Here is a 54,823-nt window from a genome sequence, read left to right on the forward strand (position 1 = left end):
GATGGAGCGTTCGACGAAGGCCTCGGCGATCGGGAACATCATCTCGCCGACGCGTTTGGGCGCCAGCGAATCGGCGGCGACGCCTTCGGCCGGCGCATCGACGGGGTGGCCGGCTTCGAAGGCGCGATGCAGCGTCGGCGCGCCTTCGGGCTCGATGGCGATGATCCTGATGCGGCCGGCAAACCAGGCGGCGATGCCGCCGATCAGGCCGCCGCCGCCGACAGCGACCAGCAGCGTGTCGATGTCGGGCAGATCGTTTTCGATTTCGAGGCCGAGCGTGCCTTGGCCGACCAATGTTTCCTCCTGGTTGAAGGCATGGATCTGCAGCGCGCCGGTCTTTTCGGCAAAAGCCTCGCTGGCGGCCAGCGCCTCGGCATAGCGGGCGCCGCCGACGATCAGTTCGGCGCCGTAGCCGCGGATGCGCTGCAGCTTGGCCGCCGGGCTGACTTCGGGAACGAAGATCGTCGCCTTGTGGCCAAGCCGCATGGCGGCATAGGCGACCGCGGCGCCATGATTGCCGCCCGATGCGGCGACGACGCCGGCCGCAGGCACCGGCCGTTCGAGCAGATTGGTGAAGGCGCCGCGCGCTTTGAACGAACCGGAATGCTGCAGGCATTCGAGCTTGAGGTCGACCGCCAGCGGCGGCCGGTCGAAATCGGCCATGTCGACGCGCAGCACCGGCGTGTGCCTGATATAGCGGCGGATGCGCGGTTCCATCGCGGCAATGCGTTCGCGCGTGACGGTGTTGCCGTTCGTCATGACCATCTCCTTGGGATTGACAGCAATTAGTAACTTGGCAAAATGGCTAAATGCAAGAGGTTGATGTCTTCAAGGCGATCGCCAACGAACGCAGGCTGCAGATCCTCGACTGGCTGAAGGATCCGCAGGCGCATTTCCCGGCCCAGGCAGACGGCGATCTGGTCGAGGACGGCGTTTGCGCGCTGCTGATCGCGGAGAAGCTCGGCATTACGCAGGCGACGCTCTCCGAACATATGCGCGTGCTTACCCAGGCCGGCCTGCTGCGCCCCAAGCGCATCAAGCAATGGACGTTCTACCGCCGCGACGAGGACAGGATCGCCGACACAAGGATGCTCATCCAGAACCGGCTGTAGCGCAGCCGGCGCTGCGGCTTCTATTTCAGCCAGTCGGGCACCGAATCCAGGCCGATCAGCTCGTCATAGGTCTGGCGCCGGCGCACGACGTGGAAACGGTCGCCGTCGACCAGAACCTCAGGCACAAGTAGGCGGGTGTTGTAGGTGCCGGATTGCACCGCGCCATAGGCGCCGGCGGTGGTGACGGCAATTAGGTCGCCAGACTTGAGCCGGGGCAGGTCACGGTCGAGGCCGAGATAGTCGCCTGTCTCGCAGACCGGGCCGACGACATCGACCGCCATGCGCGGCGTGTCGGCCGGCGGCTGCACCACCGGCTTGATGTCGTGGAAGGCATCGTAGAGCGTCGGCCGGATCAGATCGTTCATGGCGGCGTCGACGACGAGGAAGTTCTTGGCGTCGCCTTCCTTCACGAAGATCACTTCCGAGACCAGGATGCCGGCATTGCCGACGATCAGCCGGCCCGGCTCGAACATCACCTTCACTCCAAGCTTTGTCAGATGCTTCCTGACGATCTCGGCATAGGCATCGGGCAAAGGCGGCGGGCTGTTGTCGGTGCGGTAGGGGATGCCGAGGCCGCCGCCGAGATCGACATGCTCGACGGCATGGCCATCGGCGCGCAGCGCGCCGACCAGTTCCGCCAGAAGCGCGAAAGCATCGTCAAAGGGCTGCAACTCGGTGATCTGGCTGCCGATATGGGTATCGATGCCGATGGGCTTGGTGCCCGGCAGCCCGGCCGCGCGGGCATAGACCTGGCGCGCCCGTTGCCAGGGAATGCCGAACTTGTTCTCGGCCTTGCCGGTGGAGATCTTCCTGTGCGTCCTGGCGTCGACATCCGGGTTGATGCGCAGCGAGACCGGCGCCACCTTGCCGAGCGCGGTGGCGCGGGCCGACAGCAATTCAAGCTCCGGCTCGGATTCGACATTGAAGCAGAGAATGCCGGCCTCGAGCGCAAAATCCATCTCGCGCGCGGTCTTGCCGACGCCCGAGAATACGATCTTGCTGGCCGGGATGCCGGCGGCGAGCGCGCGGCGCATTTCGCCTTCCGAGACGGTGTCGGCGCCGGCGCCGAGCTTTGCCAGCGTTCGCAGCACCGCCTGGTTGGAATTCGCCTTCAAGGCGTAACAGACCAGCGTGTCGAGCCCGGCAAAGGCCCCGGCGAACACCCGGTAGTGCCTGGTCAAGGTTGCCGTCGAATAACAATAGAACGGCGTGCCGACGCTTGCGGCGATGTCTGGTATCGCCACGTCCTCGGCATGGAGCACGCCGTCGCGGTAATCGAAATGGTTCACGAGAGTGTTTCCGGAAGTTGGAGCACGAGACCTGGTTAGCACGAGACCTGGTCAGAAAGACCAAGCCGGTCTCATCGGCTCTAGATCAGCGGGTCGAGGATGAACTTCTTGTCCACGACCGGTTTTTCCGGCTCCGGCGGTACCGGCTGTTTGGCGCGCTCGGCGTCCTTGCGGGCCTGGACGGCCGCTTCATAGGGCGTGTCGAGACCGGCCTTACGGCCGCAAGCGGTCACGGCAGCCATCGCCGTCAGCAGCGTCAGCGTCACCAAAATCCTGCTTGCGGTCATCGATCCATCCGTCCGAAACTTTATGTGCTGCGCTTTTAACCGAGTTTTAGGCGCATTGCACCCCGGCATCATGCCTTGGCGATGCGCTTTTTCCAGCTGCGGATCTGCTTCCTGACTTCCGACGGCGCGGTGCCGCCGAAGCTGGTGCGGCTCTTGACCGAATTCTGCACGGCCAGAACCGAGAAGATGTCCTGGGTGATGCCGGGATTGATCGACTGCAGATCCTCCAGCGCCAGCTTTTCAAGGCTCGCCTTCTTCTCTTCGGCCAACGCCACCGCGCGGCCTGTGACATGGTGTGCCTCACGGAAGGGCAGGCCCAGCGTGCGCACCAGCCAGTCGGCGAGGTCGGTCGCGGTCGCGTGGCCCGAGCCGGCGGCTTTTTTCATGGCGGCGGCATTGACCGTCATGTCGCGCACCATGCCGGTCATCGCCGCCAGCATCAGATCGAGCGTCTCGGCGGCGTCGAAGACCGATTCCTTGTCTTCCTGCATGTCCTTGCCGTAGGTCAGCGGCATGCCCTTCATCACCGTCAAAAGGCCGACCAGATGGCCGGTGACGCGGCCGGTCTTGCCGCGCACCAGTTCGGCGGCGTCCGGGTTCTTCTTCTGCGGCATGATCGAGGAGCCGGTGGAGAAGGAATCCGACAGCCTGACAAAGCCGAATTGCGGCGTCGACCAGATGATGATTTCTTCGGCGAGCCGTGACAGATGCGTGGCGCAGATCGCGGCCAGGCTCAAGAACTCCAGCGCGAAATCGCGGTCGGAGACGCTGTCGAGCGAATTGCGCATCGGCTCGCGAAAGCCGAGCGCCTTCGCGGTCTTGTGGCGGTCGATCGGAAAACTGGTGCCGGCAAGCGCTGCCGCGCCGAGCGGGCTTTCATCCATCCGCTCGATGGCATCGTGGGTCCGCGACAGGTCGCGCGAAAACATCTCGACATAGGCCATGCAATGATGGCCGAAGGTCACCGGCTGCGCCGCCTGCATGTGGGTGAAGCCGGGCATCACGGTCGCCGCATGCTCCTCGGCGCGGTCGAGCAAGGCTGAGATCAGCCCCTTCAGCGCCTCGGCGACGCGAAAGCACTCGTCCTTGACCCAGAGCCGGAGATCCACCGCCACCTGGTCGTTGCGTGACCGCGCCGTGTGCAGGCGGCCGGCGGCCGGGCCGATCAGATCGGCAAGGCGGGCCTCGATGTTCATGTGAATGTCTTCCAGCCGGGTCGAGAACTCGAACGTGCCGGCCTCGATCTCTTTCAGGATCGTGTTCAGGCCTTGAGCGATTTTGTCTTGATCGGCCGCCGAAATAATGCCCGTTTCAGCCAACATTTCGCTGTGGGCGACCGAACCTCTTATGTCTTGCGCATAAAGTTTGCGGTCGAACGAGATCGACGCGTTGATCGCTTCCATGATCGCGGCCGGACCCGAGGCAAAACGTCCGCCCCACATCTGGTTGCTGGCCTTCTTGTCGCTCATCGCTATAACCCGTGCTCCGGAGCAGTCTTAGAAAATGGCAGACGGTAACAGATACTTCCCGGCCCCGCGCCTGATCCTCGCCGCTTTGCTGGCGGGCGTGCTGGCCGGCGCGGTCGCGGTATATGTCAGCGAGAGCGGGTCTGGCAACAACGCAGCCACCGGCAGCGCACCTGCGGCCGGCGCGGGCAACAGCAAGGACGACGTCGCCTGCGCCGCCAAGAGCGACCGCGCCAAAAAAGTTGCCGCCGCAGCCACCGGCCAGGTTGCGGCATTGCTGCCCGCCGATCCGCCGCAATCGCTGGAAAGTCTCGCCTTCAACGGTCCCGACGGCAAGCCGATGACGCTCGCCGATCATGCCGGCAAGACCGTGCTGCTCAATCTGTGGGCAACGTGGTGCGCGCCCTGCCGCGCCGAAATGCCGGCGCTCGACGCCTTGCAGAAGGAAAAGGGCAGCGATGCCTTCGAAGTGGTCGCGGTCAATGTCGATGCCGGCGACGATGTGAAGCCCAAGAAGTTCCTCGCCGATATCGGCATCGGGTCGCTCGGCTACTACCGCGATTCGACGCTGGCGCTGTTCAACGACGTCAAGACGCGTGGCTTGGCGCTAGGCCTCCCCGTCACCATGCTGATCGATGGCGAAGGCTGCCTGATCGCGCATATGAACGGACCGGCCGAATGGTCGGGACCGGATGCCAAGCGCCTGGTCGAGGCCGCACTCGCCCCTTAGGATGAGCGCAGGGCCGCCGCCGGCGGCAGCATCAAGATGCTGCCGCCGCGTTGTTTGACGCTGGCGTCCTCTTGTGCCGCCGGCGCCGCGACGCCGGTCAGTTCGCTGAACGCCTCGATCGGGCTCGGCCGGCCTAGATAGTAGCCCTGGCCGATCTCGCAGGCCTCGGCGTCGAGGAATTTCAGCTCGCCCAGCGTCTCGACGCCCTCGGCCAAAACCGGCAGGCCGAGACCGCGGCCAAGCCCCAGAACGGCGCGCACGATGGCTGCCACCTGGCCGTTGCTGTCGACTGATTTGATGAATGAGCCGTCGATCTTGATCTTGTCGAAGGGGAAGGCGCGGAGATTGGACAGCGAGGAGTAGCCGGTTCCGAAATCGTCCATCGCCACACGCACGCCAAGCGCCTTCACCTGGCGCAAGGTCGCCAGCGCGCGCGGCATGTCCTTGACCAGCGCCGTTTCGGTGATCTCGAGTTCGAGCCTGCCGGGCGTCAGGCCGGAGCCGAGCAGGACTTCATGCACCTTGCGGCTGAAATTCGGATTGTGGAGCTGCACCGCCGAGACATTGACCGCGACGGTGAGAGGGTTCTTCCAGCGCGCAGCCTCGGCGCAGGCCGTCGCCAGCACCCATTCGCCGATCTGGATGATGACGCCGCTGTCTTCGGCCACCGGGATGAAGGTCGCCGGCGACACGTCGCCGCGCTGCGGATGGCGCCAGCGGATCAGCGCTTCGAACCCGACCATCCGCCCGCTGCTGATCTCCTTTTGTGGCTGGTAGACGAGGCGAAACTCATCGCGCGCCATGGCCTGGCGCAGTTCGTGCTCCATCACGCGCCGGTCTCGCGCCTCGGCGCCCATCGAGGCCTCGAAGTAACGGTAGGTGTCCTTGCCCTCGGCCTTGGCGCGGTAGAGCGCGGTGTCGGCGTGGCTGACCAGGAGTGTCGGCTCATCGGCGTCGAGCGGATAAAGTGCAATGCCGATGCTGGCCGACACCAGCCCGCCACCGACCGACAGCCGGTTTTCCTCGCGCATGGCCGCCAGCACCGCCTCGGCGATGCGGCCGGCCGCCTGCGGATCGGGAAGGTTCGGAGCGATGATGGCGAACTCGTCGCCGCCGAGACGCGCCAGCATCTGTCCGTGGCGGAGCACGGCGGAGGCGCATAGCGCCACCTTCTGCAGCATGGCATCGCCGGCGCCGTGCCCGAACAGGTCGTTCACTTCCTTGAAGCGGTCGAGGTCTAGCAGCAGCAGCGCAAGATGCCCGCCCTTGCCGCCGCGGTCCATTGCGGCAATTTCGGCCTCGAGCCGGCCGGAGAAACTGCGGCGGTTGGGGAGCCCGGTCAGCGGGTCGAAATGGGCGAGGCGCAGTATCTCCTGCTCGGCCTTCCGGCGTTCGCGGATGTCGCGCACGGCGACCACGCTGTGCCGCTTGCCGCAATAGTCGATGCTCCTGGCGATAAGTTCGACGGGGATGGTGGCGCCGTCATGGGCTCTGAGCTCCGCTTCCTGTGCCTGTCCGCTGCAGTCGGACATGCCGGCCGCGGTGCGTTCGCCGAAGAGATCGCCAAGCAGCATCGCGTTCAGCACTTCCGGCGCCATGCCGGTTAGCGCGGCGATGCTGTCATTGGCGCTGACGATGCGGGCGCCGTCGCAGACGATCAGCCCCTCGACGGCGGCGTTGGCGAGGCCGTGCATGCGCTCTGCCTCGAGCTTGTGACGCCGGAAACGCAGGTCGATCCACAATGCTGCGGCTGAAAGCACCAGGATAGCCATGCTGACTGCAGCGGCGGCGAAGGCCTGCGACACCGGTTCAACCGTGAACTGCGATATCTGGATGGAGGAGTCCGGGAAGATCGACACCGCGCCCATGGCGATGAAGTGCAGGCTGCAGATCGCCAGCGTCAACAGGATGGCGGCGGCGATTGTGGCCTGCATGGACGGCCGTCGCAACACGACCAGCAGCGCCAGCGCGGCGAGGGTGACGCCTGTCAGCACCGAGACGCCGACCAGCAGCGGGTTCCAGACGATGCGCCCTTCGACCTCGAAGGCGGCCATGCCGATATAGTGCATGGCGGCGATACCAGCGCCGAGGACCGCGCCGCCGACCAGAGGGTAGTCGATGCCCCGGCGCAAGGTGGCGATCCACATGCCCGCGGCGGTCAGGGCGACGGAACCGGCGAGCGAAAGCGCCGACATTTCCGCATTGTAGGCGTTGGGGATTCCGGGAGAAAAGGCAAGCATTGCGATGAAATGCGTCGCCCAGATGCCGAAGCCGGTGGAAGTGGCTGCTATCATCAGCCAGGTATAGCGGTTGCGCTCGCTCGAGCGGTCGACATGGCGAAGCAGGTTGACCGCCGAGAAGGAAGAAATACCGCAAATGAGCGCTGCCAGTGCGACCAGTCTCAGATCGTGCTCATGCACGATACAATTATAGACCGTCAGCATCTCGCCCCACCTGCTCTCCCACAGCAATCAAGCCGTCCACTTGATTAGTATGTCGCGCTTGACGAAGAATCGGTTATGCGAACTACAACTACAGCGGGTTTTTCGGGTTGTACCTTGCGGCGATCCTGTCTCATTCCAGACAGGGTCACAGCAGCGCTTGGCGCGATGCCGCTCTACCGATCTCGATCTGGCCGAGCGCCGGTATGGCGGCCGCATGGTACAGGTGCGTGGCGCTGTCACGGGGGCCCTTCATGCATCGCCGGCGGTCGGCGATCGTCGCAGGCCCACCGCGCCCATGTATCGCTGAGCCGGCTTGGAATTTCTCTCTGTCCTCGTTGCAGAGCGAGGGGGCGCGAAGTTAGCCGGGTATGAAATTCACGAAACAGCAACAAATCCGTTGTCCGATTGTCATCAGCGACACATATTGCCTTTGCGGGAGTGCCCCTTTCGCCAATGACAAACGGGAGATGAAACATGAAGTTGTTCGGCTTTGCGGCCGGTGTTGCCGCCACCTTGACCCTGCTTTCCACCACCTCCGCCTTCGCCGCCACCCAGATCAGTTGGTGGCATGCCATGACCGGCGCGAATGCCGAGGTGGTCGACAAGATCGCCAAGGATTTCAATGCCAGCCAGAGCGACTATGAAATTCTCCCTGTTTTCAAGGGCACCTATCCCGAAACGCTGAATGCCGGCATCGCTGCCTATCGTGCGGGGCAAGCGCCCGACATCATCCAGGTGTTCGACGTGGGTACCGGCGTCATGATGGCAGCCGAAGGTGCGATCAAACCGGTGGCCGATGTGCTAACCAGCGCCGGCGTGACCTTTGACAAGAGCCAGTATTTGCCCGGCATCGTCGGTTACTATTCGAAGCCGGACGGGACCATGCTGTCCTTCCCCTATAATTCCTCGTCGCCCATCCTCTACTACAACAAGGATATTTTCCAGAAGGCCGGGCTTGATGTGAACAACCCGCCAAAGACCTGGAACGAGGTGTGGGAAGCCGCCAAGAAGATCAAGGCGAGCGGCGCCGCTTCCTGTGGCTATACCTCGACCTGGTTGACCTGGATCCACCTTGAGGCCTTCGCGGCCTGGAACGACGTTTCCTATGGCACCAACCAGAACGGACTTGCCGGAACCGACGTCGAGCTCAAGATCAATGCGCCGATCTTCGTCAATCATTTCCAGGCGCTCGCCGATCTGGCCAAGGACGGCACCTTCAAATATGGCGGCCGTACATCCGAAGCCAAGCAGATCTTTCTTGCCGGAGAATGCGGCATCTTCACCGAATCGTCGGGGGGGCTCGGTGACATCGTCAAGTCGGGCATGAACTACGGCATCGGCCAGCTTCCCTATGATAGTGACGCCAAGGGCGCGCCCCAGAACACCACGCCGGGCGGCGCCAGCCTGTGGGTGTTCGGCAACAAATCGGACGAGGAATACAAGGGCGTCGCGGCGTTCTTCTCCTATCTCTCCAAGACCGAAGTGCAGGAGTATCTGCACCAGAAGTCGGGTTATCTGCCGGTGACGCTCGCTGCCTATGAGGCGACCAAGAAGTCCGGCTTCTATGACAAGAACCCGGGCCGTGAGACGCCGATCCTGCAGATGCTGGGCAAGGCGCCGACCGAGAACTCGAAGGGCGTGCGCCTCGTCAACCTGCCGCAGGTGCGCGACATCGAGAATGAGGAGTTCGAGAAGATGCTGGCCGGCCAGCAGACTGCGCAGCAGGCGCTCGACAATGCGGTCGCACGCGGCAACAAGGCGATTCAGGAAGCGATCGGAAACTGAAGCGGTTTGTCAGTCGAACCTCGTCCACGCGGACCCGCGTGGACGACTTCCTGAACAGCGAGGGAACCACACTGTCTCCACGCGTCGTCTTTCCCAACAAGACCCTGCCTTACCTGCTGGTGGCGCCGCAACTCGCCATTACGCTGATCTTTTTCTACTGGCCGACGGGGCAGGCGCTCTACCAGTCGATGCTTAGGGAAGACCCGTTCGGGCTGAAGAGCAAGTTCGTCGGGCTCGCCAATTTTCGCAAGGTGCTGGCCGACCCGGCCTACCTCAACTCGATCAAAGTTACGCTGGTGTTCTCTCTGGCGACCGCGATCGTCGCCATGGGTGTGGCCCTGTTGCTTGCCGTCATGGCCGAGAAGGTGGTGCGAGGCAAAGGCCTCTATCGCACGCTGCTGATCTGGCCGTATGCGGTGGCGCCCGCGATTGCCGGCATGTTGTGGCTGTTTCTGTTCAATCCCTCGATCGGTTCGCTGGCCTACGCCTTGAGAGGTCTCGGCATCGCCTGGGATCCCTTGCTTAACGGAAACCAAGCCATGATCCTGCTGGTATCTGCGGCTGCCTGGAAGCAGATCAGCTACAATTTCCTGTTCTTCGTCGCCGGGCTGCAGGCAGTGCCGAAGACGTTGATAGAGGCGGCGGCCATGGACGGCGCCGGGGAGACGAAGCGCTTCTGGACCATCGTTTTCCCGCTGCTCGCGCCGACGACCTTCTTCCTGCTGGTCGTCAACACGGTCTATGCGCTGTTCGACACTTTCGGTATCGTCCATGCGGTCACCGGCGGCGGGCCGGGCAAGGCCACCGAGACGCTGGTCTACAAGGTCTACAATGACGGTTTCGTCAATTTGATCCTCGGCGATTCGGCCGCGCAGTCGGTCATCCTGATGGTCATCGTCATCTCACTCACGGCCATCCAGTTCCGCTATGTGGAACGCAAAGTCCACTACGGTTGAGCGCGAGCGATGATTGGTCAGTCCCCGCTTCGCGCCCTCATCGCCCACGCCGTGCTCATCCTGGGCATCCTGATCGTCGCTTTCCCGATCTACTACACCTTCGTTGCCTCCACGCAGACGCTGCAGACCATCCTCAAGCCGCCATTGCCTCTTTTGCCCGGCGACCAGGTCTGGAACAATTACAGCGAGGCGCTGTTCGGCGGTGTCGGCCGCATCGGCGGCGTCAGTGTCGGCCGATTGCTGCTCAACACCACGATCATGGCGCTCGGCATCGCGGTGGGGAAGATTTTCATCTCGATCCTTTCGGCCTATGCGATCGTGTTCTTCCGTTTTCCGCTTCGGATGGTCTTCTTCTGGCTGATCTTCATCACCCTGATGCTTCCCGTCGAGGTGCGCATCCTGCCGACCTACAAGGTGATGGTCGATCTCGGCATGATCGACACCTATGCCGGCCTGATCATTCCGCTGATCGCCTCGGCCACCGCCACGCTTCTGTTTCGCCAGTTCTTCATGACCATTCCAGGTGAGTTGGTGGAAGCGGCGCGTGTCGACGGCGCCGGGCCATGGCGCTTTTTTTTCGACATCCTGTTGCCGCTGTCGCGCACCAACATCGCAGCACTGTTCGTCATCCTCTTCATCTATGGCTGGACGCAGTACCTGTGGCCGCTGCTCGTCACCAACAGCAACGACATGAACACCATCGTCATCGCACTTAGAAAGATGGTTTCCTTCGCCGATGCCGATACCCAATGGCATCTGGTCATGGTCACCGCGATGCTGGCCATACTGCCGCCGATCCTGATCGTGGTGCTGATGCAACGCTGGTTCGTGCGCGGACTGGTCGATACCGAAAAGTGAGAAGCTGATGGCGACCGTCGATCTGAAGGATGTGAAGAAAGTCTATCCCGGCGGCGTCGAGGCGGTGAGGGGTGTCTCGATCGCCATTCCCGACAAGGAGCTTTGCGTTCTGGTTGGGCCGTCCGGCTGCGGCAAGTCCACGCTGCTGCGGATGATCGCCGGGCTTGAGACCATTTCTTCCGGCATCGTCGCCATCGACGGCAAGATCGTCAACACGATCGGTCCGACCGAGCGCGACATCGCCATGGTGTTCCAGAACTATGCGCTCTATCCGCATATGAAGGTCTACGACAACATGGCCTATGGATTGCGCAACCGGGGTACTCCCAAGGACGAGATCGACAGCAGGGTTCGCTCGACCGCCAAGGTGCTGGAACTCACGGCGCTGCTCGACCGGCGCCCACGCGAGCTTTCCGGCGGCCAGCGCCAGCGCGTGGCCATGGGTCGCGCAATCGTACGCAATCCGAAAGTCTTCCTGTTCGACGAACCGCTTTCCAACCTGGACGCCAAACTGCGCGGCCAGATGCGGGTCGAAATCAAGAATTTGCAGCGCTCGCTCGGTGTCACCTCGGTCTACGTCACCCATGACCAGCTTGAGGCGATGACGCTGGCCGATATTCTCGTCGTCATGAATGGCGGATTGGTCGAGCAGACGGGTGCGCCGCTCGACATCTACGAGAAGCCGGCGTCGACCTTCGTCGCCTCCTTCATCGGAGCGCCGCCGATGAACCTTCTGCCTCTTTCGCAAGGACCGGCTGGTCCGGCGCTGACCGACGGCAAGACGGTTGACTTCGCGCCTACGAACGCCGCCACGCTTGGCTTCCGCCCTGAGGATGCCGACGTCACCTTCAGTGCCGAGGCATCATCCGGCGCGCTTATTCTGCCTGCGGCGGTCGAGGCGGTCGAACCTGTGGGAGCCGAAAGCTTTCTTCACTGTGCCGCCGGCGGCAACCGCATCGTCGTGCGTGTGGCCGGCCGCGCCACGGCCAAACCCGGCGATCAACTGCGCGTCGTGGCCAGGGCCGAGAAGCTGCATTGGTTCGACAATGCTGGGAAACGAGTCGATTGACGCAGCCGCTCGCGCCAATCCGACGCATCGGCAGTTCAGGCGAAGACATGCGCCTTGCCGGAAACTGTCAGACGCACGATCTCGCCGACGGCAGGTGCGTCGATTCCCGGCTTGCGTAAGGTCAGCGGTGTGCTGCCGATCGCCGCGGCGTCCGGCGGATCGGGGTTGTTCAACAGCCGCACGGCAATGGTGCACATCGAGCCTGCGAATTCCGAGTCCGTCACCTCGGCGAATATCGTGCCCGCAGGACCCGACATGCCTTCGCGCGACGTGCGCTTTACCTGCACCTGCTCCGGTCGCAGCATGATGCGGGCGATGTCGCGCCGCTCCTTCGAGTCGACGGCTATGCGACCAAGCGAGGAGGTGGCGAAGCCGCCTGAAATCTTTGCCGGCAAGATGATGGCGTCGCCAAGAAACTCGGCAACCATGCGGTCTTTCGGCTGCAGATAGAGTTCTCGCGGTGTGCCGATCTGAGAGAACTTTCCGTCGCGCATGACCGCCACCTGGCTGGCGAAGGACAGCGCCTCGGCCTGGTCGTGGGTGACCAGGATGGTGGTGATGCCGGCGGCTTCGAGTAGTTCGGCCACCGCCTTGCGCATCGAGGCGCGCAGACCGGTGTCGAGCGCCGAGAACGGTTCGTCGAGAAGCATCAGCCTGGGCTTCATCGCCATGGCGCGGGCCAGCGCCACGCGCTGCTGCTGGCCGCCGGAGAGCTGGTGCGGGCGGCGCTTGAGGATCGCCTTGTCCAGCCCGACGGTATAGGCGAGCTCGGCGATGCGCTCGGCGCGCTGGTCCTCGCCGCGGGCCATGCCAAAGCCGATATTGTCGCCGATGCTGAGATGCGGGAACAGGGCGCCATCCTGCGCCACCAGGCCGATGCCGCGGCGGTGCGCCGGCACCGCATGGCCGCCATTGGCCAGCACTTCGCCGTCGAGCACGACGCGGCCCTGGTCGGGCGCCTCGAAGCCGGCGATCAGCCGCAGCAAGGTGGTCTTGCCGCAGCCGGACGGGCCGACGATGGCGGTGCGACTGCCGCTGGCGGCGCTGAGGTCGACCCCGGCAAGGGCTGCGACCGGGCCGTAGTGCTTGGTGAGGCCACTGATTTCGAGAAAGCTCATCGCCCGGCCATCCGTTTCGACTGGACATAGAGCAGCCAGGTCAGCGGCAGCGACATCGCCACCATGATGAAGGCGTAAGGGGCGGCGGAGGCATAGTCGATCTCGCCGCTATAGGACCAGAACGCCATGGCCAGCGTGCGCGTGCCGTTGGGCGCCAGCATCTGGGTGGCGGTCAGCTCGTTCATGATGCCGAGCGCGACCAGCGCCATGCCGGCCGCAGCCCCCGGCGCCGACAGGCGAATCGTTGTCGACCAAAGCGCCTTCAGCGGCGGCCGGCCAAGGCTGGCGGCGGCGCGTTCGAGCTCGACCGGCGCCTGTGCGATCGAGGCTCTGAGGCTGATCAAGGCGCGCGGCAGGAACATCAGGGCATAGGCGACCAGGATTGTGAACAGCGTCTGGTAGAGCGGCATGGCGATGCGCACGGTAATGGTGACCAAGGCCAGCGCGATGACCACGCCGGGCAGCGAACCGACAATGTAGTTGCAGCCTTCGAGCAGCCGCTGCAGCGGTCCCGGCGCGCGGATCGAGATCCAGGCCATCGGCATGGCGGCGATGGTCGCAAGCAAGGCGCCGGCCAGCGCCAGGAACAGCGTCTGGCCAAGCGCCAGGCCGATCTCGTCCAAACGCCAGACGTCGGCGCCGCCGGCGACCAGCCAGCGGCCGATGGTGACGAAGGGCACGCCGATGGCGAGAAGCGTGGCGATGGCAGGCAGAGCCAGGCAGGGCAGGGTGGCGCGACCGAGCCTGGTGCGCTGCTGGCGGCGCGCTGCACCCGAGCCTACGCGGGCATAGCGTTCCTCGCCGCGCACCAGCACCTCCAGCGCGAGCAGCACGAAGCAGCAAGTCACCAGGACGCCGGCCAGCATGTTGGCGGCGGGACCGTTGAAGGTCGACTGGAACTGGTCGACGATCGCCGTGGTGAAAGTGTCGAAGCGGATGAAGACGTAGAGGCCGTATTCGGCCAGCAGATGCAGGCCGACCAGCAGCGCGCCGCCGCAAATGGCCAGTCTCAGCTGCGGCAGCACGACACGCCAAAACACCCGCCATGGTCCAAGGCCGAGTGCTGCGGCTGCGTCCTCCAAAGCAGGATCGAGCCGGCGCAGAGCCGCCGCCAGCGGCAGATAGAGGAACGGGAAATAGGCGAGAACCGAGACCAGCACGCCGGCCCACAGGCCGTGCAAGGTCGGCACCATGGTGATCCAGGCGTAGGAATGCACGAAGGCGGGGATGGCGAGCGGCGCCACCGACAGCCAAGCCCACAGGCGGGCGCCGGGCAGGTCGCTGCGCTCGGTCAGCCATGCCAGCGTCACCGACAGCACGGTGGCGATCGGCACGGTGAGCGCCACCAGAAGCACGGTGTTGACCAGAAGTTCGCCGACGCGCGGCCGGAAGACCAGGGCCGAAGCAGTGTCCCAGCCGATCTGCACACCGATCCAGATGATGAACGCCAGCGGCAGCAGCGACAGCAGCGAGACAATTATGGCGGCAAGCGCGATCCAGGACATGGGCTTCCGGCGGGACCGCTTGGCTGCCTGGCCTGAACGTGCGAGATCGACGACAGACTGCATCACCTCACCCGCGCCACTGCCGCCGGGGCGGGGGCGCCGCAGGCGCGGCCGGAAACGCAATGTGTCGTCATGGACAATGCCATCTCGAAAACAGAGCGCTCCTGCGGAAAGTCCGGCAGGAGCGCAATCGTTGCCCTTTTAGGACGAACCCAGCCTAAAGCAAGCCGGCTGCCGTCATCAGTTCCGTCACCTTTTTGGAGTTCAGTGTCGCCGGATCGACCTTCGGCGCCTGCAGGTCGGCCAGCGGCACCAGCCTGGGATTGGACTGCGCGTCCTTGCCGATAGCGTATTCGAAGGACGTGCCGGTCTTCAGCACGTCCTGGCCGCCTTTCCCGGTCACCCATTTGAGGAACGCCTGGGCTTCCTTCGGGTGTTTGCTCGAGGCGAGCACGCCGCCGCCGGAGATCGAGACGAAAGCGCCGGGATCCTGGTTCTTGAAATAATGCAGTTCGACGTTCTTGCTGTTTTCGCCGGTCTTTGCCTGATCGCCGAAATAGTAATAGTGGTAGATGATTCCGCCTTCGATCTCGCCGGCATTGACCGCCTTCATCACCGTGCCGTTGCCCTTGTAGGCGGTGAAATTCTCCTTCATGGCCTTCAGCCAGTCGGCGGTTGCGGCTTCGCCCTTGAGCTCGAGCAACGCGCTGACGATGGCCTGAAAATCGGCGCCGGAAGGCGAGGCTGCCCAGCGGCCTTTCCAGGCGGGATCGGCGAGATCGAGCATCGATTTGGGCAGCTTTTCGGCCGTGAGCTTGGTCTTGTTGTAAGCAAAGACGGTGCTGCGCGCCGCGACACCCACCCATTTGCCGCTGCTCGGCTGGAATTCGGCCGGGACTTGCGCCAGCGTGTCGGCGTCGACCGGCGCGAAAAGGCCCGCCGCTTCGACCAGGGTCATCGCCGGCGAGTTTTCGGTCAGGAACACGTCGGCCGGCGAAGAAGCGCCCTCGGCGACGATCTGGTTGGAGAAATCGCTGTCGCCGCCATTGCGCAGCGTGACCTTGATGCCGGTTTCCTTGGTGAAACCTTCGACCCATTCCTTGGCCAGGCTCTCATGCTGGGCGTTGTAGACGATGATGCCGGCATCCGCGGCCATTGCCGGCCCGGCGATCATGCTCACGGCCAGCGCTGTGGCCCCCGCTAGGGTGGAGAGCGTGTATCTCATGGCGTCATCCTTAATCTCGGTGGTTCTGGTTTCGCAGGCTGCACCTATCGATACCTGACAGCAGTAGTCAACATTGCTCGGCTGCTTCAATCGGTCGCCGCTCCCGCAAACTTTCGTGATTTTGCGGCACTTTGGCTTGGACATCATTTCGCCGGACACGTAACAAATCGGTGCCGAGGCGCGAAGATCGGGGAGTGAACTCTTGTGAGCGGCAAGGATGAGGCCGAGCTTTCCCGGCTGATGCGGGCCGCGATCGCGGGAGATGAAAGGGCCTACGCCGACTTTTTGCACCGGATCGCCGCGCTGGTTCGCGGCTTTGCGAGGCGCAAGATCGTACAGGGCGGGGTCGATCCCGAGGATGTCGTGCAGGAAACCTTGCTGGCCATTCATGTGAAACGGCATACCTGGCGCCAGGACGCGCCGGTGTTGCCATGGATCTATGCGATAGCCCGCTTCAAGCTGATCGATGCTTTCCGGCGGCGCGGACGGCGCATCGAAATCGAGATCGACGAGATCGCCGAGACCTTTGCCGAGCCGGAAACCGAGACCGTCAGCGAACGCGACATCAACCGGGCGCTGGACGGACTGCCGGCTGCGCAGCGTTCCGTCGTTTCTTCGATCTCGGTCGACGGCCGCTCCATCGGCGAGACGGCGGCCAGGCTCGGCGTCAGCGAGACGGCGGTGCGGGTGTCGCTGCATCGCGGGCTTGCCGCGATCGCCAAGCGATTTGGGCAGGGGCGCTTCGGGCGGCAGTGACATGAGGACGGAGGATCTCATCAAGGCACTCGACGCCGACACAAGCAGCAAGGCGATGCCGCTGCGCTCGGCCTGGTTGATGGCGGCGGCAGCCGCGGCGGTGATCGCGGCTCTGGTCTTCTTTCTCACCATCGGCCCGCGTCCCGACATCATGACCGCCATGCACACGATGCGGTTCCTGGCGAAGTTCGTGTTCACCATCGTGCTCGCCGTCACCGCCTTTGGCCTGGTCCGGGCGTTGTCGACGCCGGGAGCTTCGACGGCAAGAGCCGCGGCCTGGATGCTGGCGGCGCCGCTGCTGGTGGCCGTGGCGGTGGCTCTCGAACTGTTCATGGTGCCGGAGCCGATGTGGAGCACGCGCATGGTCGGCTCCAACATGATGATCTGCATGGGCTTCATCCCGCTGATCGGAATCGGCCCGCTTGCCGTCTTCCTGTGGATGCTGCGCTATGGAGCGCCGACGCGGCCGGTGTTGGCCGGGGCGGTCGCGGGACTGCTCGCCGGCGGCCTGGCGGCGACCTTCTACGCCGCGCACTGCTTCGACGATTCTCCGCTTTTCGTCGCCACCTGGTACACGCTCGCCATCGCCGTCCTCGCCGGTCTGGGCGCGCTCGGGGGACGGTTCTTCGTGCGCTGGTGACCGGGCCGTCCAAGATCGCCCAATAATCACCGATCCTTAATCATGCCGGGAATTGTTTGCGGGTTCACCGTGTTGCCGGTGGCTCCGGCGCAACCTTTCCTTAAAATCGATCATCCAGTGTTTTTTGCAGAAATGTGTTGCGCATGGGGTGGCATGCACAGTGATGCGACGAGAGCGAAAAAGCCTGCGGGCTGACAGTCACGTGGCTTTGGTGCTTGCGGCCGGAGGGCTTTGCGCTGCCGTGGTCGCGCTCCTGCTGTCGCGGCTCGATGTCAGCGCCGAAGTGCTGAAACTCTGCCTGCAGATATCGGTGCCGGTCGCCGCCGTTGCGCTGATTCTCGCCGCCCTGTTCATTTACCGGATACTGGACGACCGCCGGCAGATCGCCGAAAGCGAGCAGCGTTTCCGCCGCGCCATGGAGGATTCGGCGATCGGCATCGCCATTGTCGGCCTCGACGGCCGCATCCATGAAACCAACCCGGCCTTCGCCGCCATGCTCGGCTATAGCAAGCAGGAGATCGAGGCGCTGACCTTCTTCCAGATCACCCATCCCGACGATGTGCAGATCGGCCGTGAGACGATGGAAGGCATGCGGGCGGGCACCGTCAACGCCTTCCACTTCGAAAAGCGCTACCTCAGGAAGGACGGCACGCCGGTATGGGCCCATCTTGCCGGTTCCGTCATTCGCGACGAGAAGAGCGGGAGCCCGCTCTACCTGGTCTCCCAGATCGAGGATATCGATGCGCGCAAGCAATCCGAGGCGCGCATAGCCGAAGCCGAAACGCGCTGGAATTTTGCCTTGGCCAGCGCCGGACAAGGCGTCTGGGATCTTGATATGCGGAAGGGCGGCACCACCTACTCCGCCACCTGGGTGAAGATGCTGGGCTATGCCGATGGCGAACTGGACGGCGACCCCGACCGCTGGCTGGCGATGATCCACCCCGACGATCGCGAAAACGTCGCCGAAGCCGATCGTGCCCATCTGGAGGGCAGGACACCGTTCTTCGAAGCCGAGTTCCGGATGCGCCACAAGGATGGCCACTGGGTCTGGATCCTCGACCGCGGCAAGACGCTCGAACGCGACAAGGACGGACGGCTGGTCAGGGCCATCGGCAGCCTGACCGACATCACCCAGCGCAAGCAAACCGAGGAAAGCCTCATCGTATCGGCGGCAATGCTGGCCGACGAGAAGGAGCGGCTGAGGGTGACGCTGCAGTCGATCGGCGACGCCGTCATCTGCACCGATGCCGCCAACCGCATCACCTTCATGAACCCGGTCGCCGAAAAGCTCACCGGCGTTGTTGGCGCGGAGGCGCTCGGCAAGACGCTTGGCCATGTCTACTGGGCGGTGGACGAAGAAACCGGGCAAAGGATCGGCATGACGCGGCCGGCGCTCGGCAGCGCCAGCCCTGCCGACCAAAACAGTCGCGCCGTCCTCATCCGTCGCGACGACACGCGCTGCAGCATCCGCCAGGTGGTGTCGCCGATCATGAACGACCGCCAGGAGTTCTGCGGCCTGGTCATCGTCTTCCAGGACTTCACAGATGCGCGCGCCTTGCAGCGCCAACTCGCCTATGCCGCCGCGCATGATGCGCTGACCGGCCTTGCCAACCGTTCGAGCTTTATCCGCACCATGGAGGAACTGGTCGACCGGAGCCGCAAGGCCGGCACGGCCAGGCCGGCGGGCGAGCATCATTTCATGTTCATCGATCTAGACCATTTCAAGCTGGTCAACGACACTGGCGGGCACGCCGCCGGCGACGCCTTGCTGAAGCGGGTTGCCGAGGCCATTCGCGGTGCGCTTGGGCCGGAGGATATCGTGGCCCGCCTCGGCGGTGACGAATTCGCGGTCATCCTGAAAGCCGGGTCGAGCGCCGGCGCCAGGATTGCCGCACGCTCGGTCATCGACGCCATCCGCGGCCTGCAGTTCAGCTGGGACGGCCGGCCGCATGCGATCGATGCCAGCATCGGGCTGGCGCCGATCCACAGCAACAGCGGTGAAGTCGACGAGATCATCGCCCGGGCCGATGCTGCCTGCTATGCGGCCAAGGCCGCCGGCCGCGGCTGTGTTTCCGTGGCGCCTGACGATACCGGGTCAAGAGGCCAAGCAGAGCCGCCGCTTGCAGCGGCGTCCTGAGGTAGCACGGAACTTTCGGTCTGGTGGTTAGCGCGTCGGAACCGGATGCTCGCCGCGATAATCGTAGAAGCCGCGCCCGGTCTTGCGGCCGAGCCAGCCGGCCTCGACATATTTCACCAGCAGCGGGCAGGGGCGATATTTCGAATCCGACAGGCCGTCATGCAGCACCTGCATGATCGACAGGCAGGTGTCGAGGCCGATGAAATCGGCGAGCTGCAGCGGTCCCATCGGATGGTTGGCGCCGAGCCGCATGGCGGTGTCGATGGCATCGACCGAGCCGACCCCCTCATAGAGCGTGTAGATCGCCTCGTTGATCATCGGCAATAGAATGCGGTTGACGATGAAGGCCGGAAAATCTTCAGAGACGGTGATCGTCTTGTCGAGCTGTTTCACATAGGCCTTGGCCGCCTCGAAGGTCTGATCCTCGGTAGCGATGCCGCGCACCAGTTCGACCAGCTTCATCAGCGGCACGGGGTTCATGAAATGTATGCCGATGAAACGCTCGGGACGGTCGGTCTGCGCCGCAAGCCGGGTGATCGAAATCGACGAGGTGTTGGTCGCCAGAATGGCTTCCGGGTTGAGCTGGGGACAGAGCTGCGCGTAAATCTTGCGCTTGACCGTCTCGTCCTCGGTCGCCGCCTCGATAACCAGATCGGCACCGGCGAGATCAGCCATGGTGGGGGCTGCGGAAATGCGCGCCATCGCTTCGTTACGCAGCTTTTCCTCAAGCTTGCCGGAGCCGACCTGACGGGCCATGTTGCCGCTGACCGTGGCAATGCCCTTCTCGATACGGTCGGGCGAGACGTCGTAGATCAGCACCTTGAAACCCGAAAGTGCTGATACATGCGCGATGCCGCCGCCCATCTGGCCGGCGCCGATGATGCCGATCGTCTCGATCTTGGCCATTTGCAGCGATCCCGTCGAAAAGGCCTTTGCGGCCTGCTTTTTGTGCAGTGCAAACTAAAAGGGTGGGGTAGCTTCGTCTACCCCACCCTTTCACAATTTAATACGCTTTGGCAGAGAGCGTCAAAGCGCCTTTTGCAGTTCCGGCAGGATGACGAACAGGTCGCCGACGAGGCCATAATCGGCAACCTGGAAGATCGGCGCCTCCTCGTCCTTGTTGATGGCGACGATGACCTTCGAATCCTTCATGCCGGCAAGGTGCTGGATGGCGCCGGAAATGCCGACGGCAATATAGAGGTCCGGCGCCACGACCTTGCCGGTTTGGCCGACCTGCCAGTCATTCGGGGCGTAGCCGGCGTCGACGGCAGCGCGCGAGGCGCCGACGGCTGCACCGAGCTTGTCGGCGACCGGCAGAATGACTTCCTGGAACTTTTCCGAGGAGCCGAGCGCGCGGCCGCCCGAAATGATGATCTTGGCCGAGGTCAGTTCCGGACGGTCGGTTTCCGACAGCCTGTTCTCGACGAAGGTGGACAGGCCCGGATTGGACGCGGCCTTGACCGTCTCGACAGCTGCCGAGCCGCCCTCGGGGGCAGCCTGGAAGGAGGCGGTGCGCACGGTGATGACCTTCTTGGCGTCGCTCGACTGCACCGTCTGGATGGCGTTGCCGGCATAGATCGGCCGTTTGAACGTGTCTGGTGAAACCACTTCGATGATCTCGGAGACTTGCGCGACATCGAGCAGGGCCGCCACGCGCGGCGCGACATTCTTGCCCGACGAGGTCGCCGGCGCGATTATGGTGTCGTAGGCGCCGGCCAGCGAGACAACGAGTGCGGCGAGCGGTTCGGCGAGGCGCTCGGCCAGTTCGTCGGCCTCGGCCAGCAGCACCTTGCTCACGCCCTCGAGCTTGGCGGCGGCGTCGGCCGCGCCCTTGGCGCCTTTGCCGGCGACCAGCACATGCACGTCCGAACCGATCTGCAGCGCCGCCGAGAGCGCCTTGGCGGTCTGGTCGGAAAGAGTTGCGTTGTCGTGTTCTGCGATGAGGAGAATGGTCATTTTATCTGTTCCTTCCAGTCTCAGAGCACGCCGGCTTCGTTCTTCAGCTTGTCGACCAGTTCGGCGACGCTCTTGACCTTCACGCCCGCCTTGCGGCCGCTGGGCTCCTCGGTCTTGAGCACCTTCAGGCGCGGCTTGACGTCGGCGCCGTAATCGGCCGGGCTCTTTTCGTCGAGCGGCTTCTTCTTGGCCTTCATGATGTTGGGCAGCGAGGCATAGCGCGGCTGGTTGAGACGAAGGTCGGCGGTGATGATCGCCGGCATTTTCAGCTCTACCGTCTGCAGGCCGCCGTCGACTTCGCGCGTCACCTTGGCCTTGTCGCCGTCGATCACGACCTTGGAGGCGAAAGTGCCCTGTGCCCAGCCGAGCAGGGCGGCCAGCATCTGGCCGGTCTGGTTCGAGTCATCATCGATCGCCTGCTTGCCCAGGATCACGAGACCGGGCTGCTCGGCGTCGACGACGCCCTTCAGCACCTTGGCGACGCCGAGCGGCTCGGTCTGTTCGTCTGTCTTGACCAGGATGGCGCGGTCGGCGCCCATGGCGAGCGCGGTGCGGAGCGTTTCCTGCGCCTGCTGCGGGCCGATCGACACGACGATGATCTCTTCGGCCTTGCCGGCTTCCTTCAGCCGGAGCGCCTCTTCCACCGCGATCTCGTCGAACGGGTTCATCGCCATCTTGACGTTGGCGAGTTCAACCGCCGAACCATCAGCCTTGACGCGAACCTTGACGTTCGCATCCACAACCCGCTTCACGGGCACAAGGATCTTCATTTGCCTGTCACCTCTCCTGAGATATCCGGGCGCGCTATAGCAGCGTGCGCCTCCGCAGAGTTGTCGAAAGCCGACATTCCTGACTGAATTGCGGCCAAACGGAATTCTGGCCGGACGGAATTCTTGTCTTCTGCCGCCTAGCGGTGGCGCTCTCCGTAGTTGTGGAGACGCAACACGTCAATATGCCACGGCAGCGGCCAAACCGCTCAAATCGGTTCAGTTGTGACCGGAAGCGCCACCTCGGCCCCAACGCGTCTCAGGTTGCACGGGAGCGGGACCGGCTGGCGCCGGCCCAGTAGAAGCGGCTGGCTGATCGGCGGGTTCCGGCTCGCCGTCGTCACCGGCGAGCAGCGGCACGCCGCGGCTGCGCATGATGAGCACCAGCACGCCACCGGCAATGATGCCGCCAATATGGCAGGCCCAGGATATCTGGTTTTCGCCGCCGGCGGCAAACATCACCACTTGGAAGCCGATCCACAGGATCAGCGGGATGAAGGCCGGGATACGCAGCGGAATGCGGGCAAAGACCAGCACCCACACTTTCACCCGGGGGTAGAGGACCAGATAGGCGGCGACGACGCCGGCAATGGCGCCGGAGGCGCCGATCAGCGGCACCTCCGAACTCCAGGCGACGAGCCCTTGGAAGAAGGCGCCGGCGATGGCGCAAAGCAGGTAGAAGATAAGGTAGCGGATGTGGCCGAGTGCGTCCTCGACATTATCGCCGAACACCCACAGGAACAGCATGTTGCCGCCGAGATGAAAGATATCGGCATGCAGGAAGGCATAGGTGAGGTAACTCAGGCTCTCCGGAATGACGACGAATTGGGGCGAGAGTTCTGCCGTGTCGTGGACAACCGAAGGGATGAAGCCGAGGCCGAGCACGGCGGCGTTGTTGAAATTTTCGCCGCCGATCGTGGTGATGAGAAAGACCAACACGTTGGCCGCGATCAGGCCGATCGTCACATATTGCAGCCGGATGTGGCGCAACCTGTTGGAGTCGTAAAGCGGGATGAACATGCCCCAAGCCCTTTCCCGCCTTCGAAAATTCAGCGGTTCTTGCCGGGCACCCATAACACGTCGGCATTTCCGTTGTCATTGACCGCACGAGCGGCGACGAACAGAAAGTCCGAGACGCGGTTTATGTATTTCAGCCCCTCGCGATTGACATGTTCGGCCGGGTCCTGCGCCAGTGCCACCATGATCCGCTCGGCCCGTCGCGCCACGGTGCGGGCAAGATGAAGTGCTGCCGCCGCCGGCGTGCCGCCATTGAGCACGAAGGATTTGAGCGGCTGCAGATCCTTGTTGAGAAGGTCGATATCCTTTTCGACGCGGTCGGTCTGCGAGGCGATGATGCGCAGCGGTTCGTAGCCAAGCGGCTTGCCGTCGTCGGGCACGGCGAGATCGGCGCCGAGGTCGAACAAATCGTTCTGGATGCGGGACAGCATGGCGTCGATGGCGGGATAACTTGCCGCTGTGTGCAGGCGGGCGATGCCGATGCAGGCATTGGCTTCATCGACGGTGCCGTAGGCATCGACGCGCAGGTCGGATTTCAGCCTGCGTTCACCGGTGCCGAGGCCAGTGGTGCCGTCATCGCCGGTGCGGGTGTAGATCTTGTTGAGCTTGACCACGTCGCCTCCCGAACGGCCGTCACTTGCGGGTGAAGTACACCACCAGCAGGATCAGTGCCAACGCCAGCGCCTGCAACAGCACGCGCGCCTGCATCAGCTTGTTCGAGCTCACACCGGAGCCGCCGCGCATCATGTTGATGAGGCCGCGGACAAGCACGATCACCACGGCGACCATGACGAGGACGAGGAGGACTTTGATGACGGTTGCCATGATCTGTTCCCAGTTCTGTTGCGGTCAGGCGCGTCTGGCCAGAACGCGGTAGAGCATCGATGCCGGCAGGATGCGCTTGAGCATCACGCCGATCCTGGCCGGCACTGTTACCACATAGTGCGGGCGCGGGCGCCGCGACAGAAGTGCATGGCGCAAGGCCGCATAGACCACCTCCGGCCCCTTTTTCAGCCGTGATGAGCTGCCGCCGGCCCGAAGCCGCGCCAGCTGCGTGGCATAGGCGAGGTGGTGGACGGAATTCTCGTGGTCGATGTTTTTCAGGAACCAGAACAGCCCGTTGCTGGCGATTTTCGAGGTCACCGGCCCCGGTTCGATCAGCGAGACATGGATGCCGCTGCCCCTGAGTTCCTGCTGCATGCACAGCATCAGGCCTTCGAGCGCGTGCTTGGAGGCTGAGTAGGCGCCGCGAAAAGGCACCGGCGCTAGCCCAAGGATCGAGGAACAATGAACGAGGCGGCCATGTCCCTGGCGACGCATTACCGGTACGATGCGTCGGGTGAGGTCGTGCCAGCCGAAGAAATTGGCCTCGAACTGCTCGCGCAATGCCGCAACCGGCAGGTCTTCCACGGCGCCGGGCTGTGCATGGGCGCCGTTGTTGAACAGGGCGTCGAGGCGTCCGCCTGTCCGCTCCAGCACCGAGCCCACAAGGGCTTCGATAGAGTCCGGCTCACGGTAATCGAGGTAAAACGCCTCGATGCCGTCTGCTTCGAGTGAGGCTATGTCTTCAGGCTTGCGCGCCGTTGCAAGCACCCGCCAGCCATCCGCCTTCAGCGCACGGGCGCAGTGGGCGCCTATCCCGGACGAGGCGCCGGTGACGATGATGGTGCGCAACTCTTTGGCAGGCGGCGTCGTGGTTTGAGCAAGGGTTGCCATTTGCCACAATCCCTTCCCATATTCGCGGCGTCGAGACAATCGAAGGGAACGCGGCTCTTGATGCGGAATATCGTCGTGCTGCGCCGCGTGCTCTATGACGCGCTTGGCCATTTCAACACCGATGACGGCTGGGCCATGGCCAGCCATCTGGCGATCACTTCGCTGATGGCGCTGTTCCCGTTCCTGATCTTCGCCACCACGCTGGCGAGCTTCCTCGGCGCGCAGGCGTTCGCCGATACTGCCGTGCACCTGGTCTTCGACACCTGGCCCGAACAGATCGCGAAGCCTATCGCGCGCGAAGTGCTCAACGTGCTGACCGTGCGGCGCACCGATCTTTTGACCTACGGCGTGCTGCTGGCGGCCTATTTCGCCTCCAACGGCATCGAGGCGCTGCGCACCTCGCTCAACCGCGCCTACCGCGTCGCCGAAACGCGCGGCATCATCTACCGCCGGGTGCAGAGCATTTTCTTCGTGCTGATCGCGACGGCCGGTTTCCTGGCGATCAGCGTGCTCCTGGTCTTTGCGCCCTTGCTGGCGCGGCTGGCGGAAGCTCATTTCGAGTGGATCAAACCCTATACGGGCACGATCACGCTGTGGCGTTACGTCATCGCCTCAACCGTCATCATTGGTGGCTTGTTTGCCGTCCACTATTGGCTGCCGGCGGGCAAGCGCCGCTTTGTCTCGCTGGTGCCTGGCATCATTTTCACTCTGGCTGCGTGGCTTGTCGGCTCGACGATGTTCGCGACCTACCTCGACCATTTCTCGTCCTATGTGACGACCTATGCCGGCCTCGCCTCGATCATGATCGCCGTGGTTTTCCTCTATATGCTGTCGGCGATCTTCATCCTCGGCGGCGAACTCAATGCAGCGATCAGCCGCTTTCTCGAAGCGCGCGCGCGTGTCGGCAGCTAGGTTTTGGCTGGCCGAGCCGTGGCCAGCCCGACGCCGAGCGTCGCGATTGCCATGCCGACGATCTGCACGAGGCTGAGCCGTTCGCCGAACAGCGCCCAGGCGATGACAGCGGTGACGGCCGGCACCAGGTAGAACAGCGACGCGACCTTCGACATCTCGCCGTCGCGGATCATCACCATCAGCAAGAAGATGGCGCCGATCGACAGCACCAGGACCAGCCAGGCCATGGCGAAGATCAGTTCGCCGTTGATGATCACCGTGTGGGTCTCAAGGGCCAGCGAAGCCAGGATCATCAGCGAGCCGCCGCCGATATATTGCCACATCGTCGCCGCCACCAGGTCGCCACCCGAGGCATAGCGCTTCTGCCAGATGGTCCCGGCGCTCATGCCCAGCACCGAGACCAGCGACGCCGCCAGCGTTTCGGGCGTAACGCCGCCGCCGAGAGCGCCGAGCTTTGGCCACAGCACGATGATCACCCCCACAAGGCCGACGGCAAGGCCGGCCCAGTGGCGCGGCAGGATGGCCTCGCCGAGGAACCGGCCGGCAAGCACGGCCGTGATCAGTGGCTGCAGGCCGACGATCAGCGCCGAAAGCCCGGCGGGCATGCCCCTGTGGATCGCCCAGAACACCGCGCCGAGATAGATGCCATGCATGAGGATGCCGGAGACCGTGGCGTGAAGCGCTTCTGCCCTTGTGGCTCGCTTCGAGCCAAGCACGAGCATCAGGCCGGCGAGCAGCAAGGCGGCGATGACAAAGCGGGCCGCCAGAAAGGTGAAGGGCTCGGCCCAGGGCATGGCGTAGCGCGCGCCGATGAAACCTGTCGCCCACAGGACGACAAACGAGGCGGGGATGAACCGCTTGAGACTGTGCATTTTCGGGGAAGCCGTTTCCGGTGGAGAGGTCCGATTCGGTGAAGAGACAAATACGGCAATTGCTCTAATGCGGTTCAATCCGGCAAGCAAAGCGAAACAATTGGTACATAAGCTCATCCTGATGTAGGAGGTGGCCGAATTCAAAGGGCGGCGTCAGGGCAATCGACTTCTGTCGATGGATCCGGCGACATGGCGTTTTGGCTTCGACAGGGAGCGCGCATGCTGTTGCATCTCGACACAAGCTGGCTTTTGATGACGGTGGCCAGTGTGGCCGTGTTCGGCTTCTTCTTCGGTTCAGCGCTCGACGCCATCATGCAGGAGGACGGTTTTGGGTCGACCGGCAACACATTGCTGTTCACGCTCGGCTTTTTCGCCGCGGTCATGGCCGCGAACGAACATGGCATCGTCCTGAGAGATCTGAAGCTCGCGGTTGCCTGGGGACTGGGCGGCGCCTTCGCGTTTATAGGCGCGTTGGCGCTGCTCAAGGCGGGGCTGGCCCGGCTTTAGTCAGAGCCCGACCAGCCGCCTGACATCGTCCGGCGACATGCCTGCCTGCCTCAGCGCGGCAAGGCCGGTATCAGCAAAACTCTTCGACAGTTTGCGCCCATCCGGTCCGAGTATGAGACGGTGGTGGAAATACTGCGGCTGGCCGAGGCCGAGCAGTTCCTGCAGCAGGCGCTGGATGCCGGTCGCGGAATAAAGGTCGCGGCCACGCACGACATGGCTGACGCCTTGCAGAGCGTCGTCGACGACGACGGCCAGGTGATAGCTGGTCGGGATGTCGCGGCGCGCCAGAATGACGTCGCCCCAGTCCTGCGGACGCGCCTCGACTCGCTGCGTCGCCGAAAGCGTCTCGTTGGTGAATTCGCGCCAGGACAAATCCGTGCCGACGCGCGCCAGCGCTGCATCGATGTCGAGGCGCCAGGCGAAGGGCGCATTTTCGGCGATGCGGCGGTTGCGTTCGCTGACCGGCAGCGCCTTGTCGGCGGCGGGATAAAGCGGCACGCCGTCCGGGTCGCGCGGCCAGCCGCGGCCGCGCTTTTCGCTGTCGGCGATGAAGGCCCTGATCTCGCCACGGCTCATGAAGGCAGGGTAGACGAGTTCTTCGCGGACCAGCCGGTCGAGCACGGCCTGATAGTCGGAGAAATGCTCGGCCTGGCGCCGCACCGGCTGTTCCCATTCGAGACCTAACCATTCGAGGTCGCGAAAGATGCCGGCCTCGAATTCAGGCGTGCAGCGGATCGTGTCGATGTCCTCGATGCGCAGCAGCAGGCGGCCGCCGGCCGCACGCGCCAGTTGCTGGTTGAGCAGTGCCGAATAGGCATGGCCGAGATGCAGTTCGCCATTCGGGCTCGGCGCGAAGCGGAATGTCAGGAGCGTCATCTCACAAGCGGCAATCGGGTTGTGCAGCGGTTTTGCCAATTGCTACCGTGCGGTCGGTTCAGGAACAAGAAAACATGCAACGCATCGCGACACTGGACGATATTGCGCGCGGGTTGGATGCGCTTTGCGCAATCGATCCGCGCCTGGAAAAGGTGCGCGGCATGGCTGGCGAGGTGCCGCTGCGGCTGTCGGAACCCGGTTTTCGAAGCCTGGCCTCCATTATCGTTTCGCAACAAGTATCCCGTGCGAGCGCCGATGCGATTTTCGGCCGGCTGATGAAACTGGTCGATCCGCTAACGCCGCAGGCGATCCTTGCCGCCGGCGAGGACATGTTTCGCGAGGCCGGGCTGTCGCGGCCGAAGCAGCGCGGTCTGATCGCGGTTGCGCAGGCCGTGGTTGAGGGGCTCGACCTGCATCACCTCTGTTTGCTCGACGCCGAAGAGGCGATCGCGGCTATGATCGCGGTGCCGGGCATCGGCCCGTGGACGGCGGAAGTCTATCTCCTGTTTGCCGCCGGCCACCCCGATATTTTCCCCGCGCGCGACGTCGCGCTGCAGAGCGCGGTCGGCCACGCGCTCGGTATCGAGCCGCGTCCGCCGGAGAAAACGCTGATCGCCCTGGCCGAATCATGGAGCCCGTGGCGAGGTGTCGCATCGCGGCTTTTCTGGTCCTATTATCGCGAAACCAGGGGCCGGGACGCGGCACCTCCGGCCTGAAACCGCAAAAAAGCATGAAAACCCTGCATTTTTGCCGCGTTTGGCTGATGACAATCCGCTTCACATCCCTGTCATGTCGGGCTTACAGTATCCACGCCGATCGGTTTTAAAACGAGGAGGTCAACAAGGTGACGGTTGCCGTATCTCCGGATGGGCTTCCTGCGCTGGTGCTGAATGCGGATTACCGTCCGCTCAGCTATTACCCCTTGTCGCTCTGGTCCTGGCAGGATGCCATCAAGGCGGTGTTCCTCGACCGGGTCAACATCGTCGCCGAATACGAGCATGCGGTGTCTTCGCCGACCTTTTCGATGAAGCTGCCCAGCGTCGTCAGCCTGAAGGCCTATGTGAAGCCGTCGAGGCACCCGGCATTCACCCGCTTCAACGTGTTCCTGCGCGACCGCTTCCAGTGCCAGTATTGCGGCACGCCCGAGGATCTGACCTTTGACCACGTCATCCCGCGCCATCGCGGCGGGGCGACGACGTGGGAGAATGTCGTGGCCGCCTGTTCACCCTGCAATCTGAGGAAGGGCGGCATGATGCCGGCGCACGCCAAGATGTGGCCGTTGCAGAAGCCCTACCAGCCGACCGTGCACGACCTGCACAACAATGGCCGGCTGTTCCCGCCCAACCATCTGCATGAAAGCTGGATGGATTATCTCTACTGGGATGTGGAACTCGAACCGTAGGGATCGTTCGAGAATTCGCAAGGCTGGCCGCCTGAAGCGATTTTGCGCTTCCGATGCTCACACGCCTGCCAGACCATATCGGAACAGCTCGGCTGCGCTCACTTATCGGCGGCATCGCCTTTAAGGACCGGCTTCCCCCACTCCGTCGCTGCTTCGCAGCGCCACCTCTCCCCCCTCCGGAGGGAGAGGAAGGGAGCCCCGCTGGAGGAGCGCTGGCTGTAGAGTAGCGCCGGCTGTAATAGGCTCGCGCCTTTCCTCTACCCCGTCGATCGGGGGAGAGGTGGTTCGGCGAAGCCGAGACGGAGTGGGGGTCGACCTAGCTCGGACGTCGAAAGCCGCGCCACGCGAACCAGTCTGCAGAATTTTTGCTCGAACTCTGCGTCGTGGCGCTCGATCGAATTAGCTCAATCGCGCGCCATTGCCCCGCGAAAGGCGACGGCGGCGAGGATGAAGCTGGCGATGGCGTTCCACCCGGCCAGCGACAGGCCGAGGATACGAAGGGCTGCCTTATCGCAGGATGGCGGCACGAATTTGTCGAGCGCGTCGAGCACGCCCTTGCCGCCGGTGTCGACCGGGCCGGCGCCGGCCGTGCAATCGGCCGGGCCCTGCCACCAGGCCCATTCGACGCCCGAATGATAGACGCCGAGATAGAGGCCATAGAGCATCAGCAGGCCGCCGACGGCAAGCAGGCCGCGCGTCAGCCATGCGGGCGCGCTAAGCATCGAGGCAATCACCGCCAGCAGCATCAGCGGGGCGCCGATATAATAGGGCGTGCGCTGCTCCAGGCACAGATGGCAGGGGATGTAGCCGCCTATGTGCTGGAAGGCGAGCGCGGAGCCGACCGTGGCGGCCATGGCGACGGCGAGAAACAAAGCGGTGCGCGTCCGCTGGCGTCCGGTATCGGCTGTCATCGTGGCTGTCATGTTTCGTCCGTTGAATTCGCCGTCCGCCGGCATAGTCCTGACCCACCGCCCGCCTTGGACGGTCAGAAGGCGTATTTGACGACGATATAGAGCAAAATCAGGGCAGCGGCGCCGGCGCCGACGATCAATCCCAAACGCTTCTCGATGAATTCCTTGATCTCTTCGCCATAGCGGCGCAGCAGCCAGGCAAGAAGCAGGAAACGAGCGCCACGCGCCAGGATGGCGGAGACGATGAAGACGAAAAGATTGACGTGGAGGGCGCCTGCCAGAATGGTGACCACCTTGATCGGCGGCAGGTGGGCGGCACCCGATGTGACGAGCAGCACCAGCATCAGCCCGGTGCCGGCCGACTGCCACCTCTCGAACGCGTCAAGGCCGCCAAAGTGCTCCAGCATCGGCCGTGCTATCGTGTCGTAGGCATAGTAACCGATCAGCCAGCCGGCAATGCCGCCCAGCACCGACGCGACAGTGGCGGTCAGCGCGTAGCGATAGGCGCGTTCGGGCCGCGCCAAAGCCATGGGCAGGTACAAGACGTCGGCAGGTATGAAAAACACCGAGCTTTCGACGAAAGCGATGAAGGCCAGCCACCATTCGGCGGATTTGCGGGCCGCCAGCGACAAGGTCCAGTCGTAAAGTCCGCGAAGCATCGGCTCTCCTGGATGCAGGTTGCCACACGCAACGCGCTTTGATGCGCGTCTGTCTAGAAAGATTTTCCGCGCCGCACAATGGCAGGAGCGTCACGAAACAGAAAGGCGGGCTTTTGCCGCAAGCAGGGCACGGCGGCGCATTTGGCCAGTTGACGAACAGGCCTCCAACCGTATAGTCCGCGCCCATCCAGGCCTTTGGGCCTGAGCCCCTATGGCGGAATTGGTAGACGCGCTCGACTCAAAATCGAGTTCCGCAAGGAGTGCTGGTTCGATTCCGGCTAGGGGCACCATTTTTGATCTCACGCCAGTTCGCTTCGCTCATGGGCTCCGATGGGGCGGCCTGACCGGCCGACGGGCGGTCGCCCTTGCGAAACCTCCGGGTTCGAACAGTGCCTCGAACACAGAGCCAACCGCGGCTGCTGAGGATGACAGCGATAGCGCCAATCAGCGGCGGCCGGTAGCCCCGCTCTACGTGCTCTCAGGCCGCCGCACGGTGTTCTTCACGGGCAGCTTCCCACACTTCGCGGGCCGCGTCGGCGTTCATGACCGCGATCCCCAATCCCACCGCCAAATCGGGCCACGCGGAATGCCAGAGCAAGGCCGTGACCAACCCTGCGGCAATAATGGCGATGTTGGCCAAGGCGTCGTTGCGGGCCGACAGGAAGGCCGCCTTTGTGAGGCTGCCGCCACGATGCCGGTGCGCGGCCAGCATGTAGGCACAGGACAGGTTGACGGCGAGAGCGCCAAGTCCCGCCAAGGTCAAGGCGATGGGCTGCGGCGGCACCGGCACGTTGAACTTCTCCCAAGCCGTCCAGAGCGTTGCCAGACCCGGCATGAGAAGGATGAGCGCCAATGCCATCCCCACCCGCGCACGGGAGCGCACAGACCACCCAAGTGCGAGCAGGATAAGGAGGTTCACGGAAGCATCTTCAAGAAAGTCGATGCTGTCGGCGAACAGGGACACTGATCCAATGGCGAGCGCCACAGCGAACTCGATCCCGAAATAGGCAAGATTGAGAAGCGCGACGATGAGGACGATGCGGCCAAGGTTCATCTTCTGGCAGTATCCGAAACCAGTGTGTGGAGCTACAGCTTCGCGGTTTCCAAGGAAAGCCCCTGCTCGTTCCGGGTCCCGGCCGATGGGCGGTTGCCCTTGCGACCTTTTGCGTTCGAGCCGCGCCTCGAACACGGACTTAGCGCATATTCCCCGTATGCCCTTGCGAATACCGCCCCGGCTGTGGCCACACCGTCAGGCCGTGCGGCTCTGAGCCAACCCGAAACTTGGTCACCGCGCCTGATGTCGTGTCGATCATGTAGGCGGCACTGTCGAAGCGGCCGGACAGCCATAGTTGTTTGCCGTCGGCGCTGACGTTGCCCATGTCGGGGCTGCCGCCGCCGGGGATCGGCCATTGCGTGACGACCGCGCGGGTAGCGAAGTCGATCACCGTCACGCTGCCCGGTCCCTTTGCCTGGCCCTGCTCCATCTTGTGCGAGCCCCGGTTCGAGACATAGAGCCGCTTGCCGTCGCGGCTGACGACGAAGCCATGGGCGCCGATGCCGGCCGGGATGAAGCCGATTTCCTTGAAACTGTCGCCATCGACGAGGAACACGCCGTCATTCATCATGTCGGCGACGTAAAAAACCTTGCCGTCGGGCGAGAGGCGGATGTCCTGCGGCATGCCCATTTTCGAGAAGTCGAGATGGCCAAGCACCTTCTGGTTCTTCAGGTCGATCTTTGCCAATCCGCCATTGCCGTATTCGCAGGTGAAGATCGCGTAGGCCCCGTCGACCGAGAATTCGGCGTGGTTGATGCCGGGGCAAGTGGGCGTCGGCAGGCTCGACATTAGCGCCATGGTGTGAGGATCGCGGAAATCGAGCCGCTCCAGGGCTTCGTCGACGACGATGGCCGCGCCCGGCATGAAATACAAATTGTAGGGATCGTCCACGGCGATCTGCGGGCCGGGCTTGCCGGTCATCGGGTCGATCGGCGTCAGGCTGCCGTTCTTGCCGGTGCCATTGTTGGCGACCCAGAGCGTCTTCAGGTCCCAGGACGGCACGACGTGCTGCGGTTTGCTGCCGACCGGGAACCTGTCGACTTCCTTGAGTGTCATGGTGTCGATCACCGTGACGCTGTTGGAGGAGCGGTTCGGCACATAGACGCGCGGCAGTGCACCCAGCGTGGCCGGGCTGAGATGGCTGGCGGCGGTGTGGCTGTAGATGTTGATGGACGGCGCGGGCTCGCTGCAATCCTCGGGACAGCTATCGGCCCAGGCGCGGACAGGCAGCAGCGCAAGCAGCAAAAAGGCCGCACGGGGACCGGCGTGACGCAAAAAGGTTCTGATCATCAGGATGGCTTGTCGTGAAGGCCGGCCGAAATTGCCGCCGGAGCCATAGCTGGTGTCTTGCCGTTGATCCAGTGGCTATCGCCGTCCCAGCAAACTCTTCACGCGGTTGCGCAGCAGACGGGCCATGTTGCGGGTCTCGCGGTAGAGATGCAGCTGCGAGGCGGCCTGGCGGGCGAGGCGGTCGGCATCCGGCGTCAGTCCGATCACCAGCGAGCCCATCGGCTTGCGCTCGCTCCACAGCCGGCTCATCACCGGGTGGTCGGGCACGGCGCAGGAATCCGTCATCATGATGTTGGGGTCGTCGAGATGCTGCCTGGTCACCTCGATCATCAGCAGCGTGCCCGGCGAATAGGTCGCCAGCGTCTCGTCATAGGCGGTCTTCCAGGTGTAGGCGACGCCGGCTTCGACGAAGACCACCAGGCAGGCGATGGTGCGGCCGTCCAGCATCAGCGAATGGATGCGGCACATGTCGTGCTCGGCCAGCCGGTGCACGGCCTCGCGGGCAAAGGCGGCGCGGTAGCGGTCGATGGCCATGGCGGTGCGCTCGCGGCCCTTCCAGCCGGCCGCCTCCAGCGTCAGGAAACTTTCGATGGCGTGGCGGATTTCGTCCGGTCCCCGCGCCACGACATGTTCCAGCCTGCCGAGATCCCCCAGGCGCCGCTTTAGGCGGCGGAATTCGCGGTAGTGGTGCGCGCGCAGCGATGCCTTCAGATACGCCTCGCCGTCGAGCGTACTTTCGAGCACCGGCCGGTCCGCCTTGCCGGTGGTGACCATTGTCAGGCCGCGCGTCTCGGCAACGGTGGCCAGCACGCTGGCCAATGGGCCGTCGAGCCGCATGTCGGGCAGCACGAAGACCTTCGGCAGCTTGAGATGCGGCCGCGACAGCATGCCGAAGAAATCCTCGACGACGCCGATCGGGTCGTCGTGGTCGACCAGCGGTGTGCCGATCGGGCCGAACGGGCTCGACCAGGTGCGCATCACCGGAACGCCGAGCGGCACCGCCGGCCTTTCGACCGAGAACGGCACCAGCAGGCGCAGCCGGTTGCGGTATTCGTCGCCGTCGCGGATCACCGCCAGCTTGACCTCGCGATCTTCCAGCCGGGGCATGGCCGGCGCCAGGAAGCGCGGGTTGAAGAAAACGTTGGGCTCGATCGTGCGGGTGCACAGATAGTCGAGTTCCTCGACCAGTTCGAAGCCGGCCGAAGCCGGATAGATCGCCAGCTTGCGCAGCGGCCGGTTGTTGGCGAGGATCTCGAGATGCGCCGGATCGGCGTCGCGCGCCAGGCCGGCAAGACCCGACACCATGGCGCCGGCCGGACCGCCGCTGGTTTCCTCGATCAGCGGGATGGCGGCCATCAGGCGGCTCCCTCGGCAGCGGGCACGAAGATCAGCATGACGATGCCGAGCTTGCGCCAGACGGTGAAGGACAGGGCGCTGGCCTCGAAGACCATGGCGAGGCTGGTGGCGATCGCCGCCCCCCACAGGCCAAAGAGCGGGATCAGCACCACGTTGAGGCCGATGTTGAAGGCCAGCGTCATGGCATAGACGGCGGCGCAGATGTTCTGGTTGCCGCTCATCGTCAACAGGCTTTCGCAAGGGCCGACGGCGGCGCGCGCCACGACGCCGAACACCAGCAGGAACAGCAGCGGATAGCCGTCGGTGAATTCGGGCCCGAACAGCACCAGCATCGGTTCGCCGAGCGCCAGCACCAGCAGCGCCATCAGCAGCGACGGCCAGAACGTCCACGACACGGTCTCGCGGGCGAAGGCGGCGAGCTTTTCCGGTTCGCCATGGGTGAACTGCGCATAACGCTGGGCGACGCCGGCCTTGACGGAGAAATAGACGAAATGCACCAGCGCCAGCGTTTTGACGGTGGCGAAATAGACGGCGACGTCATTGGGCTGGAGATAGGCGCCGACCATCAGCACATCGGCGTTGGTGAGCAGGAAGAAGAAGCTTTCGACCAGGAAGATCGGCAGCGAGACGATGAACCACTCGCTGAAATGCACCTTCATCGGCCCGGCCGGGATATTCCTGCCCATGCGCGTGGTCACGCCGATGAGCTGGCCGAGCGTGGTGGCGTAGGTGGCGGCGATCGAAGCGAAGATCGCTGTCCTGGCGTCGGGCGCATAGCCCATTGCCAGCATCAGCGCCATCAGCGCCAGGATCAGCACCGGCCGCACCAGATAGGTCGGCGACAGCGCAAACAGCGCCCAGGAATTGGCGCGTGACTGGCCTTGCAGCAGGTCGCCCATGGCGATCATCGGCAGGCAGAACAGGCCGAGGATGAAGGGCATGACATAGTAGCTCTCGATCCAGTTCGCGCACAGCCAGACGCCCAGTGCGCCTAGTCCGGCGATTGCGGTCGAGGCAATCAGCACGAACAGGCGGCTGGCGACAACGATGCCGCGCAGCTCGGCCAGCATGTTGCGTTCGCGGTATTCGGGGATGAAGCGGATGACCGAGGTGTGGAAGCCGAGGCAGGCGAGGTTGCCGACGATGACCATCGTCACCCAGACGAGGACGAAGATGCCGTATTCGAACGAGCCCATCCAGCGCGCCATCAGCACCTGGCTGATGAAGGCGATGACGGCGCTGACGATGCGGATGGCAAAGGCGATCAGCGACATGCGGCCGGCTTCGCCGCGCTCGTCGGCGGTGAACAGCACCGCATCGATGCGGTCAAGCAGAGGCCCCATGCGCAGCGCCAAACGCTGCGGCAAGAACCGCCCGGCCGTCGTCGCCGCGGAAAAGCGCACCCCGATGTCTCTCCGTTTTCCGCCTCTTTTCAAGGTTTCGATGTATCCGAAACACCTTAAGAAAGGGTGGGCAGGTGCGGGTGCGCCGAGGGGCCAAGGACGGCCGCGTGTGCAAGGTGCGTCATCGTATGCCGGGGCATAATAAAAGGCGAGCGAACGCCGGGGAAGACTGGGGAGCCGGTCGGCGTTTCGCTCGCCCCTCCCCCGCCAAGGGGGAAGGCAGGCATCGGGTGTGTCCGGTGCCGGATGTCACATCGGGAACGTTACATCCCCTTCATCGCGTCGCAGGACACGTTCGGGTTCATGTCGGCGAAGGCGCCGGTCGGGTTCTGTTTCCAGGCCCAGACATGCAGTTCGTAGAACGGGCCGAGGCCGTAGCGGTTGGGGGCGCTGTTGAAGTTGAACAGCTGGCCTTCGAGCGAGGCCGGGCCTTTCGAGGTGATGTATTCGACCGCTATTAGCTTCAGGCCGCCGTCGGCCATCGGCTCGTACATCACCGCCTCGGGCTTGGCGACATCGACGGCATCGTCCTTGAGATAGGCGCCGTTGACATAGTGGATGCCCATGGCGCCGCCGGTGATGCCGCTGGCGCAAGGGATGGGGGCATAGCCTTCGGCGGTGGCGGCTGCCACATTCTCGAAGCGGCTGTTGGCTGCGCGCACCTTTTGGGCCAACGGGTTGGCGTCGTGCGCCTGGGCGGCCGCACCCGCCGCGATCGAGATGGCGGCGAAAGCCGCGAAGCGTGTCGTCCAAAGAGTTATGGTCATGGTCTTCCGTCCGTTTGTTGACGCTCGAGGCGACGGCGGCCGATCAGGCTGCCCGAAACGCTGCGGCGTTGGTTTAGGATTTGGTTTATCCGTCCCGGTTCATGCGATGCGGCTTCCGTTGCCGGGCTTTGGCCGCAGCCCTTAAAAACCGTGCAAAATCAACGATCCCAAAAGTAATATTGCCAATATTCCTGCGGGACGTCCCGCTCCGATAGCCCGATGTCGCGCCTCAGATAGTCGCCTTCCGGGGGCAAGCCCCGCCTTTCAGACAGATACGCAGGCAGCCTCGTCGCGAACCGCCATAGACGGCCGAGCACGGAGGTTGGCCGGACGGTCTTTCCCAGGACAGGCCCGATTCCGCCGAGCGGCAGGCCATCAGGCAGTTCGCCACGGCCGCGAAGGACAGTTTGATGCTCATCGTCGTGGCGACCGAACGCAGGATCAGAGGTAAAAATAAGGGTCAAGAACCCGCACCTCCGTGATCTTGTCGACCGGCAGCGAGTTTTTCTGAGCCGTGCTGCGGATCGCTTCGGGCGTCGGCGCGTCGTAGATGCAGAAGCTGTGCTTCTTGTCGGGCGTGACGAAGGACTGGATCCAGGTGACGCCCTTTTCGGCATTGCGCATGACGACCCCGCCGACCGCAGTGGCGCCGATGTCGGTCATCGGAATGTTGAGGCCGTCCGGAAATGTGCGTTCAATCAGATAGCGAGGCATGGAAGACTTCCTTTTCCATTGATTCACGCTCGATCGGAGCGCTGCTGGACGTTGACCACGCCGGCCCGGCCCGCGCATCGGAACGATTCCCCATATTGGACGGGACGATTCCCTATATTGGCGTCGTTCTTTGTGGAAAGAGGCACGGCAATGTGTGCAAAGTCACATTGCGGCGCTTTCTTCACGGGCTAATCGTGAGCGGCCCGCCATGGTGGGAAAACTCCGATCCTGTGAGACGATGATAATGATGCTTCTGGAACGGCAGACGCAGCTGCAGCAGTTGGAGAGCCTGCTTGGCGATGCAATAGGCGGCCATGGCCGCGTCGCCGTGCTGGCCGGGGAGGCCGGCGCCGGCAAGACGGCGCTTGTCGAGGCATTCGCGGCCCGTGTGGGGCAAAGCGCGGCAATGTTGCGCAGCGCTTGCGAGGATCTGTCGATCCCAGATCCGCTGGGGCCGCTCTACGATCTGGCCCGTGAAGCGCAATGGGCGCTGCCGCGCGCCATCGATGCCCGGCATGGGCAGAGACTGCCGCTGTTTTCCGACGCGCTCGACGCCTTTGCGGCCAAGGGACCGAGCCTGCTGGTGATCGAAGACCTGCACTGGGCCGACGATGCGACGCTCGATTTCGTGCGCTTCCTCGGCCGGCGTATCGCCAACACCCACATCCTGCTGTTGCTCACGGCGCGCACCGACCGCAGCGAAGGACAGATGCGCGTGCGCCGCGCCCTTGGCGAAATCCCGGCCGGCAGCGTGGCGCGCATGGACGTGCCGCTGCTCAGCGAGGCGGCCGTGCTGTCGCTCGCCGATGCGGCCGGCCGCGATGGCGACGCCATCTACCGGGCGACCGCAGGCAATGCCTTCTTCGTCACCGAATTGTTGTGCGCCGAAAACGAAATGGCGCTGCCGGCAAGCGTGCGCGACGCGGTGCTGGCGCGGGCCGAGCGGCTGTCGGTTGGCGCCCGGGCCATGCTCGACGCGGTGTCGGTGTTTCCGCGCCGCGCCGACGCCTGGGCCTTGCAAGGCCTGTGCGGCGTCGCCAGCGCCGGCCAGTTGGCCGAGTGTGTCGCCAACGGCCTGCTTGACGATCTGGGCGACGGCTACGCCTTCCGCCACGACATCGCGCGACGCGCCATCGAAATGATGCTGACGACGTCGCACAGGCGGCAGTTCAACCAGCGTGCGCTGGCGGCACTGCTCGAAAATGGCGACGTCTCCACAGGCCGCCTGGTGCATCATGCGGTCGAGGCGCACAATCTGGCGGCGGTGCGCGAACTTGCGCCAATCGCCGCGCGCGAGGCGTCGCGCGTCGGCGCCCATCGCGATGCCGCCGGCTATTACGAGATCGCCTTGCAGCAGGCCGACAGCCTGCCGGTGATCGAGCGCGCCGCGCTCTACGAAAGTCATGCCTTCGAGTGCCATCTCATCGGCAAGATCGATGATGCGCTTGCAGCGCAGGGACAGGCGCGCCGGTTGCATCAGGCAGACGGCAACAGGCTGAAGGAGGGCGACAGCCTGAGATGGCTCTCCCGGCTGAGCGAAATGGGCGATGACCGCGAGGCGGCGGCCGCCTTCGGCGCCGAGGCTGTGGCGATGCTGGAAGCGGCTCCCGCCGGTCCCGAACTCGCCATGGCCTATTCGAACCTCTCACATCTGGCGATGCTGTCGGAGAGGGTGGAAGACACGCTGTTCTATGGCGAGAAGGCAGCGGCGCTGGCTGCGCGCATGAACCGTCCCGACATCGCCTCGCATGCCCTCAACAATGTCGGCTGCGTCGAGCAGTGGCTCAATCCGGATGCGGGACGCCTGCGCCTCGACCAAAGCCTTGAAATTGCGCTCCAGGGCAATTTCCAGGAGCATGCCGCGCGCGCCTTCACCAACCGCGCCTGTTTCGAGATCACCCAGATGAGCTACGACGCGGCACGTCCGGTGCTCGAGAGCGGCATCCACTATTGCACCGAGAACGACCTCGGCACCTGGCGCGACTATCTCAGGGGCATGCTGGCCGATGTGCAGCTGCGTCAGGGCCAATGGGATGAGGCCGCCGCGACGGCAAGCGATGTCATCGACAATGAGCGGACAACCACCGTGGGCCGGTTTCCGGCGCTGCTGGCACTGGCGAAACTGCGCCTGAGGCGCGGCGATCCCTCGGCCGAGCCGCTGTTCGCCGAAATGGCGCGTCTGGTCGGAAGCGGCGGCGACCTGCAGATGCTGAGCTCTTACGCGGCGCTGATGGCGGAGCAGGCATGGCTGGGCCTGGCCGACAGGCAAGAGGCGCTGGCGCTGATCACCCGCGCCGAAACGCCGGTGCGCTCGCGTGCCCATGTCGGTGAGCTGGCTCTGTGGCGAACATTGCTCTCTCCCGATATGCCGGCCGGCGACACCGCCGAGATGGCGACACCATACCGGCTGCTCCTGACCGGCGACTGGCGTTCGGCTTCGGCACTCTGGTCCGAATTGAATGCGCCATACGAGCGCGGACTGGCGCTCATCCTCGGCGACGACGAGGGGCAGCGGCTGGCATTGGATATTTTCGACGGCCTGGGGGCAAGGCCGGCAGCCCAGCGCCTGCGCGATATCATGCGCAAGAACGGCGTTGGCGGCATCGCCCGCGGCCCGCGCCGCTCGACGCGCGCCAACCTCGCCGGCCTCACCTTGCGCCAGATGCAGGTGCTGCAGCTGATCGAACGCGGCCTCTCCAACAAGCGGATCGCCGAGCAATTGACGATTTCGCCAAAGACGGTCGATCACCATGTCTCGGCGGTGCTGGGCAAGCTGGATGCGGTGTCGCGCGGCGAGGCGACAGCGACCGCGCGCGATTCGGGGTTGTTGTGAGGTTTTGACGAGGGTTGGACCGAGAGGTCGCCATCCTTCGCACCCCCCTCTGTCCTGCCGGACATCTCCCCCTGAAGGGGGGAGATTGGCTGTCACTGTGGCTTTCGCCAATTGTCGAAATTGAAAGAAGTTACGGCGCCGAAGCTGCTGATCTCCCCCCTTGAGGGGGAGATGGCCGGCAGGCCAGAGGGGGGTGCTGTCCCGCCGACCTAGCCTTCGAAATCAGGCAAACGCGCCGTGGCAGTGCTTGTATTTCTTGCCGGAGCCGCAGGGGCAGGCTTCGTTGCGGCCGATCTTGCCCCAGGTCGCCTGGTTGTTCGGATCGCGGTCTTCGGGAGCGACGATGGCGTTGCTCTCCTGGCGGACCAGAAGTGCGGTCTCGCCACCCTCGAAATCGTCCTCGCCCGTGGTGCCGTCAATGTGGCTGCCGAACATTTCAGGCGCTTCGGGCGGCGGCGCTTCGGCGGCCTGGCGGACCAGTTCGACGCGCATCAATTGCGCGGTGACGGCCTGGCGCAGATTGCCGAGCAGCGCCTGAAACAGCTCGAACGCCTCGCTCTTGTATTCCTGCAGCGGGTCGCGCTGGGCGTAGCCGCGGAAGCCGACGACCGAACGCAGATGGTCGAGGTTGACGATGTGCTCGCGCCACAGATGATCGAGCGTCTGCAACACCACCGAGCGTTCGACATAGCTCATCACGTCTGGGCCGAAGCGCTCGGCGCGCTCCTTGGCGGCGTCGTCGGCGGCCTTGGTCAGGCGCTCGCGGATGTCGTCCTCGGCAATGCCTTCTTCCTTGACCCAGTCCTCGACCGGCAGGTCGAGATTGAGGAATTCGGCGACCTCGGCCTTGAGGCCGGCGACGTTCCACTGCTCGGCATAGGCGTTTTCGGGGATGTTCTTGGTGACGATCTCCTCGATGACGCCTTCGCGCATCTCGGCGATCGTCTCGGACAGGCCTTCGCCGTCCATCAATTCGATGCGCTGCTCGAACACCACCTTGCGCTGGTCGTTCGAGACGTCGTCGTATTTCAACAGGTTCTTGCGGATGTCGAAGTTGCGCGCTTCGACCTTCTTCTGCGCCTTTTCCAGCGCCTTGTTGATCCACGGATGGATGATGGCCTCGTCTTCCTTGAGGCCAAGCTTCTGCAGCATGCCGTCCATGCGCTCGGAGCCGAAGATGCGCATCAGATCGTCCTGCAGCGACAGGAAGAATTTCGAACGGCCGGGGTCGCCCTGGCGGCCGGAGCGGCCGCGGAGCTGGTTGTCGATGCGGCGCGATTCATGGCGCTCGGTGGCGAGCACGTAGAGGCCGCCGGCGGCTAGCGCCTTTTCCTTCAGGCGCTCGACATCGGCAATGATTTCCTTTTCGCGCGCCTCTCGCTCGGGACCAGCAGGCATGTCGCCCAGTTCGTCCTCGATGCGCATCTCGGCGTTGCCGCCGAGCTTGATGTCGGTGCCGCGTCCCGCCATGTTGGTGGCGATGGTGATGGCGCCGGGTTTGCCGGCCTGGGCGACGATGGCGGCCTCGCGCTCGTGGTGGCGGGCGTTCAACACCTCGAAATCCTTGAACCCTTCCTTGCGCAGGCGCTCGGCCAGCTGCTCGGATTTTTCAATGGAGGTGGTGCCGACCAGCGTCGGCTGGCCCTTGGCGCGCGCTTCCTTGATCTCCTTGACGATCGCCTTGTACTTCTCCTCGACCGTCCGGTAGACCTCGTCGTCCTCGTCCTTGCGGATGACCGGCAGATTGGTCGGGATCTCGGTGACTTCGAGGCCGTAAATGTTGCCGAACTCCTCGGCCTCGGTCAGCGCCGTGCCGGTCATGCCGGACAGTTTCTTGTAGAGACGGAAATAGTTCTGGAAGGTGACGGATGCCAGCGTCTGGTTTTCCGGCTGGATCGCCACATGCTCCTTGGCTTCGAGCGCCTGGTGCAGGCCTTCCGAATAGCGGCGGCCCGGCATCATGCGGCCGGTGAATTCGTCGATGATGACGATCTCGTCGTTGCGGACGATGTAGTCCTTGTCCTTCTGGAACAGCCGGTGCGCCTTCAGCGCGTTGTTGACGTGGTGGACGATGGCGACGTTCTCGACGTCATAGAGCGACTCGCCCTTGAGCAGGCCGGCCGCGCGCAGCAGGTTTTCCAGCTTCTCGGTGCCTTCCTCGGTGAAGATCGAGGTCTTCTGCTTCTCGTCGATCTCGTAGTCGGCTGGGCCGAGCTGCAGCATGAAGGCATCGATGGTGTTGTACATTTCCGAACGGTCCTCGAGCGGACCGGAAATGATCAGCGGCGTGCGCGCCTCGTCGACCAGGATGGAATCGACTTCGTCGACGATCGCGTAATTGTGGCCGCGCTGCACCATCTGCGCGCGCTCATACTTCATGTTGTCGCGCAAATAGTCGAAGCCGAGCTCGTTGTTGGTGGCATAGGTAACATCGGACGCGTAGGCGACGCGGCGTTCCTCGTCGGACAGGCCATGGACGATGACGCCGACCGAGAGGCCGAGGAATTTGTAGACGCGGCCCATCCATTCGGAGTCGCGGGTGGCAAGGTAGTCGTTGACGGTGACGACATGGACGCCCTTGCCGGAAAGCGCGTTGAGATAAACGGGCAGGGTGGCGACCAGGGTCTTGCCCTCGCCGGTACGCATTTCGGCGATGCCGCCATTGTGCAGCACCATGCCGCCGATCAGCTGCACGTCGAACGGGCGCATGCCGAGCACGCGGCGGGATGCCTCTCGGACGGTGGCGAAGGCCGGCACCAGCAGGTCATCGAGCGTGGCGCCGTTGGCGATATCCTGGCGGAATTTTTCCGTGCGGGCCTGAAGCTCGGCGTCGGACAGCGCCCGCATCTCGTTTTCCATGGCGTTGATCGCCTCGACACGCGGCCGGGTCGATTTTACGCGACGATCGTTGGAGGAACCGAAAACCTTACGGGCGAGACCGCCGAGACTGACCATCCGATGGTCCTTTCGATAGAATTCTCAATTTTGAGATGAGCGCCGGCCGGCCCCATCAATTCCGCGTGAAACGCGGACAAACACAAAAAGCGCCCGGAAAACGGTTCTGGACGCAAAGTCGTTGGACAGATAAGAGGGGGCTCAACTGATGTCAACGCCGCGTTAGCCCTATGGGCAGCGCCAAATTCCGCCACAATCCGGCTGATCTGCAAGCCCTACCAATCCCCCCTTGGAGTTAATCTTGATGTCCTTACTGTTTCGCCGTGCGTCGCTCGCCAGCCTTGGCTTGGCTTTCGGCCTGTCGGCCCTGTCGCTGTCTCCGCTGATGGCCCAGGAAGCCGCTCCCGCCTCGGCCGATGCCGCAGCAGCGCCGGCGGCAGCCCCCGTCGATCCGAACACCGTTATCGCTACAGTCAATGGCCAGAAGCTGACCGAGGCGGACCTTGGGCTTGCCGAGGGCGAGCTGTCGCAGCAGTTCTCGCAGTTGCCACCCGAGCAGCGCCGCGCCGCGGCCCTTTCGGCGGCCATCGAAATCCGCGTCATGGCCGCCCAGGCGGTCGCTACCGGGCTCGACAAGGATCCCGAATTCCAGCGCCGCATGGCGTTCCTGCAGCAGCGCGCGCTGCATGGCGAGATGGTCGAGAAGGGCGTCGTCGACAAGGTTACCGATGCCGAGGTGCGCGCCCGCTACGACCAGGAAATCGCCAGCACGCCGCCGGTCAATGAGATTCATGCCCGTCACATCCTCGTGAAGACGAAGGAAGAGGCCGAGGCGATCATCAAGCAGCTCGATGGCGGCGCCGACTTCCAGAAGCTCGCCAACGAGCATACCAGCGATCCCTCGGGCAAGACCAATGGCGGCGATCTCGGCTGGTTCGGCCCGGGGCAGATGGTGCCGGAATTCGACAAGGCGGCAGTTGCGCTCGAAATCGGCAAATACACCAAGGAGCCGGTGCAAACGCAATTCGGCTGGCATGTCATCAAGCTCGAGGACAAGCGCACCAAACAGCCGCCGGCCTTCGACGACGTCAAGGACCAGGCCAAGCAGGCGGTGATCCGCGACAAGTATTTCGCACTGGTCAAGCAGCTGCGCGGCGCCGCAAAGGTTGAAATCCCCGACGCCAATCTGAAGAAGGCCGTCGACACGATGGAAGCCGGCAAGTAAGGCCGGCACCGAAAAAACATGCAAAGGGCGCCGTTCGGCGCCCTTTTCAATTGCGGGAGATGCCGGACATCACATAGCGGACAGTGGCACGGATTGTCGCCTCATCTTCGTCCAGCCGGTTGGTCAAAAGGTGTTTCCAGGCATAGGAAGCGATGAGGTCGGCGACCAGCGCTGCGTCGATATCGGCCGCAACCTCGCCGCGCGCCTTGGCGCGCTCGATGATCCGAGCGGTGTGGGACACGCGCCCATCGGCATAGCCAGTCAGGGCCGCGGCCGCCGCTTCGTCGGACTGGGCCTCGGCGATCAGCGAGCGGAATACGCTGCCCGAGGATGTGTCGCGCCAATGCGCGAAGAGGTTCCTCAGAAAACCGACGAGGTCGTCTTCGAGACTGCCGGTATCGGGGACGTCGACACGCTTTTGCCGCTTGTAAACCTCCAGCAGCAGGGCCGCCTTGCTCGGCCACCAGCGATAGATCGTGGGTTTGCCGGCGCGCGCCCGCCGCGCCACGGCCTCTATGGAGAAGCCGGCATAGCCGGCCTCGACCAGCACCGCCTCCGCGGCCTCGAGAATGGCCTCGGCGCTGTCTGGGTTGCGCCGCGCCCCGATCGATCTGCGGGCCGGATCCTCGCCCATGTCTGTCCTCGCCAACAATGTCTGCCCTCGCCAACAATCTCGCCGGCAATATAGGTGAGCTGGCAGGCAAACGAAACGGCCCGTTTCCAGCGCTTGTAGAAGCAGGTCTCACATTCGCTTCGCGGGGATTTCAGTTCATCGCTTGCGAGGTTTCCGAGGCGATACGCCACTGGCCGTCGCTCTTCACCAGCCCAAGCGTGACTCGTGCCTTGCCGGTCATGCGCGCCGCCGATTTGTCTTTCGACATATAGTCGTAGCTCATCGCGAACACGGCTTCGGCGCGGTTCTCGCCCTGCGGCGTCACCTCGAGGCTGCCGGGCTCGAGACTGAACGACCAGGATGCAAATTGCGCGAACCAGTCCGTCTTGAGCTTGACGACGGCGTCGCTGTCATAGCGCGTGCCGAAGATGGTGGCGGAAGGCGCATAGAGCCGCTTGACGGTCTCGCCGATCGCCGCGGCATCGGGCGCAAGATAGTCGTCGCGCAGGAATTTCTCGATTGCGGTCTTGTCGTCGCCTACAGACCGTTCGAGTGCCGCAACCTTTGTTTCGGGCGCCGGGGGGACGGCGGGCTTCGGCTGTGCAACCGTTTCGCCGCCGGGCACAAACTCGAACCGTTCGAGCAGCGAACCCTGTTCCCATGGGCGCTGTCCCTCGCGGGTTTCGGAGACCACGTCGCGGCGCACCGCGATCATCATGTCGTTGATGCTCTGGCCGGGCTCGGCCATGTGCCGCAGCAGGGCGGCGGCGAACGGCGAATTGCGTCCGGTGCCGTCCATGGCGACAGCGCCTGGCGCCGTCGAGAAGGCGATGAAGGAGCCGCGCGTCGAATCGAACTGCGCCAGACCGGCAAGCGCCGTTGCCGAGCGCGTGGTGGCGGTGCGGCTCAGGCTGCGGGCAAAGGGATTGTTGCGGCAGGCGTCAAGGAAAACCAGGCTGACCTTGGTCTGCTGCTCCATGATGTCGAGGACTTCGTCGATCGGCACGGCTTCGAGCTGCAGCTTGACCGGCATGTCGAGCCGGGCGTCGACCGGCACGATGTAGTTGCGCCCTTCCACCTGCAGGCCGTGGCCGGCGTAATAGAAAAGCCCGACGCCCGCACCTTCCAGCGCATCGGAAAATTCGCCGATCTTGCGCTCGAGTTCGCGCTTGCCGAGATCGTTGCCCTCGATGACGTCGAAGCCGATCGAGCGGAGCTTGCCGGCAATATCGAGCGCATCGTTGACCGGATTGGTGAGCGTGCCGGCTTCGGCATAGGTGCCATTGCCGATGACCAGCGCCACGCGCCGTTCCGGCTGCGCATCGGCGCTCAGGAGCAAAAGCCCCATAAACGCCACCGCCAAGATCACCAGCCTGCCCATGGCCGATATCATAACGCCAGAGGCCCCGGTGACGCCAACGGATTTGAAATGCAAGCTTAATCCCTGGTGGCTTGCCGACAGCGGCGGCCAAGAAAACGCCCTTGCGCCGGGCCGTGCTATCGGGCAAACCGGCCTTCGCCCAGCGTTTTTCCCTCGCCCGAGGTCTCCAATGTCCGCAACGATTTCGCCGCTCGCGCCGAAGAAATATCCCAAAATGCCTGCCATCGAGGGCGTGCGCATCGCCACCGCCGAGGCCGGGATCAAGTACGAGAACCGTACCGACCTCTTGGCCATGGTCTTCGATGCCGGCACAGCGGTTGCCGGCGTGTTCACGAAGTCGAAATGCCCCTCGGCGCCGGTCGACTTCTGCCGCGAGAACCTTGGCGCCGGCAAGGCACGGGTGCTGGTCGTCAATTCCGGCAACGCCAACGCCTTCACCGGCAAGAAGGGCCGCGCCTCCACCCAACTGACCGGCGAGGCCGCGGCCAAGGCCGCAGGCTGCACGCCAGGCGAAGTGTTCCTCGCTTCTACCGGGGTAATCGGCGAGCCGCTCGACACCACCAAATTCAGCCATTTGCTGGCCGGACTGGTCAAGGACGGCAAGCCGGATCTGTGGACCGAGGCGGCAAAGGCCATCATGACCACCGACACCTATCCGAAAGTGGCGACAGCGACGGTCAAGCTCGGCGACACCGACGTCATCATCAATGGCATCTCCAAGGGCGCCGGCATGATCGCGCCCGATATGGCGACTATGCTGTCCTTCATCGCCACCGATGCGCCGATCGCCGCCCCCGTGCTGCAGGACTTGTTGTCGCGCGGCACGGCCAAGACCTTCAACGCCGTCACCGTCGACAGCGACACCTCGACCAGCGACACGCTGCTGTTGTTCGCCACCGGAGCCGCTGCCAAGCGCGGCGCGCCCGCCATCAGCGATCCCAAGGATGCGCGTCTCGGGGCGTTCCGCCGGGCGCTGGGCAAGGTGCTCAAATCGCTGGCGCTGCAAGTGGTGCGCGACGGCGAGGGCGCCCGCAAGCAGGTCGAAGTCACCGTTACCGGCGCCAAATCGGCGCGCTCGGCCAAGCGCATCGCGCTGTCCATCGCCAATTCGCCGCTGGTCAAGACGGCGGTTGCCGGCGAGGACGCCAATTGGGGCCGCGTCGTCATGGCCGTCGGCAAGGCCGGCGAGCCGGCCGATCGCGACCGGCTGTCGATCTGGTTCGGCGACAACCGTCTGGCGCATGAGGGCGAACGCGACCCGGGCTACTCCGAGGAAGCGACCTCGGCCTATATGAAGCGCGACGACATTCGCATCCGCGCCGATATCGGTATCGGCCGCGGCAAGGCGACGGTGTGGACCTGCGACCTCACCAAGGAATATGTCGCCATCAATGGCGATTACCGGAGCTGATGGAGTTGGCTTCCAGGCATCCGGCAAGCATGCTCGCCATCGTGCGCCGCTACGAGGCTGCGGGGTTTCGCGCCTGGCCGGCGGCGGCCGTGCATTATGACGGCACCTGGGTGGTGCGGCTGACAGCCGGCCATCCGGCCAAGCGGCTGAACTCGGTCAACCCGCTCGATCCCGGCGACACCCAGCACATTGCCGAGCGCATCGGCCGCGCCAGCCGGCGCTTCGACGCCTATGGCAGGCCGCTGACCTTCCGCATCTCGCCGCTGTCGGGGCCGGACCTGGCCAAGCATCTCGACAATGAGGGCTGGAGCACATTCGACGAATCCCTGGTGATGCGGCTGCCGCTGGCGGACGCGCAACTGGCGCCGGCCATGGACCAGATTCCGCTGAAGGATATCAGCCGCTTTCTCGGCGCGTCGCTCAAGGTCAGCGGCTCGGATGCATCGCTGCGGCCCGGTCTTTCGGAAATCATCGGCGCCATCCAACCCGAAGTCGGGCTGTTTGCGCTGGAGGAAGGGGCCGACCCTCTGGCGGTGCTGATCTGCGTCCATGACGGCGATCTTGCCGGCCTGTTCGAGATCGCCACCGCCAAGTCGGCGCGCAATCAGGGCCATGGCCGCAACCTGATCCTGTCGGCGCTGAAGTGGGCGAGGCTGCGTGGCGCTCGCGAAGCCTGGCTGCAGGTCGAGGCCGGCAATGCGCCGGCGCTGGCGCTCTATCGCTCGCTGGGCTTCGACGAAGTCTATCGCTACCACTATCGCCGGCCGCCGGGCGCATGAGCGAGATCACCGGCAAACGCCTGCTGCTGGTCGCCGCGTGCGCGCTGGTCGATACCGATGGGCGGGTGCTTCTGGCGCAGCGGCCCGAGGGCAAACAGCTTGCCGGCCTGTGGGAATTTCCCGGCGGCAAGGTAGAGCCAGGCGAGACGCCGGAACAATGCCTGATCCGCGAACTGCAGGAAGAAATCGGCATCGAGACTGACATTCCTTGCCTGGCGCCGCTCACCTTCGCCAGCCATTCCTATGATGATTTCCATCTCCTGATGCCCCTGTTCGTCTGCCGCCGCTTCCGCGGCATCGCGCAGCCCAGGGAAGGGCAGGCGTTGAAATGGGTGCGGCCAAAGCAGATGCGCGACTATCCCATGCCGCCGGCCGACGCGCCGCTAATCCAGTTCCTCATCGACCTGTTGTGATACAAAGCCATTTCGCGGTCTGATCTAGCCAGCGTTAATGGAAGATTTATCTCGTCGTGAAAAATTGCGGCAAAGCGGGTTCGCGGGGAGCGATTGCATGAGCCTCGACAGGGAATGGGACTCGATCCGGCCAGATCGCAGCTTTCGCGCCGCCGGCGTCGGCTTATTGCGCGTCACGCTGTTGTTCGGCTCGGCCGCAGTGGCGCTGGCGCTGATCGCGGTCCCCGTGCTGGACAACCAGACGCGATCATCCAGCCGCGATGCTCTTGCAGGCGGTCTCGACCCGATGAGCACGGGTTCGATCGGCTCGCGGGCCACCTATACGCTGCGCAGAAGCGTGCTGCAGCCCTCACCGAACTCAGTCTGCATCATCCGCGCGGACGGCCAACGCAGCGGCGACTGCTGACCAACAAGGTCGACACCAGCTTGAGAACTTCCTCAACGTAGGGCCCATTTCACAGCCTGTTAAGCTTGTGCCGTTAACCTTTCTTAACAGGTCGGCGATATGGTCGGGGATGAGAGGGATCGACGATCATGAAGCCATTGCTGCGCCGATTTTTGCAGGACGAAACAGGCGCCACGGCCATTGAATATGGCCTGATCGTTGCGGTGCTGTCGCTTGCCATCGTCGGGGGTGTCGGCAAGGCCAGCAATGCGATCCAGTTTCTGTTCAGCGACAACAACAGCAGGCTCGCAAACGCCTTCGCCGAGCACTGATCCGGAGCGCCGTCACCGCCCGCCGGGGTTTTCCAGTATCGTCTTCAGCGAGACCTTCGCCGAACCCGGTTTCAAGGGCTTTTGCTGCGAGGCATCGGGCGCCCAGCCCGACATCCAGACGATGGAAAAGCTTGCCCTGATGCGGCCATCAGCGTCCGAAAAGCGTTCGGCATAGATTTCGGCGGCACGGGTAAAAAGCTTTCGCGCTCCCGGTCGCCGGCTGCGATCGGTCAGCGCGCTGGTTTCGCCCATCGCCCTGAGATCTGCAATGAGGTCGAAGAGGGTATCGTAGCGGACGGTCACCGTTTCGACGTCGGCCACCGGCAGCGCCAGTCCGGCGCGCTGCAGCAGTGCGCCGGCGTCGCGAACATCGGTGAAGGGGATGACACGCGGGCTGGCGCCGCCATAGAGTTCGGTCTCGGCGGCGAGCAGGCTTTCGCGCAATTCGGAAAGCGTGCCGGCGCCGGCAAAGGCGCCGAGGAAAAGCCCGTCGGGCCGCAGAGCGCGGCGGATCTGCACCAGCATGCCGGGAATGTCGTTCATCGCCTGCAACGACAGAAGTGAAACGACGAGGTCGAGGCTTTCCGGCTGGAACGGCACTGTTTCCAGCGGTGCTATCAGCCCTGGCCGGCCGTCCAGAAACGCTGGATCTGCCTCGACGCGCACGATCTCCGCTGCCTTGCCGCTTGCAGCGACCACGTCCGTTGCGTCCGGCGTCTGGCAAAACAGCACCGCGGCCTTGCCGAATTTCCGCTCGACCGCGCCGAGCCGGTCGGCAAGGTCTTCCGCCGCCCGCCGCATCAGAAAATCCGCGCCGGCTACGGGGTGGGCCAGCGCCCTGCGCTTGCGCACCAGCCAAAGTTCAGTATCGATGATCGGCTGCAACGGTAGACATCCCTGTTTGTCCGTCTAGTGATATCCTGGCGCGGACGACAAAACCACGTGGCCGATCCGGTGATGGAGATCAAGAGCCTCGCTCAAACCATGTTGAAGCTGGCCATGTTGGACTGGCCGGCGCGGATGCTGTTCCCGCCGGTCTGTGCCGGCTGTCGCAGGCACGTCTCGCAACCCGGCGTTTTGTGCGGTGCCTGCTGGCCGAAACTCAGGCTGCTGGAGCGGCCATGGTGCGCGGTGATGGGCACGCCATTCACGCACGATATGGGCGAGGGATTCCTGTCGGCCGAGGCGATCGCCGATCCGCCGCCGTTCGAGCGGGCGCGGGCGGCCGTGGCCTATTCAGGTGTCGCCCGCCAGATGGTGCAAGGTCTGAAATACCAGGATCGCACCGATCTGGCGCCGTGGATGGCGCGCTGGATGCTGCGCGCCGGCGCTGAGCTAATTGCAGACGCCGATGTCGTCGTACCGGTGCCGCTGCACTGGCGGCGCTTCTTTCGCCGGCAGTTCAACCAGTCGGCGGAGTTGGCAAGGGCGGTTGCGCAGCTTAGCGGGCTGCCTTTCTCGCCCTCGGCGGTCCGGCGCGTCAAGCTCACGCGCCAGCAGGTCGGGCTGGAGCGGCAGGAGCGCGAGGCCAATGTCCGCGCCGCCTTCCGTGTGCCTGCGGAAGCCGAAATCGAGATCACTGGGCGCCGCGTGCTTCTGGTCGACGATGTCTACACCACCGGCGCCACCGTGCGCTCGGTCGCCAGGGCGCTGAAGAAGGGCGGCGCCGGAGCGGTCGATGTGCTGACCTTCGCGCGTGTCCTGCCGGGGGACTTTCGGGCCGACGAGTCCGCGACTATATAAGGTCGAGGAAAGGCACGGACCGATGCTCGATGTGACGATTTACACCCGTATGATGTGCGGCTATTGCGCGGCGGCCAAGCGGCTGCTCGACCGCAAGGGCGTCGCTTACACCGAGCATGACGCTTCGTTTTCGCCGGAATTGCGCCAGGAAATGATTTCGCGGGCGCATGGCCGCTCGACGTTTCCGCAGATTTTCATCGGCGACACGCATGTCGGCGGCTCCGACGACCTCCACGAGTTGGAGGCACGGGGGCAGCTGGATAGGCTGCTTGCCAACGGCTCGACGACAAAGAGCGGTTCGTAGCGCCGCTCTATGTCTTTGTTTTACGCAATTCCGGACGGAAAACCGTTACACACTTTTCCTGGAATTGCTCAAAGAGGACGTGACGATGGGTATTTTCAAGGCGGCGGCGATCCAGATGCGTTCGGGCGAGAGCCCCGAGCGCAACGCGGTCGATCTCGAACGGCTGGTGCGCGAAGCGGCAGGCCTCGGTGCAACCTACATCCAGACCCCGGAAATGACCGGTGCGCTGATCCGCGACAAGGAAGCCAGGGCTGCTTCCTTCACCTTGGAAGACAAGGACATCGTCGTGGCGGCCGCGCGCAAGCTCGCCAGCGAACTCGGCGTCTTCCTGCACATCGGCTCGACCGCCATCCTGCGCACCGACGGCAAGCTCGCCAACCGGGCGCTGCTGTTTGGGCCGGACGGCGCCACCCTTGCCACCTACGACAAGATCCACATGTTCGATGTCGACCTCGACAATGGCGAGAGCTGGCGCGAATCCGCCGCCTATGAGCCGGGCACCGAGGCCGTCGTCACCGAGATCGACGGCGCTAGGCTCGGCTTTGCCGTCTGCTACGATCTACGCTTTCCACAGCTGTTCCGCGCCGAGGCGATGGCCGGCGCCGACCTCTTGTCGGTGCCTGCCGCCTTCACCCGCCAGACCGGCGAGGCGCACTGGCATGTGCTGCTGCGAGCCCGTGCCATCGAGAACGGCGCCTACGTGGTTGCTGCAGCACAAGGTGGCCTGCATGAGGATGGCCGCGAAACCTATGGCCATTCGCTGATCGTCGACCCATGGGGTCGAATTCTCGCCGAGGCCGACCATGACGATCCGGAGGTGATCATCGCCGAGATCGACACGGCGCAGTCGTGGGCCGCGCGTAAGAAAATCCCCAACCTTAGGAATGCGCGCGATTTTGCCGTCAATGCCGGCGCAGTGGAAGCGCCGCGGCTCAGGGGCGCGGCTTCGTGATCCGCTTTGCCCTGATCTGCGAGCACGAGCACGAATTCGAGGGCTGGTTTCGCAGCAATGACGATTTCGACACGCAGAAGAAGCGCGGCTTCGTCGATTGCCCGAGCTGCGGCTCGCACAAGGTGCAAAAGGCGCTGATGGCGCCAGCCGTCTCCACCGCGCGGAAGCAGGAAACAATTGCGCTGGCCATGGGCGAAACCCAGAAGCAGGCTTTGGCGCAACTGAAGGCGATGGCCGAGAAGGTGCGCGAGAATGCCGACTATGTCGGCGACAAGTTTGCCGAAGAAGCGCGCAAGATCCATTTCGGCGAGAGCGATGCGCGCGGCATCTATGGCGAGGCGACGTTGGACGAAGCCAAGAGCTTGGCCGAGGATGGCATCGATTTCATGCCGATCCCGAGTTTTCCCGAGGAGCGCAATTGAGCGATCAGCTGGCGCTATCGATCAATTTGCCAAGCAACTGAGCCAGTGCCCCCCGCTCCGTGCCGGTGAGCCCGGCGAGGATTTCATGCTCGTTGGCGACGTGGGCGGTCAGGGCTTCGTCGATCAAGGCCAGACCTTTTTCGGTCAGTTGCACGACAATGCCACGCCGGTCGTTGGGGTGCGGGCCGCGCAGGATCAGTCCGGCCTTCTCAAGCCGGTCGAGCCGGTTGGTCATGGCGCCGGAGGTCACCATCGTCGCCTCGTATAGAGCGGTCGGTGTCAGCGCGTAGGGCTGGCCGGAGCGGCGCAGCGTCGCCAGCACATCGAATTCGCCGGCCTGCAGTCCGAAACGGGCAAACAGCGGGGCGAGGCGCTCGCGGGCGATTAGCGACGAGGCTTCGTTCAGCCGCCCAAGCACCAGCATTGGCGACACCTCCAGGTCCGGCCGTTCCCGCTTCCATTGCTCCACCGCCTTTGCCGCGCGATCCATCTGTCTCACCGCTAAGTATCTTGACGTTAAGAATCTTTGTGGTATGCTACCTCAAGATACAGTTTCGACCCAGTGCCGCAAGTGAGTGACGGAACCATCCGATGAAATTTCTCTGGGAATCGGCGCTTGGCCTGCTGGTCGTCACCGGCGGCCTGCTCGGCCTGACCCTGCCGTTCGGCAAGCTGGCGACGGCTGCCGGCGTTCCGGCCATGGTCTGGGCCTTCGTCATCTCGTTCGGCGCCGGGGGCGTGCTGCTGTGCCCGTTGCTCGCGAACGGCGAGCGCATGCGGCTCACGTCGCACAGACTGCGCTATTTCTTCATCACCGCCGCCGTGTCCTACGCCGTGCCCAATCTGCTGATGTTTTCGGCTATCCCGCATCTCGGCGCCGGCTATACCGGCATCATGTTCACGCTGTCGCCGGTCATCACACTGGTGTTTTCGATCCTGCTCGGCGTTCGACGGCCAAATACGCTCGGCAGTATCGGTATCGCCGTCGGCTTCATCGGCGCCGTCATGGTGGCGGTGACGCGCGGCGAGGCCGGCCAGCCGGCCGATGTCTACTGGGTGCTGGTCGGACTTTTGATCCCGGTCAGCCTTGCCGCCGGCAATATCTATCGCACCGTCGACTGGCCCGAAGGCACCGGTCCGATCGAACTGGCCGTCGGCAGCCACCTGGCCTCGGCGACGCTGCTGCTGATCGGCATTCTCACGCTGTTCGGCGTCGGCGCTTTCGCCCCGTTCAGGGCCGTGCCGCTGGTTGTCGTGGCGCAAGTCGCTTCGGCCTCGGCAATGTTTGCCTTCTTCTTCCGGCTGCAGGCCGTGGGCGGTCCGGTCTATCTCAGCCAGATCGGCTATGTGGCGGCGGCCGTCGGCCTGTTTGCCGGAACCATCTTCCTCGGCGAGCACTACCAGTTGCTGACCTGGGCCGGCGCGGTGATCATCACCATCGGCGTGATCATCACCACCAAGGCGCAGAGCCAGAAGGCATAGGGTCTTTGGTTTACGCAATTCCCTAGGCAAAGCGCTATGCGCTTTTCCCGGGAAAACCGCTTCACACTTTGCTCGAACTGCTCAAGCTTAAATTTG

Annotated in this window: 56 protein-coding genes and 1 tRNA gene (2 of these 57 only partly in view); 26 read left to right on the forward strand and 31 right to left on the reverse strand. The window is 64.0% G+C overall.

All coding sequences use genetic code 11. From position 1 onward, the window contains the following. Positions 1-759 carry the 5' portion of a threonine/serine dehydratase gene (locus NKK50_RS05535; RefSeq protein ID WP_023735184.1) on the reverse strand. The gene continues 183 nt to the left of window position 1, outside the view, so 759 of the gene's 942 nt are visible here — the first part of the coding sequence; it begins with the start codon at positions 757-759; its stop codon lies beyond the left edge, outside the window. 50 nt (positions 760-809) lie between these two features. On the opposite strand from NKK50_RS05535, the gene NKK50_RS05540 reads away from it, so the two are divergent. Next, the gene (locus NKK50_RS05540; protein ID WP_023694025.1) at positions 810-1,112 is read left to right on the forward strand and encodes an ArsR/SmtB family transcription factor; all 303 of its coding nucleotides are present in this window, start codon (positions 810-812) and stop codon (positions 1,110-1,112) included. 20 nt (positions 1,113-1,132) lie between these two features. On the opposite strand, the gene lysA is transcribed toward NKK50_RS05540, so the two are convergent. The 3 genes from lysA to argH form a co-directional block, all read right to left on the reverse strand. Then, a complete protein-coding gene (gene lysA, locus NKK50_RS05545; protein WP_023751696.1) occupies positions 1,133-2,401 on the reverse strand; it encodes a diaminopimelate decarboxylase in 1,269 nt (422 codons plus the stop codon). A gap of 80 nt (positions 2,402-2,481) precedes the next feature. Further along, positions 2,482-2,688, reverse strand: coding sequence for a hypothetical protein (locus NKK50_RS05550; protein ID WP_023673325.1), 207 nt, complete (start codon positions 2,686-2,688; stop codon positions 2,482-2,484). A 68-nt stretch (positions 2,689-2,756) separates the two neighbouring features. Continuing rightward, a complete protein-coding gene (gene argH, locus NKK50_RS05555) occupies positions 2,757-4,157 on the reverse strand; it encodes an argininosuccinate lyase (RefSeq protein WP_352543169.1) in 1,401 nt (466 codons plus the stop codon). A gap of 34 nt (positions 4,158-4,191) precedes the next feature. On the opposite strand from argH, the gene tlpA reads away from it, so the two are divergent. Next, positions 4,192-4,884 carry a thiol:disulfide interchange protein TlpA gene (gene tlpA, locus NKK50_RS05560; protein ID WP_023734604.1) on the forward strand — a complete coding sequence of 231 codons (693 nt, stop codon included), beginning with the start codon at positions 4,192-4,194 and terminating at the stop codon, positions 4,882-4,884. Here the strand turns inward: tlpA and NKK50_RS05565 are convergent. Further along, positions 4,881-7,328: a bifunctional diguanylate cyclase/phosphodiesterase gene (locus tag NKK50_RS05565; RefSeq protein WP_023737452.1), complete on the reverse strand. Its 2,448-nt coding sequence runs from the start codon at positions 7,326-7,328 to the stop codon at positions 4,881-4,883. The two genes, tlpA and NKK50_RS05565, sit on opposite strands and share 4 nt — an antisense overlap. Before the next feature lie 474 nt (positions 7,329-7,802). Between NKK50_RS05565 and ugpB the strand changes: the two genes are divergently transcribed. The 4 genes from ugpB (at position 7,803) to NKK50_RS05585 (ending at position 11,996) form a co-directional block, all read left to right on the forward strand. Continuing rightward, positions 7,803-9,113, forward strand: coding sequence for a sn-glycerol-3-phosphate ABC transporter substrate-binding protein UgpB (gene ugpB / locus NKK50_RS05570; protein ID WP_023743999.1), 1,311 nt, complete (start codon positions 7,803-7,805; stop codon positions 9,111-9,113). A 71-nt stretch (positions 9,114-9,184) separates the two neighbouring features. After that, positions 9,185-10,069 carry a sn-glycerol-3-phosphate ABC transporter permease UgpA gene (gene ugpA, locus NKK50_RS05575; RefSeq protein WP_023731064.1) on the forward strand — a complete coding sequence of 295 codons (885 nt, stop codon included), beginning with the start codon at positions 9,185-9,187 and terminating at the stop codon, positions 10,067-10,069. Between the two features lie 9 nt (positions 10,070-10,078). Next, the gene (gene ugpE / locus NKK50_RS05580) at positions 10,079-10,927 is read left to right on the forward strand and encodes a sn-glycerol-3-phosphate ABC transporter permease UgpE (protein WP_023694018.1); all 849 of its coding nucleotides are present in this window, start codon (positions 10,079-10,081) and stop codon (positions 10,925-10,927) included. A 7-nt stretch (positions 10,928-10,934) separates the two neighbouring features. Further along, positions 10,935-11,996 (forward strand): sn-glycerol-3-phosphate import ATP-binding protein UgpC, encoded by a 1,062-nt coding sequence (locus NKK50_RS05585; protein ID WP_023744000.1) that lies wholly within the window; start codon positions 10,935-10,937, stop codon positions 11,994-11,996. Positions 11,997-12,031: 35 nt separating this feature from the next. On the opposite strand, the gene NKK50_RS05590 is transcribed toward NKK50_RS05585, so the two are convergent. The 3 genes from NKK50_RS05590 to NKK50_RS05600 all read right to left on the reverse strand — a co-directional run bounded on the left by NKK50_RS05590 (position 12,032) and on the right by NKK50_RS05600 (position 15,844). Next, positions 12,032-13,114: an ABC transporter ATP-binding protein gene (locus tag NKK50_RS05590; protein ID WP_023744001.1), complete on the reverse strand. Its 1,083-nt coding sequence runs from the start codon at positions 13,112-13,114 to the stop codon at positions 12,032-12,034. After that, entirely contained in the window at positions 13,111-14,682 is a 1,572-nt protein-coding gene (locus NKK50_RS05595) for an ABC transporter permease (protein ID WP_023833376.1), read from the reverse strand. Before NKK50_RS05595 ends, NKK50_RS05590 begins: the two co-directional genes overlap by 4 nt. Before the next feature lie 154 nt (positions 14,683-14,836). Continuing rightward, entirely contained in the window at positions 14,837-15,844 is a 1,008-nt protein-coding gene (locus NKK50_RS05600; protein ID WP_023833375.1) for an iron ABC transporter substrate-binding protein, read from the reverse strand. Positions 15,845-16,048: 204 nt separating this feature from the next. On the opposite strand from NKK50_RS05600, the gene NKK50_RS05605 reads away from it, so the two are divergent. The 3 genes from NKK50_RS05605 to NKK50_RS05615 all read left to right on the forward strand — a co-directional run bounded on the left by NKK50_RS05605 (position 16,049) and on the right by NKK50_RS05615 (position 19,377). Then, positions 16,049-16,600: a sigma-70 family RNA polymerase sigma factor gene (locus NKK50_RS05605; protein WP_023671665.1), complete on the forward strand. Its 552-nt coding sequence runs from the start codon at positions 16,049-16,051 to the stop codon at positions 16,598-16,600. Between the two features lies 1 nt (position 16,601). Further along, entirely contained in the window at positions 16,602-17,240 is a 639-nt protein-coding gene (locus NKK50_RS05610) for an NrsF family protein (protein WP_023671666.1), read from the forward strand. A gap of 202 nt (positions 17,241-17,442) precedes the next feature. Then, a complete protein-coding gene (locus NKK50_RS05615) occupies positions 17,443-19,377 on the forward strand; it encodes a PAS domain S-box protein (protein WP_050588105.1) in 1,935 nt (644 codons plus the stop codon). A 27-nt stretch (positions 19,378-19,404) separates the two neighbouring features. Here the strand turns inward: NKK50_RS05615 and NKK50_RS05620 are convergent, their stop codons facing one another. The 7 genes from NKK50_RS05620 to NKK50_RS05650 all read right to left on the reverse strand — a co-directional run bounded on the left by NKK50_RS05620 (position 19,405) and on the right by NKK50_RS05650 (position 24,833). After that, positions 19,405-20,283, reverse strand: coding sequence for a 3-hydroxybutyryl-CoA dehydrogenase (locus tag NKK50_RS05620; RefSeq protein WP_023671668.1), 879 nt, complete (start codon positions 20,281-20,283; stop codon positions 19,405-19,407). A 120-nt stretch (positions 20,284-20,403) separates the two neighbouring features. Next, positions 20,404-21,333 carry an electron transfer flavoprotein subunit alpha/FixB family protein gene (locus NKK50_RS05625; protein WP_023737457.1) on the reverse strand — a complete coding sequence of 310 codons (930 nt, stop codon included), beginning with the start codon at positions 21,331-21,333 and terminating at the stop codon, positions 20,404-20,406. A gap of 20 nt (positions 21,334-21,353) precedes the next feature. Continuing rightward, entirely contained in the window at positions 21,354-22,103 is a 750-nt protein-coding gene (locus NKK50_RS05630; RefSeq protein ID WP_023737458.1) for an electron transfer flavoprotein subunit beta/FixA family protein, read from the reverse strand. Positions 22,104-22,319: 216 nt separating this feature from the next. Then, on the reverse strand, positions 22,320-23,120 hold the full coding sequence (locus NKK50_RS05635) for a rhomboid family intramembrane serine protease (RefSeq protein ID WP_023737459.1): 801 nt from the start codon (positions 23,118-23,120) through the stop codon (positions 22,320-22,322). Positions 23,121-23,149: 29 nt separating this feature from the next. After that, positions 23,150-23,731 carry a cob(I)yrinic acid a,c-diamide adenosyltransferase gene (locus NKK50_RS05640; protein ID WP_023671672.1) on the reverse strand — a complete coding sequence of 194 codons (582 nt, stop codon included), beginning with the start codon at positions 23,729-23,731 and terminating at the stop codon, positions 23,150-23,152. A gap of 19 nt (positions 23,732-23,750) precedes the next feature. Then, positions 23,751-23,942, reverse strand: coding sequence for a twin transmembrane helix small protein (locus NKK50_RS05645; protein ID WP_023671673.1), 192 nt, complete (start codon positions 23,940-23,942; stop codon positions 23,751-23,753). A 24-nt stretch (positions 23,943-23,966) separates the two neighbouring features. Further along, positions 23,967-24,833 carry an SDR family oxidoreductase gene (locus tag NKK50_RS05650; RefSeq protein ID WP_023671674.1) on the reverse strand — a complete coding sequence of 289 codons (867 nt, stop codon included), beginning with the start codon at positions 24,831-24,833 and terminating at the stop codon, positions 23,967-23,969. A gap of 60 nt (positions 24,834-24,893) precedes the next feature. On the opposite strand from NKK50_RS05650, the gene NKK50_RS05655 reads away from it, so the two are divergent. Further along, positions 24,894-25,745, forward strand: coding sequence for a YihY/virulence factor BrkB family protein (locus NKK50_RS05655; RefSeq protein ID WP_023671675.1), 852 nt, complete (start codon positions 24,894-24,896; stop codon positions 25,743-25,745). Here NKK50_RS05655 and NKK50_RS05660 read toward each other — a convergent pair. Further along, positions 25,742-26,617, reverse strand: coding sequence for a DMT family transporter (locus tag NKK50_RS05660; RefSeq protein WP_023671676.1), 876 nt, complete (start codon positions 26,615-26,617; stop codon positions 25,742-25,744). The two genes, NKK50_RS05655 and NKK50_RS05660, sit on opposite strands and share 4 nt — an antisense overlap. A 219-nt stretch (positions 26,618-26,836) precedes the next feature. On the opposite strand from NKK50_RS05660, the gene NKK50_RS05665 reads away from it, so the two are divergent. After that, positions 26,837-27,124 (forward strand): hypothetical protein, encoded by a 288-nt coding sequence (locus NKK50_RS05665; RefSeq protein ID WP_023671677.1) that lies wholly within the window; start codon positions 26,837-26,839, stop codon positions 27,122-27,124. On the opposite strand, the gene gluQRS is transcribed toward NKK50_RS05665, so the two are convergent. Then, positions 27,125-28,000: a tRNA glutamyl-Q(34) synthetase GluQRS gene (gluQRS, locus tag NKK50_RS05670; RefSeq protein ID WP_023833373.1), complete on the reverse strand. Its 876-nt coding sequence runs from the start codon at positions 27,998-28,000 to the stop codon at positions 27,125-27,127. A 74-nt stretch (positions 28,001-28,074) separates the two neighbouring features. Here gluQRS and NKK50_RS05675 point away from each other — a divergent pair, with 74 nt between their 5' ends. Together NKK50_RS05675 and NKK50_RS05680 are read left to right on the forward strand one after the other, a co-directional pair. Continuing rightward, the gene (locus NKK50_RS05675; RefSeq protein WP_023671679.1) at positions 28,075-28,716 is read left to right on the forward strand and encodes a DNA-3-methyladenine glycosylase family protein; all 642 of its coding nucleotides are present in this window, start codon (positions 28,075-28,077) and stop codon (positions 28,714-28,716) included. Between the two features lie 128 nt (positions 28,717-28,844). Continuing rightward, positions 28,845-29,402 (forward strand): HNH endonuclease, encoded by a 558-nt coding sequence (locus tag NKK50_RS05680; protein ID WP_008874122.1) that lies wholly within the window; start codon positions 28,845-28,847, stop codon positions 29,400-29,402. Positions 29,403-29,806: 404 nt separating this feature from the next. On the opposite strand, the gene NKK50_RS05685 is transcribed toward NKK50_RS05680, so the two are convergent. Together NKK50_RS05685 and NKK50_RS05690 are read right to left on the reverse strand one after the other, a co-directional pair. Beyond that, positions 29,807-30,325 (reverse strand): disulfide bond formation protein B, encoded by a 519-nt coding sequence (locus tag NKK50_RS05685; RefSeq protein WP_023737462.1) that lies wholly within the window; start codon positions 30,323-30,325, stop codon positions 29,807-29,809. Between the two features lie 62 nt (positions 30,326-30,387). Then, positions 30,388-30,972: a YqaA family protein gene (locus NKK50_RS05690; protein ID WP_023673756.1), complete on the reverse strand. Its 585-nt coding sequence runs from the start codon at positions 30,970-30,972 to the stop codon at positions 30,388-30,390. A gap of 205 nt (positions 30,973-31,177) precedes the next feature. Here NKK50_RS05690 and NKK50_RS05695 point away from each other — a divergent pair. Next, positions 31,178-31,262 (forward strand) — tRNA-Leu (locus NKK50_RS05695). A gap of 188 nt (positions 31,263-31,450) precedes the next feature. On the opposite strand, the gene NKK50_RS05700 is transcribed toward NKK50_RS05695, so the two are convergent. The 6 genes from NKK50_RS05700 to NKK50_RS05725 all read right to left on the reverse strand — a co-directional run bounded on the left by NKK50_RS05700 (position 31,451) and on the right by NKK50_RS05725 (position 37,557). After that, entirely contained in the window at positions 31,451-32,026 is a 576-nt protein-coding gene (locus NKK50_RS05700; protein ID WP_352543170.1) for a cation efflux transmembrane domain-containing protein, read from the reverse strand. A 139-nt stretch (positions 32,027-32,165) separates the two neighbouring features. After that, the gene (locus tag NKK50_RS05705; protein WP_352543171.1) at positions 32,166-33,317 is read right to left on the reverse strand and encodes a YncE family protein; all 1,152 of its coding nucleotides are present in this window, start codon (positions 33,315-33,317) and stop codon (positions 32,166-32,168) included. Between the two features lie 75 nt (positions 33,318-33,392). Beyond that, positions 33,393-34,673, reverse strand: coding sequence for a GNAT family N-acetyltransferase (locus tag NKK50_RS05710; RefSeq protein ID WP_023754193.1), 1,281 nt, complete (start codon positions 34,671-34,673; stop codon positions 33,393-33,395). After that, positions 34,673-36,076: a lipopolysaccharide biosynthesis protein gene (locus NKK50_RS05715; RefSeq protein ID WP_023833372.1), complete on the reverse strand. Its 1,404-nt coding sequence runs from the start codon at positions 36,074-36,076 to the stop codon at positions 34,673-34,675. The genes NKK50_RS05710 and NKK50_RS05715 overlap by 1 nt, the downstream gene beginning before the upstream one ends. A 263-nt stretch (positions 36,077-36,339) precedes the next feature. After that, positions 36,340-36,843: a hypothetical protein gene (locus tag NKK50_RS05720; protein WP_023833371.1), complete on the reverse strand. Its 504-nt coding sequence runs from the start codon at positions 36,841-36,843 to the stop codon at positions 36,340-36,342. Between the two features lie 441 nt (positions 36,844-37,284). Next, positions 37,285-37,557, reverse strand: a complete 273-nt coding sequence (locus tag NKK50_RS05725) for a DUF4242 domain-containing protein (RefSeq protein WP_023685308.1) — start codon at positions 37,555-37,557, stop codon at positions 37,285-37,287. Positions 37,558-37,801: 244 nt separating this feature from the next. Between NKK50_RS05725 and NKK50_RS05730 the strand changes: the two genes are divergently transcribed. Beyond that, positions 37,802-40,390, forward strand: a complete 2,589-nt coding sequence (locus NKK50_RS05730) for a helix-turn-helix transcriptional regulator (RefSeq protein ID WP_031203770.1) — start codon at positions 37,802-37,804, stop codon at positions 40,388-40,390. Between the two features lie 222 nt (positions 40,391-40,612). On the opposite strand, the gene secA is transcribed toward NKK50_RS05730, so the two are convergent. After that, positions 40,613-43,345 carry a preprotein translocase subunit SecA gene (secA, locus tag NKK50_RS05735; RefSeq protein WP_023833369.1) on the reverse strand — a complete coding sequence of 911 codons (2,733 nt, stop codon included), beginning with the start codon at positions 43,343-43,345 and terminating at the stop codon, positions 40,613-40,615. 244 nt (positions 43,346-43,589) lie between these two features. On the opposite strand from secA, the gene NKK50_RS05740 reads away from it, so the two are divergent. Beyond that, complete coding sequence (locus NKK50_RS05740; RefSeq protein WP_023833368.1) at positions 43,590-44,510, forward strand: peptidylprolyl isomerase; 921 nt, start codon at positions 43,590-43,592, stop codon at positions 44,508-44,510. 46 nt (positions 44,511-44,556) lie between these two features. On the opposite strand, the gene NKK50_RS05745 is transcribed toward NKK50_RS05740, so the two are convergent. Next, a complete protein-coding gene (locus NKK50_RS05745) occupies positions 44,557-45,144 on the reverse strand; it encodes a TetR/AcrR family transcriptional regulator (RefSeq protein ID WP_023694003.1) in 588 nt (195 codons plus the stop codon). A 130-nt stretch (positions 45,145-45,274) separates the two neighbouring features. After that, positions 45,275-46,504: a caspase family protein gene (locus tag NKK50_RS05750; RefSeq protein WP_023833367.1), complete on the reverse strand. Its 1,230-nt coding sequence runs from the start codon at positions 46,502-46,504 to the stop codon at positions 45,275-45,277. 169 nt (positions 46,505-46,673) lie between these two features. Here NKK50_RS05750 and argJ point away from each other — a divergent pair, with 169 nt between their 5' ends. The 5 genes from argJ to NKK50_RS05775 all read left to right on the forward strand — a co-directional run bounded on the left by argJ (position 46,674) and on the right by NKK50_RS05775 (position 49,824). Further along, positions 46,674-47,915 carry a bifunctional glutamate N-acetyltransferase/amino-acid acetyltransferase ArgJ gene (argJ, locus tag NKK50_RS05755; RefSeq protein ID WP_023833366.1) on the forward strand — a complete coding sequence of 414 codons (1,242 nt, stop codon included), beginning with the start codon at positions 46,674-46,676 and terminating at the stop codon, positions 47,913-47,915. A 29-nt stretch (positions 47,916-47,944) separates the two neighbouring features. Beyond that, positions 47,945-48,694 (forward strand): GNAT family N-acetyltransferase, encoded by a 750-nt coding sequence (locus NKK50_RS05760; RefSeq protein ID WP_023713717.1) that lies wholly within the window; start codon positions 47,945-47,947, stop codon positions 48,692-48,694. Continuing rightward, on the forward strand, positions 48,691-49,107 hold the full coding sequence (gene mutT, locus NKK50_RS05765; RefSeq protein ID WP_023685791.1) for an 8-oxo-dGTP diphosphatase MutT: 417 nt from the start codon (positions 48,691-48,693) through the stop codon (positions 49,105-49,107). The genes NKK50_RS05760 and mutT overlap by 4 nt, the downstream gene beginning before the upstream one ends. A gap of 97 nt (positions 49,108-49,204) precedes the next feature. Then, on the forward strand, positions 49,205-49,513 hold the full coding sequence (locus tag NKK50_RS05770; RefSeq protein ID WP_023686679.1) for a hypothetical protein: 309 nt from the start codon (positions 49,205-49,207) through the stop codon (positions 49,511-49,513). 128 nt (positions 49,514-49,641) lie between these two features. After that, positions 49,642-49,824: a Flp family type IVb pilin gene (locus tag NKK50_RS05775; protein ID WP_023672984.1), complete on the forward strand. Its 183-nt coding sequence runs from the start codon at positions 49,642-49,644 to the stop codon at positions 49,822-49,824. A gap of 12 nt (positions 49,825-49,836) precedes the next feature. Here NKK50_RS05775 and NKK50_RS05780 read toward each other — a convergent pair whose 3' ends face one another. Continuing rightward, a complete protein-coding gene (locus tag NKK50_RS05780) occupies positions 49,837-50,709 on the reverse strand; it encodes a methyltransferase domain-containing protein (RefSeq protein ID WP_023733657.1) in 873 nt (290 codons plus the stop codon). A 72-nt stretch (positions 50,710-50,781) separates the two neighbouring features. Here NKK50_RS05780 and NKK50_RS05785 point away from each other — a divergent pair, with 72 nt between their 5' ends. The 4 genes from NKK50_RS05785 to NKK50_RS05800 all read left to right on the forward strand — a co-directional run bounded on the left by NKK50_RS05785 (position 50,782) and on the right by NKK50_RS05800 (position 53,245). Then, on the forward strand, positions 50,782-51,567 hold the full coding sequence (locus NKK50_RS05785; RefSeq protein WP_196814971.1) for a ComF family protein: 786 nt from the start codon (positions 50,782-50,784) through the stop codon (positions 51,565-51,567). Positions 51,568-51,589: 22 nt separating this feature from the next. Further along, positions 51,590-51,871 (forward strand): glutaredoxin 3, encoded by a 282-nt coding sequence (gene grxC, locus NKK50_RS05790; RefSeq protein ID WP_023672982.1) that lies wholly within the window; start codon positions 51,590-51,592, stop codon positions 51,869-51,871. Between the two features lie 85 nt (positions 51,872-51,956). After that, positions 51,957-52,823, forward strand: a complete 867-nt coding sequence (locus NKK50_RS05795; RefSeq protein ID WP_023743063.1) for a carbon-nitrogen hydrolase family protein — start codon at positions 51,957-51,959, stop codon at positions 52,821-52,823. After that, positions 52,820-53,245: a DUF1178 family protein gene (locus NKK50_RS05800; RefSeq protein ID WP_023672980.1), complete on the forward strand. Its 426-nt coding sequence runs from the start codon at positions 52,820-52,822 to the stop codon at positions 53,243-53,245. Before NKK50_RS05795 ends, NKK50_RS05800 begins: the two co-directional genes overlap by 4 nt. Before the next feature lie 4 nt (positions 53,246-53,249). Here the strand turns inward: NKK50_RS05800 and NKK50_RS05805 are convergent, their stop codons facing one another. Beyond that, on the reverse strand, positions 53,250-53,735 hold the full coding sequence (locus NKK50_RS05805) for a MarR family winged helix-turn-helix transcriptional regulator (RefSeq protein WP_023672979.1): 486 nt from the start codon (positions 53,733-53,735) through the stop codon (positions 53,250-53,252). A 101-nt stretch (positions 53,736-53,836) separates the two neighbouring features. Here NKK50_RS05805 and NKK50_RS05810 point away from each other — a divergent pair, with 101 nt between their 5' ends. Next, entirely contained in the window at positions 53,837-54,727 is an 891-nt protein-coding gene (locus NKK50_RS05810) for a DMT family transporter (protein WP_023833365.1), read from the forward strand. 87 nt (positions 54,728-54,814) lie between these two features. Here NKK50_RS05810 and NKK50_RS05815 read toward each other — a convergent pair whose 3' ends face one another. After that, positions 54,815-54,823, reverse strand: partial view of an MmcQ/YjbR family DNA-binding protein gene (locus NKK50_RS05815; protein WP_352543303.1) — the final stretch only. The gene runs 324 nt beyond the window's last position; the window shows 9 of its 333 coding nt (coding positions 325-333); its start codon lies off the right edge, out of view — the gene reads right to left on this strand; the stop codon is at positions 54,815-54,817.

The organism is Mesorhizobium sp. M0001 (genome assembly GCF_040324255.1).
In the GTDB taxonomy this organism is placed as follows: Bacteria; Pseudomonadota; Alphaproteobacteria; order Rhizobiales; family Rhizobiaceae; genus Mesorhizobium.

What these genes read in the sequence shown, in the direction of transcription:
- NKK50_RS05635 (WP_023737459.1), bottom strand. Translation starts at nt 23,120, where the DNA reads ATGTTCATCCCGCTTTACGACTCCAACAGGTTGCGCCACATCCGGCTG.
- NKK50_RS05660 (WP_023671676.1), bottom strand. Translation starts at nt 26,617, where the DNA reads ATGCACAGTCTCAAGCGGTTCATCCCCGCCTCGTTTGTCGTCCTGTGG.
- gluQRS (WP_023833373.1), bottom strand. Translation starts at nt 28,000, where the DNA reads ATGACGCTCCTGACATTCCGCTTCGCGCCGAGCCCGAATGGCGAACTG.
- NKK50_RS05665 (WP_023671677.1), top strand. Translation starts at nt 26,837, where the DNA reads ATGCTGTTGCATCTCGACACAAGCTGGCTTTTGATGACGGTGGCCAGT.
- NKK50_RS05540 (WP_023694025.1), top strand. Translation starts at nt 810, where the DNA reads ATGCAAGAGGTTGATGTCTTCAAGGCGATCGCCAACGAACGCAGGCTG.
- NKK50_RS05720 (WP_023833371.1), bottom strand. Translation starts at nt 36,843, where the DNA reads ATGACCATAACTCTTTGGACGACACGCTTCGCGGCTTTCGCCGCCATC.
- ugpE (WP_023694018.1), top strand. Translation starts at nt 10,079, where the DNA reads ATGATTGGTCAGTCCCCGCTTCGCGCCCTCATCGCCCACGCCGTGCTC.
- NKK50_RS05725 (WP_023685308.1), bottom strand. Translation starts at nt 37,557, where the DNA reads ATGCCTCGCTATCTGATTGAACGCACATTTCCGGACGGCCTCAACATT.
- NKK50_RS05620 (WP_023671668.1), bottom strand. Translation starts at nt 20,283, where the DNA reads ATGGCCAAGATCGAGACGATCGGCATCATCGGCGCCGGCCAGATGGGC.
- NKK50_RS05650 (WP_023671674.1), bottom strand. Translation starts at nt 24,833, where the DNA reads ATGGCAACCCTTGCTCAAACCACGACGCCGCCTGCCAAAGAGTTGCGC.
- NKK50_RS05795 (WP_023743063.1), top strand. Translation starts at nt 51,957, where the DNA reads ATGGGTATTTTCAAGGCGGCGGCGATCCAGATGCGTTCGGGCGAGAGC.
- NKK50_RS05785 (WP_196814971.1), top strand. Translation starts at nt 50,782, where the DNA reads ATGGAGATCAAGAGCCTCGCTCAAACCATGTTGAAGCTGGCCATGTTG.
- NKK50_RS05690 (WP_023673756.1), bottom strand. Translation starts at nt 30,972, where the DNA reads ATGCTTCGCGGACTTTACGACTGGACCTTGTCGCTGGCGGCCCGCAAA.
- NKK50_RS05630 (WP_023737458.1), bottom strand. Translation starts at nt 22,103, where the DNA reads ATGAAGATCCTTGTGCCCGTGAAGCGGGTTGTGGATGCGAACGTCAAG.
- argJ (WP_023833366.1), top strand. Translation starts at nt 46,674, where the DNA reads ATGTCCGCAACGATTTCGCCGCTCGCGCCGAAGAAATATCCCAAAATG.
- NKK50_RS05750 (WP_023833367.1), bottom strand. Translation starts at nt 46,504, where the DNA reads ATGGGCAGGCTGGTGATCTTGGCGGTGGCGTTTATGGGGCTTTTGCTC.
- NKK50_RS05730 (WP_031203770.1), top strand. Translation starts at nt 37,802, where the DNA reads ATGATGCTTCTGGAACGGCAGACGCAGCTGCAGCAGTTGGAGAGCCTG.
- NKK50_RS05740 (WP_023833368.1), top strand. Translation starts at nt 43,590, where the DNA reads ATGTCCTTACTGTTTCGCCGTGCGTCGCTCGCCAGCCTTGGCTTGGCT.
- NKK50_RS05810 (WP_023833365.1), top strand. Translation starts at nt 53,837, where the DNA reads ATGAAATTTCTCTGGGAATCGGCGCTTGGCCTGCTGGTCGTCACCGGC.
- NKK50_RS05565 (WP_023737452.1), bottom strand. Translation starts at nt 7,328, where the DNA reads ATGCTGACGGTCTATAATTGTATCGTGCATGAGCACGATCTGAGACTG.
- NKK50_RS05595 (WP_023833376.1), bottom strand. Translation starts at nt 14,682, where the DNA reads ATGCAGTCTGTCGTCGATCTCGCACGTTCAGGCCAGGCAGCCAAGCGG.
- NKK50_RS05645 (WP_023671673.1), bottom strand. Translation starts at nt 23,942, where the DNA reads ATGGCAACCGTCATCAAAGTCCTCCTCGTCCTCGTCATGGTCGCCGTG.
- NKK50_RS05775 (WP_023672984.1), top strand. Translation starts at nt 49,642, where the DNA reads ATGAAGCCATTGCTGCGCCGATTTTTGCAGGACGAAACAGGCGCCACG.
- NKK50_RS05745 (WP_023694003.1), bottom strand. Translation starts at nt 45,144, where the DNA reads ATGGGCGAGGATCCGGCCCGCAGATCGATCGGGGCGCGGCGCAACCCA.
- argH (WP_352543169.1), bottom strand. Translation starts at nt 4,157, where the DNA reads ATGAGCGACAAGAAGGCCAGCAACCAGATGTGGGGCGGACGTTTTGCC.
- NKK50_RS05700 (WP_352543170.1), bottom strand. Translation starts at nt 32,026, where the DNA reads ATGAACCTTGGCCGCATCGTCCTCATCGTCGCGCTTCTCAATCTTGCC.
- NKK50_RS05675 (WP_023671679.1), top strand. Translation starts at nt 28,075, where the DNA reads ATGCAACGCATCGCGACACTGGACGATATTGCGCGCGGGTTGGATGCG.
- NKK50_RS05710 (WP_023754193.1), bottom strand. Translation starts at nt 34,673, where the DNA reads ATGGCCGCCATCCCGCTGATCGAGGAAACCAGCGGCGGTCCGGCCGGC.
- secA (WP_023833369.1), bottom strand. Translation starts at nt 43,345, where the DNA reads ATGGTCAGTCTCGGCGGTCTCGCCCGTAAGGTTTTCGGTTCCTCCAAC.
- NKK50_RS05550 (WP_023673325.1), bottom strand. Translation starts at nt 2,688, where the DNA reads ATGACCGCAAGCAGGATTTTGGTGACGCTGACGCTGCTGACGGCGATG.
- NKK50_RS05760 (WP_023713717.1), top strand. Translation starts at nt 47,945, where the DNA reads ATGCTCGCCATCGTGCGCCGCTACGAGGCTGCGGGGTTTCGCGCCTGG.
- NKK50_RS05625 (WP_023737457.1), bottom strand. Translation starts at nt 21,333, where the DNA reads ATGACCATTCTCCTCATCGCAGAACACGACAACGCAACTCTTTCCGAC.
- mutT (WP_023685791.1), top strand. Translation starts at nt 48,691, where the DNA reads ATGAGCGAGATCACCGGCAAACGCCTGCTGCTGGTCGCCGCGTGCGCG.
- NKK50_RS05610 (WP_023671666.1), top strand. Translation starts at nt 16,602, where the DNA reads ATGAGGACGGAGGATCTCATCAAGGCACTCGACGCCGACACAAGCAGC.
- NKK50_RS05590 (WP_023744001.1), bottom strand. Translation starts at nt 13,114, where the DNA reads ATGAGCTTTCTCGAAATCAGTGGCCTCACCAAGCACTACGGCCCGGTC.
- NKK50_RS05600 (WP_023833375.1), bottom strand. Translation starts at nt 15,844, where the DNA reads ATGAGATACACGCTCTCCACCCTAGCGGGGGCCACAGCGCTGGCCGTG.
- grxC (WP_023672982.1), top strand. Translation starts at nt 51,590, where the DNA reads ATGCTCGATGTGACGATTTACACCCGTATGATGTGCGGCTATTGCGCG.
- NKK50_RS05770 (WP_023686679.1), top strand. Translation starts at nt 49,205, where the DNA reads ATGAGCCTCGACAGGGAATGGGACTCGATCCGGCCAGATCGCAGCTTT.
- ugpB (WP_023743999.1), top strand. Translation starts at nt 7,803, where the DNA reads ATGAAGTTGTTCGGCTTTGCGGCCGGTGTTGCCGCCACCTTGACCCTG.
- NKK50_RS05655 (WP_023671675.1), top strand. Translation starts at nt 24,894, where the DNA reads ATGCGGAATATCGTCGTGCTGCGCCGCGTGCTCTATGACGCGCTTGGC.
- NKK50_RS05685 (WP_023737462.1), bottom strand. Translation starts at nt 30,325, where the DNA reads ATGACAGCCACGATGACAGCCGATACCGGACGCCAGCGGACGCGCACC.
- NKK50_RS05805 (WP_023672979.1), bottom strand. Translation starts at nt 53,735, where the DNA reads ATGGATCGCGCGGCAAAGGCGGTGGAGCAATGGAAGCGGGAACGGCCG.
- NKK50_RS05585 (WP_023744000.1), top strand. Translation starts at nt 10,935, where the DNA reads ATGGCGACCGTCGATCTGAAGGATGTGAAGAAAGTCTATCCCGGCGGC.
- NKK50_RS05705 (WP_352543171.1), bottom strand. Translation starts at nt 33,317, where the DNA reads ATGATCAGAACCTTTTTGCGTCACGCCGGTCCCCGTGCGGCCTTTTTG.
- tlpA (WP_023734604.1), top strand. Translation starts at nt 4,192, where the DNA reads ATGGCAGACGGTAACAGATACTTCCCGGCCCCGCGCCTGATCCTCGCC.